52 protein-coding genes, 1 pseudogene and 1 riboswitch (2 of these 54 only partly in view) are annotated in these 57,120 nt (G+C 59.9%); of the genes and pseudogenes, 29 read left to right on the top strand and 24 right to left on the bottom strand.

Annotated features, from left to right (window positions below; translation table 11 throughout):
• The 4 genes in view from ACR3E2_RS18255 to ACR3E2_RS18240 are tightly spaced (at most 53 nt apart) and all read right to left on the bottom strand, a layout consistent with a single transcriptional unit that may run on beyond the window.
• A protein-coding gene (locus ACR3E2_RS18255; RefSeq protein WP_480484795.1) for a TRAP transporter small permease crosses the window boundary here: on the bottom strand, positions 1-346 show its 5' portion. 242 nt of this gene lie to the left of the window's left edge; 346 of the gene's 588 nt are visible here — the first part of the coding sequence; its start codon is at positions 344-346; its stop codon lies beyond the left edge, outside the window.
• A 53-nt stretch (positions 347-399) separates the two neighbouring features.
• A complete protein-coding gene (locus ACR3E2_RS18250) occupies positions 400-915 on the bottom strand; it encodes a flavin reductase family protein (protein ID WP_480484813.1) in 516 nt (171 codons plus the stop codon).
• Entirely contained in the window at positions 915-1,805 is an 891-nt protein-coding gene (locus ACR3E2_RS18245; protein WP_480484796.1) for an aldo/keto reductase, read from the bottom strand. Before ACR3E2_RS18245 ends, ACR3E2_RS18250 begins: the two co-directional genes overlap by 1 nt.
• Positions 1,805-2,959 (bottom strand): LLM class flavin-dependent oxidoreductase, encoded by a 1,155-nt coding sequence (locus ACR3E2_RS18240; protein ID WP_480484797.1) that lies wholly within the window; start codon positions 2,957-2,959, stop codon positions 1,805-1,807. The genes ACR3E2_RS18245 and ACR3E2_RS18240 overlap by 1 nt, the downstream gene beginning before the upstream one ends.
• A 105-nt stretch (positions 2,960-3,064) precedes the next feature.
• Between ACR3E2_RS18240 and ACR3E2_RS18235 the strand changes: the two genes are divergently transcribed.
• From ACR3E2_RS18235 to ACR3E2_RS18200, 8 genes are all read left to right on the top strand, one after another.
• Complete coding sequence (locus ACR3E2_RS18235; RefSeq protein ID WP_480484798.1) at positions 3,065-3,775, top strand: GntR family transcriptional regulator; 711 nt, start codon at positions 3,065-3,067, stop codon at positions 3,773-3,775.
• A 12-nt stretch (positions 3,776-3,787) separates the two neighbouring features.
• Positions 3,788-4,888 carry a Gfo/Idh/MocA family protein gene (locus ACR3E2_RS18230; protein ID WP_480484799.1) on the top strand — a complete coding sequence of 367 codons (1,101 nt, stop codon included), beginning with the start codon at positions 3,788-3,790 and terminating at the stop codon, positions 4,886-4,888.
• 243 nt (positions 4,889-5,131) lie between these two features.
• Positions 5,132-7,225: a hydantoinase/oxoprolinase family protein gene (locus tag ACR3E2_RS18225; RefSeq protein WP_480484800.1), complete on the top strand. Its 2,094-nt coding sequence runs from the start codon at positions 5,132-5,134 to the stop codon at positions 7,223-7,225.
• A complete protein-coding gene (locus tag ACR3E2_RS18220; RefSeq protein ID WP_480484801.1) occupies positions 7,225-8,877 on the top strand; it encodes a hydantoinase B/oxoprolinase family protein in 1,653 nt (550 codons plus the stop codon). The genes ACR3E2_RS18225 and ACR3E2_RS18220 overlap by 1 nt, the downstream gene beginning before the upstream one ends.
• Positions 8,874-9,941 (top strand): pyridoxal phosphate-dependent aminotransferase, encoded by a 1,068-nt coding sequence (locus tag ACR3E2_RS18215; RefSeq protein WP_480484802.1) that lies wholly within the window; start codon positions 8,874-8,876, stop codon positions 9,939-9,941. Before ACR3E2_RS18220 ends, ACR3E2_RS18215 begins: the two co-directional genes overlap by 4 nt.
• A complete protein-coding gene (locus ACR3E2_RS18210) occupies positions 9,938-10,678 on the top strand; it encodes a maleate cis-trans isomerase family protein (RefSeq protein WP_480484803.1) in 741 nt (246 codons plus the stop codon). The genes ACR3E2_RS18215 and ACR3E2_RS18210 overlap by 4 nt, the downstream gene beginning before the upstream one ends.
• A 310-nt stretch (positions 10,679-10,988) precedes the next feature.
• Positions 10,989-12,239 carry an aminotransferase class V-fold PLP-dependent enzyme gene (locus ACR3E2_RS18205; protein ID WP_480484804.1) on the top strand — a complete coding sequence of 417 codons (1,251 nt, stop codon included), beginning with the start codon at positions 10,989-10,991 and terminating at the stop codon, positions 12,237-12,239.
• A gap of 28 nt (positions 12,240-12,267) precedes the next feature.
• The gene (locus ACR3E2_RS18200; protein WP_480484805.1) at positions 12,268-14,685 is read left to right on the top strand and encodes a GcvT family protein; all 2,418 of its coding nucleotides are present in this window, start codon (positions 12,268-12,270) and stop codon (positions 14,683-14,685) included.
• A 117-nt stretch (positions 14,686-14,802) separates the two neighbouring features.
• Here the strand turns inward: ACR3E2_RS18200 and ACR3E2_RS18195 are convergent, their stop codons facing one another.
• Both ACR3E2_RS18195 and ACR3E2_RS18190 read right to left on the bottom strand, forming a co-directional pair.
• Positions 14,803-15,384: a UbiX family flavin prenyltransferase gene (locus ACR3E2_RS18195; RefSeq protein ID WP_480484806.1), complete on the bottom strand. Its 582-nt coding sequence runs from the start codon at positions 15,382-15,384 to the stop codon at positions 14,803-14,805.
• On the bottom strand, positions 15,381-16,889 hold the full coding sequence (locus ACR3E2_RS18190) for a UbiD family decarboxylase (RefSeq protein WP_480484814.1): 1,509 nt from the start codon (positions 16,887-16,889) through the stop codon (positions 15,381-15,383). Before ACR3E2_RS18190 ends, ACR3E2_RS18195 begins: the two co-directional genes overlap by 4 nt.
• Before the next feature lie 136 nt (positions 16,890-17,025).
• Between ACR3E2_RS18190 and ubiT the strand changes: the two genes are divergently transcribed.
• Genes ubiT through ubiV form a run of 3 tightly spaced genes read left to right on the top strand, consistent with a single transcriptional unit; the run spans position 17,026 to position 19,470 of the window.
• Entirely contained in the window at positions 17,026-17,568 is a 543-nt protein-coding gene (gene ubiT, locus ACR3E2_RS18185) for a ubiquinone anaerobic biosynthesis accessory factor UbiT (RefSeq protein WP_480484807.1), read from the top strand.
• Complete coding sequence (gene ubiU, locus ACR3E2_RS18180) at positions 17,568-18,545, top strand: ubiquinone anaerobic biosynthesis protein UbiU (protein ID WP_480484815.1); 978 nt, start codon at positions 17,568-17,570, stop codon at positions 18,543-18,545. The genes ubiT and ubiU overlap by 1 nt, the downstream gene beginning before the upstream one ends.
• A gap of 4 nt (positions 18,546-18,549) precedes the next feature.
• Positions 18,550-19,470, top strand: coding sequence for a ubiquinone anaerobic biosynthesis protein UbiV (ubiV, locus tag ACR3E2_RS18175; protein ID WP_480484808.1), 921 nt, complete (start codon positions 18,550-18,552; stop codon positions 19,468-19,470).
• 88 nt (positions 19,471-19,558) lie between these two features.
• Here ubiV and ACR3E2_RS18170 read toward each other — a convergent pair whose 3' ends face one another.
• The 4 genes from ACR3E2_RS18170 to ACR3E2_RS18155 all read right to left on the bottom strand — a co-directional run bounded on the left by ACR3E2_RS18170 (position 19,559) and on the right by ACR3E2_RS18155 (position 26,194).
• Positions 19,559-20,701: an amidohydrolase gene (locus ACR3E2_RS18170; RefSeq protein ID WP_480477513.1), complete on the bottom strand. Its 1,143-nt coding sequence runs from the start codon at positions 20,699-20,701 to the stop codon at positions 19,559-19,561.
• Positions 20,702-20,871: 170 nt separating this feature from the next.
• A complete protein-coding gene (locus ACR3E2_RS18165; RefSeq protein WP_480484809.1) occupies positions 20,872-22,890 on the bottom strand; it encodes a CocE/NonD family hydrolase in 2,019 nt (672 codons plus the stop codon).
• 58 nt (positions 22,891-22,948) lie between these two features.
• Complete coding sequence (locus tag ACR3E2_RS18160; protein WP_480484810.1) at positions 22,949-24,988, bottom strand: oxidoreductase; 2,040 nt, start codon at positions 24,986-24,988, stop codon at positions 22,949-22,951.
• Positions 24,989-25,267: 279 nt separating this feature from the next.
• Complete coding sequence (locus tag ACR3E2_RS18155) at positions 25,268-26,194, bottom strand: LysR family transcriptional regulator (RefSeq protein WP_480484811.1); 927 nt, start codon at positions 26,192-26,194, stop codon at positions 25,268-25,270.
• 157 nt (positions 26,195-26,351) lie between these two features.
• Here ACR3E2_RS18155 and ACR3E2_RS18150 point away from each other — a divergent pair, with 157 nt between their 5' ends.
• The 9 genes and pseudogenes from ACR3E2_RS18150 to ACR3E2_RS18110 all read left to right on the top strand — a co-directional run bounded on the left by ACR3E2_RS18150 (position 26,352) and on the right by ACR3E2_RS18110 (position 34,062).
• Positions 26,352-27,368 (top strand): TRAP transporter substrate-binding protein, encoded by a 1,017-nt coding sequence (locus ACR3E2_RS18150; protein WP_267366014.1) that lies wholly within the window; start codon positions 26,352-26,354, stop codon positions 27,366-27,368.
• Between the two features lie 67 nt (positions 27,369-27,435).
• A complete protein-coding gene (locus ACR3E2_RS18145; RefSeq protein ID WP_480477503.1) occupies positions 27,436-27,972 on the top strand; it encodes a TRAP transporter small permease in 537 nt (178 codons plus the stop codon).
• A gap of 17 nt (positions 27,973-27,989) precedes the next feature.
• Positions 27,990-29,330, top strand: coding sequence for a TRAP transporter large permease (locus tag ACR3E2_RS18140; RefSeq protein WP_480477501.1), 1,341 nt, complete (start codon positions 27,990-27,992; stop codon positions 29,328-29,330).
• A gap of 17 nt (positions 29,331-29,347) precedes the next feature.
• Positions 29,348-29,842: a universal stress protein gene (locus tag ACR3E2_RS18135; RefSeq protein WP_209507926.1), complete on the top strand. Its 495-nt coding sequence runs from the start codon at positions 29,348-29,350 to the stop codon at positions 29,840-29,842.
• 26 nt (positions 29,843-29,868) lie between these two features.
• Positions 29,869-30,255, top strand: a complete 387-nt coding sequence (locus ACR3E2_RS18130) for a nuclear transport factor 2 family protein (protein WP_209507924.1) — start codon at positions 29,869-29,871, stop codon at positions 30,253-30,255.
• Between the two features lie 37 nt (positions 30,256-30,292).
• The gene (locus ACR3E2_RS18125) at positions 30,293-31,696 is read left to right on the top strand and encodes an NAD(P)/FAD-dependent oxidoreductase (RefSeq protein WP_480484812.1); all 1,404 of its coding nucleotides are present in this window, start codon (positions 30,293-30,295) and stop codon (positions 31,694-31,696) included.
• 42 nt (positions 31,697-31,738) lie between these two features.
• Positions 31,739-33,512: pseudogene (xsc, locus tag ACR3E2_RS18120) on the top strand (sulfoacetaldehyde acetyltransferase).
• A gap of 22 nt (positions 33,513-33,534) precedes the next feature.
• Positions 33,535-33,669: a hypothetical protein gene (locus ACR3E2_RS18115; protein WP_480492845.1), complete on the top strand. Its 135-nt coding sequence runs from the start codon at positions 33,535-33,537 to the stop codon at positions 33,667-33,669.
• 30 nt (positions 33,670-33,699) lie between these two features.
• Entirely contained in the window at positions 33,700-34,062 is a 363-nt protein-coding gene (locus ACR3E2_RS18110) for a cupin domain-containing protein (protein WP_480484893.1), read from the top strand.
• Positions 34,063-34,094: 32 nt separating this feature from the next.
• Here ACR3E2_RS18110 and ACR3E2_RS18105 read toward each other — a convergent pair whose 3' ends face one another.
• From ACR3E2_RS18105 to ACR3E2_RS18080, 6 genes are all read right to left on the bottom strand, one after another.
• Complete coding sequence (locus ACR3E2_RS18105) at positions 34,095-35,027, bottom strand: hypothetical protein (RefSeq protein ID WP_480484892.1); 933 nt, start codon at positions 35,025-35,027, stop codon at positions 34,095-34,097.
• A gap of 7 nt (positions 35,028-35,034) precedes the next feature.
• A complete protein-coding gene (locus ACR3E2_RS18100) occupies positions 35,035-36,348 on the bottom strand; it encodes a TRAP transporter large permease (RefSeq protein WP_480484891.1) in 1,314 nt (437 codons plus the stop codon).
• Between the two features lie 4 nt (positions 36,349-36,352).
• The gene (locus ACR3E2_RS18095; RefSeq protein WP_480484890.1) at positions 36,353-36,886 is read right to left on the bottom strand and encodes a TRAP transporter small permease; all 534 of its coding nucleotides are present in this window, start codon (positions 36,884-36,886) and stop codon (positions 36,353-36,355) included.
• Between the two features lie 70 nt (positions 36,887-36,956).
• Positions 36,957-37,934 (bottom strand): TRAP transporter substrate-binding protein, encoded by a 978-nt coding sequence (locus ACR3E2_RS18090; RefSeq protein ID WP_480484889.1) that lies wholly within the window; start codon positions 37,932-37,934, stop codon positions 36,957-36,959.
• Between the two features lie 54 nt (positions 37,935-37,988).
• Positions 37,989-39,239: an NAD(P)/FAD-dependent oxidoreductase gene (locus ACR3E2_RS18085; protein ID WP_480484888.1), complete on the bottom strand. Its 1,251-nt coding sequence runs from the start codon at positions 39,237-39,239 to the stop codon at positions 37,989-37,991.
• Positions 39,236-40,369, bottom strand: a complete 1,134-nt coding sequence (locus tag ACR3E2_RS18080; RefSeq protein ID WP_480484887.1) for an enolase C-terminal domain-like protein — start codon at positions 40,367-40,369, stop codon at positions 39,236-39,238. The genes ACR3E2_RS18085 and ACR3E2_RS18080 overlap by 4 nt, the downstream gene beginning before the upstream one ends.
• 97 nt (positions 40,370-40,466) lie before the next feature.
• Here ACR3E2_RS18080 and ACR3E2_RS18075 point away from each other — a divergent pair, with 97 nt between their 5' ends.
• Positions 40,467-41,387, top strand: coding sequence for a LysR family transcriptional regulator (locus ACR3E2_RS18075; RefSeq protein ID WP_480484886.1), 921 nt, complete (start codon positions 40,467-40,469; stop codon positions 41,385-41,387).
• Here the strand turns inward: ACR3E2_RS18075 and ACR3E2_RS18070 are convergent.
• Positions 41,348-43,042: a thiamine pyrophosphate-binding protein gene (locus ACR3E2_RS18070; protein WP_480484885.1), complete on the bottom strand. Its 1,695-nt coding sequence runs from the start codon at positions 43,040-43,042 to the stop codon at positions 41,348-41,350. The genes ACR3E2_RS18075 and ACR3E2_RS18070 overlap by 40 nt on opposite strands.
• A 111-nt stretch (positions 43,043-43,153) precedes the next feature.
• Here ACR3E2_RS18070 and ACR3E2_RS18065 point away from each other — a divergent pair, with 111 nt between their 5' ends.
• Positions 43,154-43,858, top strand: coding sequence for a GntR family transcriptional regulator (locus ACR3E2_RS18065; protein ID WP_480484884.1), 705 nt, complete (start codon positions 43,154-43,156; stop codon positions 43,856-43,858).
• Positions 43,855-44,565 carry an aspartate/glutamate racemase family protein gene (locus tag ACR3E2_RS18060; RefSeq protein WP_480484883.1) on the top strand — a complete coding sequence of 237 codons (711 nt, stop codon included), beginning with the start codon at positions 43,855-43,857 and terminating at the stop codon, positions 44,563-44,565. Before ACR3E2_RS18065 ends, ACR3E2_RS18060 begins: the two co-directional genes overlap by 4 nt.
• Before the next feature lie 40 nt (positions 44,566-44,605).
• Here the strand turns inward: ACR3E2_RS18060 and ACR3E2_RS18055 are convergent, their stop codons facing one another.
• From ACR3E2_RS18055 to ACR3E2_RS18040, 4 genes are all read right to left on the bottom strand, one after another.
• Positions 44,606-45,241, bottom strand: a complete 636-nt coding sequence (locus ACR3E2_RS18055) for a nucleoside/nucleotide kinase family protein (RefSeq protein ID WP_480484882.1) — start codon at positions 45,239-45,241, stop codon at positions 44,606-44,608.
• Positions 45,238-46,014: an ATP-binding cassette domain-containing protein gene (locus ACR3E2_RS18050; protein WP_480484881.1), complete on the bottom strand. Its 777-nt coding sequence runs from the start codon at positions 46,012-46,014 to the stop codon at positions 45,238-45,240. Before ACR3E2_RS18050 ends, ACR3E2_RS18055 begins: the two co-directional genes overlap by 4 nt.
• Positions 46,014-47,087, bottom strand: a complete 1,074-nt coding sequence (locus ACR3E2_RS18045) for an ABC transporter permease (protein ID WP_209508213.1) — start codon at positions 47,085-47,087, stop codon at positions 46,014-46,016. The genes ACR3E2_RS18050 and ACR3E2_RS18045 overlap by 1 nt, the downstream gene beginning before the upstream one ends.
• 107 nt (positions 47,088-47,194) lie before the next feature.
• On the bottom strand, positions 47,195-48,214 hold the full coding sequence (locus ACR3E2_RS18040) for a substrate-binding domain-containing protein (protein ID WP_480484880.1): 1,020 nt from the start codon (positions 48,212-48,214) through the stop codon (positions 47,195-47,197).
• 189 nt (positions 48,215-48,403) lie between these two features.
• Here ACR3E2_RS18040 and ACR3E2_RS18035 point away from each other — a divergent pair, with 189 nt between their 5' ends.
• From ACR3E2_RS18035 to ACR3E2_RS18010, 6 genes are all read left to right on the top strand, one after another.
• The gene (locus tag ACR3E2_RS18035) at positions 48,404-49,594 is read left to right on the top strand and encodes an ROK family transcriptional regulator (protein WP_480484894.1); all 1,191 of its coding nucleotides are present in this window, start codon (positions 48,404-48,406) and stop codon (positions 49,592-49,594) included.
• Positions 49,595-49,715: 121 nt separating this feature from the next.
• Positions 49,716-49,914: riboswitch (cobalamin riboswitch) on the top strand.
• 132 nt (positions 49,915-50,046) lie between these two features.
• On the top strand, positions 50,047-50,832 hold the full coding sequence (locus ACR3E2_RS18030) for a DUF4198 domain-containing protein (protein WP_480484879.1): 786 nt from the start codon (positions 50,047-50,049) through the stop codon (positions 50,830-50,832).
• A 6-nt stretch (positions 50,833-50,838) separates the two neighbouring features.
• A complete protein-coding gene (gene cbiM, locus ACR3E2_RS18025; RefSeq protein WP_480484878.1) occupies positions 50,839-51,450 on the top strand; it encodes a cobalt transporter CbiM in 612 nt (203 codons plus the stop codon).
• Complete coding sequence (locus ACR3E2_RS18020; protein ID WP_480484877.1) at positions 51,447-52,010, top strand: cobalt ABC transporter permease; 564 nt, start codon at positions 51,447-51,449, stop codon at positions 52,008-52,010. The genes cbiM and ACR3E2_RS18020 overlap by 4 nt, the downstream gene beginning before the upstream one ends.
• Positions 52,010-52,789, top strand: coding sequence for a cobalt ECF transporter T component CbiQ (gene cbiQ, locus ACR3E2_RS18015; protein ID WP_480484876.1), 780 nt, complete (start codon positions 52,010-52,012; stop codon positions 52,787-52,789). Before ACR3E2_RS18020 ends, cbiQ begins: the two co-directional genes overlap by 1 nt.
• Positions 52,786-53,436 (top strand): energy-coupling factor ABC transporter ATP-binding protein, encoded by a 651-nt coding sequence (locus ACR3E2_RS18010; protein ID WP_480484875.1) that lies wholly within the window; start codon positions 52,786-52,788, stop codon positions 53,434-53,436. Before cbiQ ends, ACR3E2_RS18010 begins: the two co-directional genes overlap by 4 nt.
• A 16-nt stretch (positions 53,437-53,452) precedes the next feature.
• Here the strand turns inward: ACR3E2_RS18010 and ACR3E2_RS18005 are convergent, their stop codons facing one another.
• The 3 genes from ACR3E2_RS18005 to ACR3E2_RS17995 all read right to left on the bottom strand — a co-directional run.
• Positions 53,453-53,668, bottom strand: a complete 216-nt coding sequence (locus ACR3E2_RS18005) for a hypothetical protein (RefSeq protein ID WP_480484874.1) — start codon at positions 53,666-53,668, stop codon at positions 53,453-53,455.
• 76 nt (positions 53,669-53,744) lie between these two features.
• On the bottom strand, positions 53,745-54,743 hold the full coding sequence (locus ACR3E2_RS18000; protein WP_480484873.1) for a hypothetical protein: 999 nt from the start codon (positions 54,741-54,743) through the stop codon (positions 53,745-53,747).
• Positions 54,736-57,120: the 3' portion of a hypothetical protein gene (locus ACR3E2_RS17995; RefSeq protein ID WP_480484872.1), read on the bottom strand. 1,329 nt of this gene lie beyond the right edge of the window; 2,385 of the gene's 3,714 nt are visible here — the last part of the coding sequence; its start codon lies beyond the right edge, outside the window; it ends in the stop codon at positions 54,736-54,738. Before ACR3E2_RS17995 ends, ACR3E2_RS18000 begins: the two co-directional genes overlap by 8 nt.

The following is a 57,120-nucleotide window of genomic DNA, read 5'->3' as shown; positions in this document are numbered from 1 at the left end:
CGATATTGACCGCAACCAAAAGCACGGCCAGCGAGATCAGCAGGAGGAACAGATTGAGCGACAGGCCGAGCATACGCGGCAGAAACCGTTGCAGCATGTCGATAGCTACAAAACCGCCGCGCCGAAAGGCCGTCGGTGCCATCAACCCGGTCATCCACAACATGCAGAACCGTGCGGCCTCATCCGGCCAAGGCAGGGCGTTGCCCAGAACGTATCGGAAGAACACCTGAATCAGGATTGCGATGACCATGAATGCAATCGCAACAACGCCAACCGCGCGGCCCAGACGCAGCACGGTTTCGTTTACAAATGCAATCGGCGCAAGCACCGATGCCAGTCCGCCCATGCGGATCCTCCCTTGTTCAGCCGCAGGTGTGTCCCGCGGTCGTCAGATCGCGCTTAGTGCTGCGCGAATTGGCCCATTTTCCCGGCATAGAACGTCAGCGCGTCGCCGTCGCTCATGCTGGCCTTCAGGACTTTGCCCACCACGATCACGTGATCGCCCGCGTCGTGATAGGCATGTTGTTCGCATTCAAACCGTGCCAGACAATCCGACAGCAGCGGGGTGCCGTTTGCACAGCGCTCGTGCCGGATGTCGCGCAGGGCATGGGCATCTTTCGAGCAGCCAAAACACAGCTCAGCCTGCGCAGACGATAATACATGCACCGTGAAATGCGGTGCCGCGCGAAAATAGGGGAACCGGCGCGAGTTGCGGTCGCCGGCCCACATGATCAGTGGCGGGTCCAGCGACAGCGACGAAAAGCTGTTGGCTGTGATGCAGATCGGGCCATCACCGCTGTCGCATGTCACGATGGTAACGCCGGTTGCAAACCGACCAAAAGCATCCCGCAGGGTCCGGGTGTCGTCCTTATGTGGCACAAAGGTGTGGGTCATGTTTCTTGAGATTGCGTTCATCATGCTACCTCATGCCCCAGCGCCGCCTCGTACAGGCGGAACCAGGTTTCGCGATCAATTGTGACTTTCAGCGCGTCCGAGATGCGTTTGATACGGTTCAGGTTGTTGGTGCCCAGAACCGGCAGAATGCCCGCCGGATGAGCCAGCAGAAAGGCCACCGCCACAGCGGCCCGGTCTACACCGAACTCCTCTGCGATTTCATCGGCAACAACCCCAACGGGTGGGTTTCCGGCCATCAACAGCCCACCCCCCAGCGGCGACCACGCCATAAGGTGGTGCCTATGCTGTTGGTGAAACGCCAGATCTCCGTTGGTGAAAGGGGTGATCTCGCCCAGTGAGATCTCGATCTGGTTGGTGACCAGCCGGGTTTTCATCGCCGATTGCAGCAGGGTCCAGTCCCACGGACGGAAGTTCGAAACACCAACCGCGCCTACCTTGCCGCTGGCGACTGCCTCATCCAGTGCTGCCCCGGTTTCGTGGTGGTCCATGAACGGATCAGGGCGGTGGATCAGCAACAGATCGATGTGGTCGATGGCCATTTCCGACAGGGACGTGTCGATGGACTTCAGGATGTGCGCGCGCGAGGTGTCATAGTATTTGACCTTCGCATCGGAATGCCGCCCCACGGGCGCGACGATATCACATTTGGTGACAATCTCCATCTTTTGGCGCAGGCCGGGATTGGCGCGCAAGGCGTTGCCCAGAACGGCTTCGGCCGCGTATCCGCCATATATGTCGGCCTGATCGAAGGTGGTGATGCCCTGATCAAGACAGGCTTGAATCTTGGCCTCGACATGCCCTGCCGAGGTGTCGCTATCGTCACCCAGCCGCCACATGCCATAGACAAGGCGGCTCATTTCCAGCGTCGGGGATAGTTTCACACGTTGCATCAGCGGCGCACTCCATTGCCCAGCGGCGTGGCCGGGGGTGTCTTGGGCACACGCCCGTACGCTTCGGGCAGCGAGCATGTTTTCAGATGCGGCATCACACGAGCACCGAAATGCTTGGCCTCATCCATGTGCGGATAACCAGAGAAGATGAAGGCGCGAATGCCCATCTTCCGGTAGTCTTCGATCTTTGACATGACCTGATCGGTTGATCCCACCAGTGCCGCACCACAGCCCGAACGGGCGCGGCCGACACCTGTCCACAGACCGGGTTCCACATAGCCATACTCATCCGCCAGATCACGGTTCCTGGTCTGATGCGCCACACCCAGCGAGGTCGCATCCAACGCCCGCTCGCGGATCGCGCGGCCATAGTCGTCATCCAGTTTCGAGACGATGTAATCCGCGTATTCCTGCGCCTCGGCTTCGGTATCGCGAACGATCATGTGAACCCGCAGGCCATAGTCGAGCGTACGGTCATAGTTTTCGGCCACTGCATGAACAGCTTTCATCCGCTCGGCCAGTTGATCCTTGGTTTCCGGCCACATCAGGTACACATCGCAATGCTCGCCGCACAGCTCCAGCGCCGAGGGCGAATAACCGCCGAAATACAGCAGCGGCCCGCCAGTCTGATAGGGTCGCGCCGGGTCGGTTGTCAGACCTGTAAAGTTGTAGACCTCGCCCGCATGGTTGATTTCCTCCTGCGTCCAGGCCTGTTTCAGGATCTCGACCACTTCGCGCGACCGTTGATAACGATAGGCACTGTCGGCCTTTTCGCCGGGAAAATCGGATGAAATGATGTTGACGGTCAGCCGCCCCTTCAACATGTGATCCAAAGTCGCGATCGTGCGGGCCAGCATGATCGGCTGCATCTCGCCGCAGCGCACAGCGGCCAACAGGTTGATCTTCTGCGTGATCGGCGCGCAACCGGCGACAAAGCTCAGCGTGTCCTGCCCAACCTGATACGATGACGGGCACAGGATGTTGCGGAACCCCTGCGCCTCGGCCTCCTTCACGATGGCCGAGCAATGCTCCCAGCTGGACCGCAGATCACCATCAGGCACACCCAGGAACTGATAATCGTCCGAACATAAGGCGGCGAACCACGAAACCTCGGCCGCATCCAGATCAGGGGATGTGATGGGGACGATGGTCATTTGATTCACGCTCCGTGCATCTTTTACTTTTCTCTTGCGTAGCAATCACATTGATGTAGATCAATAGTGTATCAATTTTTCCTGCGACCGAATGAAGCGCCTGAAATGCCCCCCAACACCCGAAACCCCAATGCCCTGCCTATCTACGTTCAGATTGCCGAGCTGCTGATCCGCGATGTCGCTGCGGGCCGCTTGATCGATGGTGAGCGTCTGCCCCCGGAACGCGATATGGCGGCCGAGCTGAACGTGTCGGTCGGCACGCTGCGAAAATCTCTCGCAGAGCTTGAGAAAAAAGGCATGTTGGAGCGTATTCAGGGGTCAGGAAATTACATCCGCGAGACCGGAACTCAGAACAGCGTCTACGCGATGTTCCGGCTGGAATTGCCCCAAGGGGGCGGGTTGCCGCGTGCGGATATCCTGTCCGTCGATCATCTGAAGAAACCTTCCGATCTGCCGGATTTTGGCACCTCGGACACCGGATCGCGCGTACGTCGGATGCGCTATCTGAATGACACAATCATCGCGGTCGAGGAAATCTGGCTGGACGAATCAGCCGGCCTGATCAAGCGAAGCCTGCTGTCGGACTCGCTCTACCGCTATTATCAGCACCAGCTGGGTTTCTGGATATCACGGGCCGAAGATCGCGTATCGATTGGCCAGCTGCCCGATTGGACGCCCGCGGCGTTCACCAAAGCCGCCGGTGAAACGGTGGGTTATATCGAACGGTTCAGCTGGTCGGACAAATCCGAACCTGTCGAATTTTCAAAGACCTGGTTCGACCCGGACCGGGCCACCTATGTCCAACGTCTGAAGTAAAAGGAAACGTGCATGACCCGGACCATCAATTACGGGCTGATCGGATGTGGCATGATGGGGCAGGAACACCTGCACAATATCGCCTTGCTGGACGGCACGCGTGTCGCGGCGATATTCGAGCCCGATCCCGGGATGGGAAAAGCCGCGCAGGCGATTGCGCCGGGTGCGGTTATGGCACGCTCGGTGCAAGAGGTGTTGGATTTTGAAGACCTGGACTGCCTTGTCATCGCCAGCCCAAATCACATGCATGTCGATCAAATCTGCGAAATCGCGCAAACGCGCCCCTTGCCGCTATTGGTGGAAAAGCCCCTGTTCACCAACCCCCAGGACGCCGCGAGGCTAGAGAAGGTTCAACGCGACTATCCACACCCGATCTGGGTCGCGATGGAATACCGTTATATGCCGCCTATCACGACCCTGATCGACAAGATCGGTGACACAGGCGGGGTCAGGATGCTGTCGATCCGGGAACATCGCTTTCCATTTCTGCGCAAAGTCGGCGACTGGAACCGGTTCAACCGCAACACCGGCGGCACTTTTGTTGAAAAATGTTGCCACTTCTTCGATCTGATGCGGCTGATCCTGCAATCCGACCCGGTGCGAATCACCGCAAGCGGCGGGCAGGCAGTGAACCATCTGGACGAAACCTACGGGGGTGAAACACCCGATATACTGGATCATGGCTATGTTCTGGTCGATTTCGCCAATGGCGCGCGCGCGATGCTCGAGCTGTGCATGTTCGCCGAAGGCGCCCGTTATCAGGAAGAGATTTCGGCCATCGGACCCAACGCCAAGGTCGAGGCTCTGGTGCCGGGGCCGGGGCGGTTCTGGCCCGACCATCTGGGAACGCCGCCAGTGCCGCAGGTCATCGTCAGCCCGCGGGACCCCAAGGGGCCAATGTCGCAGGATATCCCTGTCGATCCCCGCTTGCTGGCTGCCGGAGATCACAACGGCTCGACCTATTATCAGCACAAGGGGTTTCTGGATCTGGTGCGCGGGCACAAGGCCGAACCGGATGTGACAGTGCATGACGGTTTGTGGGCGGTGCGAATGGGATTGGCAGCGCAGCAGGCCCTGCAAACCGGCGAAACGGTTCACCTAAAGCACCCTTAGACTCACCCCAGGCAAGTTCAGTGTAGACAGGTCTGCGGCGACAAATGTGTCGCTTGCGGGCCAATCTGTCGTAAATCAGCTAGTGAAGCGGGGCGCAGTAGGGGAAAAAACTGTATGATCTGTCAGTGTATTCCCACCCGCCTTGATCGCCGTGCGACCGGCTGTGATCTGGTCACGACGCGCCGGTAACCGCCCTGCGGGGCCGTTCTGCCTGCCTGCTTTCAGACGACAACGGAATACCTCATGACAACCGCTCTGCGCCTCGCCATCGATATTGGCGGCACTTTTACCGACACGGTCCTCGTCTCGGGTGATGAGACGATACTAGCCTCCACCAAAACCCTGACCACGCACCAGAACCCGGCAGAAGGCGCACTGGAAGGTGCGCGGCGCGTCATGGCGCAGACTGGCCGGTCGCTGAAGGATGTCACCGGATTCATTCACGGAACAACTCTGGCAACCAACGCGCTGATCGAGCGGCGCGGGGCGGTCGTGACCACGGTCTGCACCGAAGGGTTCCGCGATATTCTCGATATCGGGTACGAGCGTCGGTATTCCCAATACGACATCAACCTTGAAAAGCCAGACATGCTGGTGCCGCGCGAACGCTCGTTGACCATATGCGAACGCATGTCGGCAGAAGGCAAGGTGCTGATTGAACTGGATGAAGGGCAAGTAGATCGTTTGCTGGCCGAGATTGACGCCAGCGGGGCCGAGGCGGTGGCCATCTGCCTGATGCATTCCTACGCCAACCCGGCCCACGAACGGCGTTTGCGCGATGTTCTGGCGCGACACCGCCCCGGTTTGACCGTCTCGATCTCGTCCGATGTCAGCCCCGAAGCGCGAGAGTTTGATCGGCTCTGCACCACTGTGGCAAACGCTTATATTCAGCCGCTGATGGAAAGCTATCTGACCCGGTTCGTGGATCAGTTCACGGCCGAGGGCGTAACCTGTCCGATCCTGATGATGACGGCAGGCGGCGGTATGTGCACGATCAGCACCGCCACGCGTTTCCCCATTCGTCTGGTGGAATCCGGCCCCGCCGGTGGGGCCATTCTGGCTGCCCGCATCGCCGCATGTGCCGGGTTGGATCAGGTCCTGTCTTTCGATGTGGGCGGCACCACCGCCAAGCTCTGCCTGATCGACAACGCGCGCCCCCAGACCTCGCGCTCATTCGAAATCGCCCGCGCGGCGCGGTTCATCAAGGGGTCGGGAATGCCGGTGCGCATTCCGGTGATCGAGATGATTGAAATCGGCGCTGGCGGCGGTTCGATCGCGGGTGTTGACCGTCTCGGGCGTCTGACGGTCGGGCCGAAATCGGCAGGCTCGGAACCCGGACCGGTCGCCTTTATGCGCGACGGAACCGATCCGACCGTGACCGACAGCGACATCACTCTGGGCTATATCGTACCCGACACCTTTGCCGAGGGGCATATCCAGCTTGACCCCGATGGCGCAAAGGCCGCCCTGAGACGTGTGATCGGGGAAAAACTGGGGCTGGATGCAACAGGTGCGGCAGATGGGGTCAGCCGCATCGTTGTCGAAAGCATGGCCAGCGCCGGGCGGATGCACGCGGTTGAAAGCGGCAAGGACCTTGGCCCGCGCACCATGATTGCCTTTGGTGGCAACGGGCCGCTGCATGCCACCCGCGTCGCCCGGTCCGCCGGGGTGTCGCGTATCGTGATCCCGCCCAATCCCGGCGTTGGTTCGGCGGTTGGGTTCCTGTTTGCCCCGGTATCTTTCGAAATCGTCCGCTCGCGCTATTCTCTGCTCGACAGCATGGACATGGACGGGGTGAACGCCCTGTTCGATACGATGATTGCCGAAGCAAAAGAGGTCGTCGCCCAAGGGGCAGGGGATGCACCCACCGAAACCCTGCGCACCGCCTTCATGCGCTATAGCGGGCAAGGGCATGAGATCGAGATTACGTTGCCGGACCGCGCCCTGACACGCCCGGATATCGCCCCGCTGACAGCCGCATTCGAAGAAGAATACCGCAAACAATTCTCACGTCCTGTGCCGGGGATGAAGATCGAGGTTCTCAACTGGGCCGTTCGCGTTGCCACCCCGGACAAAGCGGTGCCTACGGTGTTGGAAACGCCGGGCAAAACCGCATTTCAGGTCACGCAGACGCGCCCCATCACCTGTGATCTGGATGGCACGGTAAAACAGGCCGCCTTTCTCGCCCGCGCCGATATGCGCCCCGGTGACCATGTGGCAGGCCCCGCGCTGATCCATGAACCACAAACAACCACACTCGTTTCCGCCGATTTCTCGGCCGAGATGGACGCAATCGGCAACCTTGTCCTGATACAGGACCAGAAAGGAGGCGCATGATGACCGCTGATCTGTCCCCCGCCCGCCTGCAAGTGATGTGGAACCGTCTGCTGGCTGTGGTCGAAGAACAGGGCCAGACCCTGATCCGCGCAGCTTTTTCGCCCATCGTGCGTGAATGCGGTGACATTTCCGCCGGGATATTCGACGTGAATGGCCGGATGCTGGCGCAGGCCGTGACCGGAACACCTGGCCATATCAACACCATGGCCGAGGCCGTGCTGCACCTGCGCGCCCGTTTCGCGGTGCAGGACATGCGCCCCGGCGACATCTACATGACAAACGACCCGTGGCTGGCCTCGGGGCATCTGAACGACTTCCTGTTGATGATGCCCGCGTTCAAGGACGGCAAGGTGGTGGGCTTTACCTCCTGCACCTCGCATCTGGTGGATCTGGGCGGTCTGGGTATGGGACCTGAAGGCTCGGACATCTATGACGAAGGCCTGCTGATCCCGCCTTGCAAACTGGTCGAGGCCGGAACGCCCAATGCGCTGCTGATGGATATCATCCGCGCCAACTCGCGCGAGCCTGTGGCCAATGAGGGCGACATCTACGCCCTGATCGCCTGTTGCGAGGCCGGGGTGAACCGCCTTGTTGCGATGATGGAGGAGTTCGGGATCGAAGATCTGGACAGGCTTGGCACCTATATCATCGACACCTCGCGCAAAGGCGCGTTACAGGCCATCGCCGAGGTGCCCAAAGGCGTTTACAAAAACGTGCTGCACATGGACGGCTATGAGGCCGAGCTGGAGCTGCACGCGACGCTCACCGTGACCAAAGACGGGATGCATGTCGATTTCACGGGCACGTCCGGGTGTTCTAAGAAGGGCATCAACGTGCCTTTGAACTATGCGACCGCCTATACGGTCTTTGCCCTGCGTTGCATCGTCGGGCCGGATATCCCGAACAACGCAGGCTCGCTGGAACCTTTCACGGTGGACGGCCCCAAGGGTTGCATCCTGAACGCCCAGCATCCGGTGCCGGTGGCCATGCGGCATACGCTGGGGCAGGTCACACCGGATCTGGTTCTGGGCTGCCTGCATCAGGCGTTGCCCGAACAGGTGCCTGCCGAAGGGGCCTCGTGCATGTTCGACCTGCCAATGCGCCACGCTCCCGAAGTGGCGGCGAATGGCGGGCGCGAATTTGCCATCGAACCCGTTCACAATGGCGGCACCGGGGCGCGGCCCCACGCGGATGGCCTGTCTGCGACGGCCTACCCTTCGGGGGTGTTCGGCTCGCAGGTCGAAATAACCGAAAGTGTCGCCCCGGTGATCATGTGGCGACGAGAATTGTTGCCCGACTCGGGCGGCGCGGGCCAGTACAGGGGAGGATTGGGTCAGCGGATCGAGATGACGTCTGCCAACGATGCCCCCTTCATCGTCTTCCTGTCGGTCGAACGTCTGAAATTTCCGGCTCTGGGCCGCATGGGTGGCCTGCCCGGCGCGCCGGGGCGTATCCGGTTCCGCGATGGCGGCGCAGACATTCCGGGTAAGGGTGAGCTACGTGTGGAAAGTGGCGACTACCTGATCTTCGACACACCCGGCGGCGGCGGCTTTGGCGATCCGGCCGCGCGCGACCCAGAGGCGCTGGCGCTGGACCTCAGGCGCGGGCTGGTCACAGAAGAAGGTGCCAAAGCCTATGGGGGTGCTTCATGATCCGCGCGGTTGATCACATTCGTGCCATGGCGGCCTATGCGCTGGCCGATATGGGTGGGCCGGACACTGTATCTCTGGCCCAGAATGAAAGCGCCTTTCCGGTCAGCCCTGCCGCAATTGCGGCAAGGCAGGCGGCATTGCACCGGATGCCGCTTTATCCCGATCCCGACTGGTCGGACCTGCGCGCCGCCATCGCTCAGGTGCACGGGGTACCAGCCGACAACATCCTGTGCGGTGCCGGATCGATGGAGTTGATCGGCTGCCTGATCCGCGCCTATTCAGGGCCGGGCGACCATGTATTGGGCACGGATTACGGCTATGCCTATGTGGCCTCAGCCACGGCGCAGGTGCGGGCAGACTATGTGAAAGCGCGCGAGGTTGATCTGACCGTCTCGGTCGATGACATTCTGGCCGCTGTCACGCCTGAAACCCGGATCGTCTTTGTCTGCAACCCCGGCAACCCGACCGGCACCCTGATCCCGAATGCCGAGATCATCCGCCTGCGCAACACCCTGCCCGGGAACGTGCTGCTGGTGGTCGATCAGGCCTATGCCGAATTCGCCGATCGCGACCACGACCCGGCTGAAATCTTTGCCCTCGTCGCACGTGGGGATACTGCGGTTATACGCACCTTCTCAAAGGCTTACGGTCTGGCGGGCGCGCGCGTGGGTTGGGGTCTGTTCCCGTCAGAGGTCGCGATTGAGCTGCGAAAGCTGCTCAACCCCAACAACGTATCGACCCTCTCTCAGGCCATGGCAACGGCAGCGATGCAGGATCAGCCCCACATGTGCGACACGGTTGCCAGAACCGCCACCATCCGGGATCGCTTTGCCGACGGGTGCCGGGAGCTGGGATTATCTGTTCCGCGCAGCCACACCAATTTTGTCCTGATCCGCTTTGCCGATGCCGCGACGGCGCAAAAAGCGGATGCCGCGTTGCGCAAAGCGGGTTTGCTCATGCGCGGAATGGGCGGCTATGGCCTCGCGGATTGCCTGCGCGCCACGATCTGCGACACGGCAGTGATGGAGCGCTGCCTGACTGTTCTGAAAGAGGTGACGTCATGACCTTTGAAACCCGGACACGGGCCAAAATCGGGGTGCTGGTGCCCTTTACCAACACCAATCTCGAAGCTGACATGATGCTGATGCGCTGCCCGGACACGACGGTGCATTTTCAGCGAATGGGTGGCTATGACGTGGATGAGATCCCCGGATCGGATCAGATGGCGGGTCTGGGGGCCTCGGATATCGGCCACGACCTCAAGATGATCTCGGGCGTTCGGCCCGATGTGGTGCTCTATGGCTGTACCTCGGCCACGCTGACCCATGGCCCGTCCTTTGACCACCAGCTGTCGCAGGACATCAGGGCCGCGTCGGGGGCGGTGTGTATTACCGCCGCTGGGGCGCTTGTTGCTGCGATCCATGCGCTTGGCGTGTCCCGGGTCGGTTTTTCTTCGCCCTATCTGGGCGAGATCAACACGCAGGCCATGGATTTTCTGACGCAGAACCGGATCACAACGGTGAAATGTGCCGATATCGGCCGCGAGCTGGGCAATTACGGGCAGGGCGAACTGACCCCGGACGAGGTTTTCGACCTTGCCATGCAGGCCGACCACCCAAAGGCCGAGGCCGTTATACTCAGCTGCACCGACATGCGCGCGGTCGAGGCCATAGACCGGATCGAAGCGGCCCTTGATAAACCTGTTGTGACGTCCAATCAGGCCATGATGTTTGCCCTGATGCGGGCGCTTGACCTGCCAAGGCACGGGACTGTTCCGGGGCGGTTGTTTGATCTGCTATAGCCTTGGGTTAGGCAAAAGCATGGAACCCGCCCCGGTCGGCTGCCCGCATCAAAGGCGGGAGCGCACCGGCATATGGGGCGGGTATTCCAGCCCACCCAACGCGCCGTGTCGCAGACGTGACTGTATTTACGTCGCAAAAGAACAAGATACCGCGCCTTCTACGCCATAGTCGGAATAAGGACCGCTCGGGATTGAAGCACATGTTGAACCAGCCGCACAGTCACGGGAAATTTGGCCTGCCCCGCGGGGAAACCATCTTAGGCTTGTCTGAAACATCATACGTTCACAAAATACAAAGGTGCCTCTTTTCATGAGCCAAATTTCGGAAAATCTGCTGAACCAGATCCGCGACCGTTTTGCCCAGATCGATCACTGCCCCGAACAGGGCGAGCGGATATTTTTCGAAAACGCCGGCGGGGCTTTGACACTGAAATCCGTGCTGGACAGCTCGGCACGTCACGCCGCAATCCCCGACAATCAGGGGCGCGACAATCCGGGGTCTCATGCGCTGGTTGCCACGATCAACGCTGCCAAGGCTGATATGCGGGATTTCATGAATGCACCCGGTGGTCAGTTCTTTGTCGGTGAAAGCGGCACCGAACTTCTGTTCCGGCTGATCATGAACGCCTGTCTGGGAACCGGTCCGGGGATTGTGCTGGGGTCGACACTGGAACACCCCGCCACACGGTCAGCCTGTGATCGTTGGGCTCGCATCGCCGGGCAGACCCATGTGCTGGTGCCCCACGATGACGATACCGGCACCGTGACAGCCGACGCCTATGCTGCGGCCGTCACCCCCGACACCAAAGTGGCGACAATCCTGCACACCTCACCGGTGACGGGCATGGGCGTCGATGTGGCCGCTGTTTCGCAGGCGATCCGCGCCGTGGCGCCAGACTGTTTCATCATTGTCGATGGCATCCAGCACGCCGCCCATGGCCAGATCGACCTCAGCGCGTATGACGTCGACGGCTACGTGATCTCGCCCTACAAGGTGTTTTCGCGCCATGGCTACGGCGTTGCGTGGATTTCCGACCGGCTGACGCGGCTTGAACACAATGCCCTGTTGGACGGTCCGGCAGATAACTGGGAAATGGGCACGCGCGATACAGGGGCCTATGCGACCATGTCCGACGTTGTGTCTTACTTCGAATGGCTTGGCAGTCAGGTCAGCGACGCCACCGACCGGCGTGCCAGATTTCTGGCAGCGGGCGAAGCCATCCACGCGCAGGAAAAGGCACTGACCGACGCGATGATCCACGGCACCGGCAACCTGAGCGGTCTGGCCGAGATGGAGAAGGTCACGATTCTGGGCGGTGCCGACAACCCCGCTCGCGAAGGGCTGGTGTCGCTGCGCGTTCAGGGTGTGGCCTCGGCGGATGTCGTCAAACGGCTGAACGATGAGGGTATTCGCACCCATTTGCGCAAGGCCGACCATTACTCTGGCAACATATTGACACCGCTGGGTTATGACGCCTGCGTCCGGGTCTCGATGTGCCACTACAACTCAATCGGCGAAGTCGCCAGATTTCTGGCTGTCATGAAAGAAATCGCCGCCTGAGCTACGGCGGACCAAGGGACATGCACTCATGAAAACTCATGCACAAGCTGTCGTGATCGGAGGGGGCCTTGCCGGCTGTTCGATCCTGTACCATCTGGCCAAGCTTGGCTGGACCGACGTTGTCTTGCTGGAACGGAACGAGTTGACCTCCGGCTCGACCTGGCACGCAGCGGCGAATATCCACGGGTTGCACGACAACAACAACATCACCCGCATCCAGCACTATACGATGAATCTGTATAAACAGCTGGAACAGGAAACCGGCCAAAGCTGCGGCGTATTCCAGCCCGGCTCGCTCTATCTGGCCCAGACCGAAGAGCGTGAGCACCAGCTGCGCCTGCAAGAGGCGAAAGCCCGGTTTTATGGTCTGAACTTCTACGAAGTCAGCCGTGAAGAAGCCAAGGAACTGCACCCGCTGGCGCAGTTCGATGACATCCGCTGCATCATGTACGAACCCGATGGCGGCAATGTCGACCCGTCGGGCGTGCCGCATGCCTATGCCGCCGGGGCCCGTGCGATGGGGGCCACTATTGAACGGTTCTGCCCGGTGACAGCGACCGAAAAACAGCCCGACGGCAGCTGGATCGTGCGCACGCCCAAAGGCGACATTCACACGCAATGGGTTGTCAACGCCGCCGGTCTCTGGGGCCGCGAGGTAGCGGCGCTGGCGGGTCTGACCCTGCCGCTGCAACCGACCGAGCATCAGTATTTCGTGACCGAAAGCATCGACGAGGTCGCCAGTCTGGGCCGTCGTTTGCCCTCGATCGCTGACCGCGACGGCGAATATTACTTCCGGCAGGAAGGCAACGGCCTTCTGATCGGGGCCTATGAGAAAGATATGAAGTTCTGGGCCGAGGACGGCACGCCGCTCGACTTCGCGCATGATTTGTTCCCCGACGATCTGGACCGGATCATGGAAAACGTCATCCGCGCCACCGAACGCGTGCCAGTTGCGGCCACTGCCGGGGTGAAACGCGTGATCAACGGCCCGATGATCTGGTCGCCCGACGCCAACATGCTCTGGGGGCCGGTGCCCGAGCTGAAGAACTATTTCCTCTGCGGCGGTCTGATCCCCGGCTTCTCGCAATCCGGGGGCTTGGGTCTGCTGGCGGCGCAATGGATGATCGAGGGCGAGCCGCAATACGACATGTTCGCCTGGGATCTGGCCCGGTTTGGCGACTGGGCCGACAAGAAATTCACCAAGGCCCGCGTTCGGGATGCCTACACCCACCGCTTCAAGATCCATTTCCCCAACGAGGAACGCAGCGCAGGCCGCCCGGCCCGTATACGCCCCGCCTATGAGATGCAGAAGCAGATGGGCTGCGTCTTTGGCCTTAATTGCGGCTGGGAACATCCGCTCTGGTTCGCCGATGAGCCCGAGGTGGAAGAGACCACCGGCTTTACCCGCCAGAACTGGTGGAAGCCCGTGGGCCGAGAGGTGCAGATGCTGCGCGACAGCGTGGGCCTGATCGACATTTCGAACTTCGCCAATTACGTGATCAAGGGCCCCGGTGCCCATGACTGGCTGGACCGTCTGGTGGCCAATCGGGTGCCTGCCGAAGTGGGGCGCAGCTGTCTGACGCCGTTGATCTCGGTTCGCGGTGGCGTGGCGGGCGATTTCACCATCACCAAGCTGGCCGAGGATGAATACATGATGATCGGGTCAGGCATGGCCGAACGCTATCATCAGCGCTTCTTTCAAATGGTGGAAATGCCCGAGGGCACAACTCTTGAGGTCGCCACCGACCGCATCGCAGGGTTCAACATCGCAGGCCCCAGGTCACGCGAAGCGCTGGCACGCCTGACCAATACCGATCTGTCGAACGAGGCGTTCCGCTTCATGCGGTCGCAGAAAATCACGGTTGCTGGTGTCGAATGCGTGGCCATCCGGGTCAGCTTTACCGGCGATCTGGGCTGGGAACTGCACTGCGCCGAGGGGGATCAGGTGGCGCTCTACACCGCCCTGCTTGAGGCTGCCAAAGACTGTGGTGGCGGTCCGGTGGGCGGGCGCGCGCTGGGGGCGCTGCGGATCGAAAAGGGCTATGGCTCGTGGGGGCGCGAGTATTCTCAGGAATACTGGCCGCAAGAGGTCAGGCTGGCAGGTCTGATCAAGCTGGACAAGGATTTCCTGCACAAAGACGCCTATCTGTCCGTCAAGGACAACCCCGCGCGCGAGGTGCTGTCCGTCTTCGAACTGGATGTGACCGCAGATGCCGACGCAACCGGGGGTGAGCCGATCTTTACCCCCGACGGCGCGCCCGTGGGTCGTGTCACGTCGGGGGCGTTCGGCTATTCGGTCGGGAAATCGCTGGCGCTGGGGTTCCGCAACCCAAACAGGGCACAGCCGGGCGATGAGGTGGTCATTCAGGTCATCGGCAAACCGCACAAGGCGCGCGTACTGGCCGAGGCACCGTTTGACCCGACAGGCGCCAGACTGCGGTGTTAACGCTCAAAACCCGTCTACAGGCAGGCAAGGCCAATAAGACGCTCCTAAAGATGTCTCGTCTCGGCCCTTCAGGCGACTTCATCTTTTTCCAAATACTCCCGCCGGAGGCGCCCGAACTCACCCACCAGCGCATTGCGGGCGCCACTCTTGCGCCACCGGGTCACAAATGCGCAGGCAATCCACCGCGCGTGCAGCGATCTGGGACACGATATCCATCAGGGTGTCGGGCTTCAGATAAAACGCAGGAACCGGGGGCAGGATGATGGCCCCCATTTCTGCCGCCGCCGTCATGTTGCGCAAATGGGCCAGCGTCAGCGGTGCTTCGCGTGTCAGTAAAACCAACGGCCTGCGTTCCTTGAGCTGAACACTGGCGGCGCGCGTCAGCAGGTTATCGTCCAGCCCATGCGCAATCGCGGCAAGCGTTCGCATGGAACAGGGCGCAACGATCATGCCGGATACCGGAACCGACCCGGACGCAATGCTGGCACCGATATCGGCGCTCGGGTGATGCCGCGTCACCAGTTGCCGCAGGTTTTGCAAAGAATCCGGGCCGCATTCCTGCGCAAGGGTTCGCATCCCGGCTGCGCTGACCACAAGATCGGTCTCGATATCCGATGATGCCAGACACCGGGCCACGGCAAGGCCCAACGCCGCGCCCGACGCACCGGATACCCCCAAAACAACACGGGCGTTTGTCATGCTCTCAGCTCCGGCATCAATCGGCTTACAAGGTCTTCCGCAAAGGCGTGATCTCCATCCGCAGTGTGCATCACCGTCCCCCATTCCCGCTGCGTTTCACTGCCCAGTTTCGTCGTGGCGTCGATGCCAATTTTTCCGGCCAGACCGGGTTCGGGTGATGCGAAATCCAAATAATCCATAGGTGTCCTGTCCAGCACCATCACATCCCGGCCCGGGTCCATGCGTGTGGCAAGCGCCCAGGCAATATCCTCCCAGTTTCGTGGATCGATATCGGCATCGACCGCGATGATCATTTTCGTATAGCTGAATTGCGGCAGCATTCCCCACAGGGCCATCATCACGCGCCGGGCCTGCCCCGGATATCGTTTGTCGATGGCAACGATTGCCATACGATAGGAACAGGCGGCGGGCGGCAGCCAAAGATCGTGGATTTCGGGGATCTGCGCACGGATGGTCGGCAGGGCCAGGTGGTTGAACACCTCGCCAATGATCGACGGCTCGTCCGGTGGCCGCCCGGTATAGGTCGAAAGATACAGCGGCGTGTCCCGATGGGTGACAGCGCTGACCTGCATCACCGGAAAGGGTTCAGCCGGGTTGTAATAGCCGGTATGATCCCCAAAAGGCCCCTCGGGGGCGGTTTCGCTTGGTGAAACCCAACCTTCCAGAACAATCTCGGCCTCTGCAGGGACCAGCAGGGGGATGGTTCTGGCCGGGATCAGATGTGGGCGCTTCTGGTTCAGGGCTCCGGCAAATGTCAGCTCGGATACCGCCTCTGGCAGCGGGAGGGCCGCCGACAACAAAGTCGCGGGGTTTGCGCCCAGCACAATGGCGACGGGCATCTTTTCGGCGCACCTCGCCCAGCTTCGGTGATGCGCCGCGCCACCGCGATGGGGCAGCCAGCGCATGATGACACGGTTCCGGTCCAGCACCTGAATGCGGTAAACCCCCGCGTTATAGCCTTGCGCCGCGTTGGGATCGCTGCCGTAGGGCCGGGTAAGGACCACGGGCCATGTGATCAGCGGCCCGACATCACCGGGCCAGTGCGTCTGGACCGGCAGCGCTGTCAGGTCCACATCCGCCCCGCTGTGGCAGACGCTTTGAACCGGGGCAGTTCTGACCAGTTTCGGCCGGGTCGACAGGGCCGCCTTCAGCATCGGCCATCTGGCCAGCGCGTCCCGCACCCCGTCCGGCGGCGTCGGGGCTCGCAGCGCGGCGAGAAAGGCGCCCAGATCGTCCAGCCCGTCGGGTGTGACACCCAGCCCGGCGGCAACCCGCTCTGCCGTTCCGAACAGGTTGACGACGACCGGGGTATCGAGCCGATCAGTGGACACGTCTGTCGGGTGGTCAAATTGCAGAACCGGTCCGCCCGCCTCAAGTACGGCGCGGTGAACAGCGGTCATCTGGTGGCGTACGGAAACCGGATCAGGGATGCGCCTGAACTGTCCGGTGTCCTCGCACCATTTCAGAAAATGCCGAAGGCTGGGATATTGCGGCAGGGTGCGAATGGGGTTGCTCCGACGGTGGTGTCCACCCTCTAGCAACGAAAGCGAGGGGTCGAATTGACAACCGTCAAGTCACCCCTGCCGCGATCGTCCTAGGAAGGCATCCAAGGTCACAATGTTGAGACAGCAGGAGGTCTTATTGCCCGTTCCTGAGAACACGATACCGCGCTGCCCGGCGGCTTTGGCGGCGATGCTTCGGATAGCGCCGCTTGCCCCCTTATCACTGTCGCTGACGGTCTTCACGCGCCAGTTGGCAAAGAAAAACCCGGAAATGTTTCAACGGCTTGGCGCATACGGAAGATCAGTTTTCGTTCTTGATCCGACGGATTTGCCTGTTGTCCTGCTGCTTGATCCGAATGGCGGTGCCCCAAAGGTGACACTGACCCGGCGCGGCGGGACAGGGGTTGCGCGTATTTCCGGCCCTCTGGCGGCCCTTCTTGGGCTGGTTCACGGCGCGTTTGACGGCGATGCGCTGTTCTTCTCACGTGATCTGGTGATCGAGGGCGATACGGCTGCGGCGCTGGCGCTGCGCAATGCAATCGACGACGCGGAACTGGACCTCGCGCACGAGGCCGAAGCCCTCTCCGGCCCGCTTGCGCGCCCGCTCAAGCAGCTCATCGCGTTGGTGGAACGTCGAACCGGCCTGTACCTGACCCGACCGGAAGACGCTGTACTATGGTAATGGAAATCGTCTGCCCGGCAGGAACGCCCGCCGCTTTGCGCGCAGCCGTCAAGGCCGGGGCGCATACGGTCTATTGCGGCTTCAATGATGAAACCAATGCGCGCAACTTTCCCGGTCTGAACTTTGACCGGGCCGAAATGCGCGCGGGCGTTGCCTTTGCCCATGACCACGGGGCCAGGGTGCTGGTTGCGATCAACACGTTTCCCCGCGCCGGCAACGAAGCAATCTGGCACCGCGCCGTGGCCGATGCGGAAACCTGCGGCGTGGATGCCGTGATCCTCGCCGATATTGGGTTGCTGGATTATGCCGCGTGCAATCATCCGGGGCTGCGCAGGCACCTGTCCGTGCAGGCCGCAGCCGCAAATGCCGATGTGATCAACTTCTATGCCGAAACTTTTGGCGTCAAACGCGTAGTCCTGCCGCGCGTGCTGTCGGTTCCCGAAATCGCCGCCATCAACGCCGAAACAGAAGTCGAGACCGAGGTTTTTGTGTTCGGCGGGCTCTGTGTGATGGCCGAAGGTCGCTGTTCGCTGTCTTCTTATGCCACCGGGCTGTCTCCGAACATGAATGGCGTCTGTTCGCCCGCCAGCCATGTTGAATACCAGAACGACAAGGGCGCGTTGAACACCCGTCTGGGTGGCTACCTGATCCACCGAGTCGAACGAAACCAGCCTGCACCTTACCCGACATTGTGCAAAGGGTGCTTTTCCGCAGGTGAAAAGACGGGCCACCTGTTCGAAGACCCCGTCAGCCTGAACGCGGAACGGCTGATCCCGCGATTGCAGAAGGCCGGTGTTACCGCGCTGAAGATCGAAGGGCGCCAGCGTTCGAAATCCTACGTCGCGCAGGTGGTTCGGAATTTCCGCGCCGCTGTCGACGCGCTTGAGGCCGGACGCCCTCTGCCCGAGGGGATGCTGGCCCGTTTGTCCGAAGGCCAGGCCATGACAACCGGCGCCTACAAAAAAACCTGGAGATAGCGCGATGGAACTGACCGTTGGCCCCAACCAGTTTTTCTGGCCCGCCGAAAACTGGACATCCTTTTATGAGGATCTGGCCCAAACCCCCGTCGACCGCATCGTGCTGGGTGAGCTGGTTTGCTCCAAGCGCCTGCCGTTTTATCAGGACCGGATTCCCGACGCGATTGCCCGGCTGGTTGAGGCAGGCAAACAGGTTGCGCTGACCAGTCTTGCACTGGTGACGCTCAAGCGTGAACGCAAGCTGACCGCCGATCTGGCGGATCTGGGGGTCACGGTCGAGATCAACGACCTGACCGCGCTGGCGCATCTGCCCGAAAACACCGATTTCGATGTCGGACCGCTGATCAATGTCTATAACGAAGGCACATTTGCATGGCTGGCGTCACGCGGGGCGCGTCGCATATGCCTGCCGCCGGAACTGCCAATCGCCTCGGTCAGGGTTCTGGCACAGGCCGCCGCCAGTTTGGGTGTCGCGGTCGAGGTTTGGGGCCACGGTCGCCTGCCGCTGGCCATCTCCGGCCGGTGTTACCATGCGCGCCTGCATGGGCGCAGCAAGGATAATTGCCAGTTTGCCTGCGAAAACGATCCCAACGGGCTGGATGTGCTGACCGGCGATGGACAGCCGTTCATGGCCATGAACGGTGTGCAGACCCTGTCAGACAGCTATGCCTGCACGGATCACCAGATCGAGTTGCTGCAAAGCGCGGGCGTCTCGGCCCTGCGACTGTCGCCGCAATCTCAGGGGTTCCCAAGGCTTTGCGCGCTCTACCGTCAGCGGCTGGATGGTCAACTTGACCGGGGCGATCTGGAACATGCCCTGCGCACGGACGATCCCGGTATAAGGCTAAGCGATGGGTTCCTGACCGGCGCATCCGGTGCTGAATGGTCGGGTTCGGCACGCGTGTCCACCGAAGCGGCACGCTGATCATTCTGGAAAAGTCCGGCATCCGTGGGCGAATGTTTGAGGCGACCAGAGGAAGCGATCCGAAACATCCACGGATCGTCCTGCGCAGTCAGGTGGTCACTGGCAGACGTTGCCGCACCAGTTCGGCCCACAGGTTTGCCCCCAATGGCAGCAGCGCGTCGTTGAAATCATAATCGTCCGCGTGCAGGGGGCGGCCATTCGACCCCTCGGTTCCATTGCCGATCAGCAGAAAACACCCCGGAACCGCAGCCGCAAATTCCGCGAAATCCTCGGAAAACGACATGGCAGTCCGGTCGCCGTCAACCTCAAGGCCCAGCGTTTTTGCTGCTGAAACCACATGGGTTGCGGCGTCGGCATCGTTGATTGCCTCGATGAATTCGGTCCGGATTTCCACCGTCACCGCGACACCATGGCTTTCCGCCAGGCCCGCCGCGATCTGCCGCATATGGTTTTCAATCCGCGCGCGGTCATCGGGGGACATCGCCCGTGCGTCCCCTTTCAACACTGTTCGACCCGGCAGGACGTTGCGCTGCCCATCGGTGATGAACTCGGTCACGGAAACGACCGCGCCAGACAATGGGGCAAGCTTTCGCGAAACGATGGTTTGCAAGGCCAGAACAAGCTCTGCTGCGGGCGTGATTGTCTCGCGCCCGACATGGGGCATCGAGGCATGGCCGCCCTGACCGGTGATGGTGATCTCGAATAGGCTTTCGCTGCAACAAATGACACCGGCGCGGGTTGAAACCCGCCCGACGGGTTCGCCCGGCAGATTGTGCGCGCCATAGATTTCGTCAATCGGAAAATCCCGCAGGACGCCTTCCTCAATCATCGCCCGCGCGCCCAGCCCGTGCTCCTCGTTGGGCTGGAACAGGAAGACAACGGTGCCGTCAAAGCCCTGATCCCTGGCCAAAAGCTCGGCCGCGCCCAGCAGCATCGTCGTATGGCCGTCATGGCCGCAGGCATGCATCACGCCCGGGTTCCGAGACTTGTAGGCAAAGCTGTTGGCTTCGGTAATGGGCAGCGCGTCGAAATCCGCGCGCAGACCGATGGACCGGTTGCCATGGCCCGCGCGCAGAACACCAACAACGCCGACACCTTCATGCACCTCGATGCCAAGGCTTCTCAGGTGATCGGCGATCCGGGCCTTGGTCCAGTCCTCCTGAAAGCCAAGCTCGGGGTTACGGTGAAACTCATGCCGCAGGGCGCGCAGGTTTTCGGAAAAACTCGTCATGGCAACACTCCTTCATCCTGCTTTCTTGCGCCCTTGCTACAGGATTTTGCAATCTCGCTCAAAGATCGGTTCCGATTGATGCAAGTTGTCCCCGGATGAGCGCCCTGAACAGTTTCGATCCTGTGAACCCACACACCTCAAGACGGGCAGGTCTGTAAACCATTCTGCGCCTACATCCCGTTGCGGGGGATGACATAAGACTGTTCGTCCTCAAAGATCAGATCGTCACCCGACCACGCCTTTAGGCGCGCGGTCAGGTGAAATTCGGTCGCTGTCGCCGTTTGTTCGGAACAGGTCCAGATCTTGGCTGACCAACCCTCGCGGTCGAAACCGGCGGTTTGCTCCATTGTGGCCACTGCCGACAACGGATCACCCGGCTGGATGGTGTAGCGTCGATCCGACATATCGCTCAGCACCGTGCCGATATCGTCAAGGCGAATATCGCCCACCGGCCCAAAGACACCCCCGTCAAGGAAATACCTGTGTGTCACCGCGCCATTGGTCAGATCGGTGTGAACCGAACGCTCCATCGAGCCGGAGCGAACGTTCGTCTTCCGCGGGGCGACGTCGGAACCCTGAGGTTCCGGCAGCGGGCGTGGGGCTGGCGCGTCATCTCGCTGGCTGCGCGTGGGCAGGATCAGCCGCGACGTGCCGGGTCGGATCGTCAGCGTAACCGGCTCCGGCGCTGGCCACAGAACCGGCCAATAGGCAGACGCGATTTGCAGAACGATGCGATGACCCGCCAATACCCGATAACCGGTTCCATAAAGCGGGACAGTCACGTGCAAATCTTCGCCGGGTGTAATCGGTGTCGGTTCAGTGTCGCTGATCCGGTGCGTCAGGTTGCAGAACCCGCGTGCAATCAGCGTCTGTGCGCCGTCCGGGGCCTCATCCACCAGCAGGGCCGCAACAAAGCCCTGCGCCCGATCGGCAGAAACTGTCAGGTCTACCGAGGGCTGGCCCAGAATATCTATGGGCTTTTCCAAGGGCTTTGCTTTGAATTGCAGCGCCCCTGCGGCCTCGATCCGGCAATCTGCTGCCATATCTCCGGGTATTGCAAAGGAACACATGTCGCCCGCTGCGGCCCCGAAATTCTGTGGCGAACAGACCGACATCTCCCCGCCCGACCCGGTGGAGGCGTCCAGCGTTCCGTCATTCAGCCACAAGGGCTGGTCCTTGACATTTGGCGATGGCCAGCTCGGCTCTTCGATCCACCGCCCCTCGCGGTGTACATGAGTTCCGGACGGGGCGGCACTGTCTTGCAGGAAAAACCGCAGCGGCGGCTCGTCCATCAGGCCGGTGTCGATCCCCTTCAGCCAATGGTCCCAGAACCGGATTACCTCGCCGACGAAATCGACCCGGGGCCCCGGCACCCCTTCTTGCGGATACAGATGCGCCCAGGGGCCCATCAGGATCTTGACCGGCCCGCTCAGGTGTTCCGCGATGCGGAACGGCGTGTCGCGATACAGGTCCATCCATCCGCCAAAGAAATACACCGGCACATCGACATCCGCATAGTTTTCGCAGATCGAGCCGCGCCGCCACATGTCATCATGGGTCTGATGTTCCAGCCACATGGCGGGCCAGAATTCGACCCCCTCCAACCGTGCGCGCCACATGTCGATCCAGCGATCCGCGCCCACAATCTCGGGGTCGGGCGGCATGGCATTGTACAGCTGCATGATCGAGCCCCACCAGAAATTGTCATTGGCCAGACAGCCGCCGTAAAAGTGAATATCCTCGCGCCAGCGGTCATCCGTTCCCATCACCGGCGCAATCGCCTTCAGCGCAGGCGGGCGGGTCGCGGCCACCTGAAAGGCGTTATACGCCCCCCAGCTTTTGCCAAACATTCCGACATTTCCGTCGCACCAGTCCTGATCTGCAATCCACTGGATGATGTCGTGTCCATCCTGAATCTCCTGATGCGAATACTCATCCTCGGGGATCCCGTCGCTGTCGCCATAACCGCGGATATCCACCCGGATCGACGCATAGCCTGCTGCGGCGAAATGCGGATGCATACTTTCATCCCGCATCCGGGTGCGATCCCGGCGGCGATAGGGGATGTATTCCAGAACACAGGGAACAGGCGTTGTTCGCGCCGATCCGGGCAGCCAAAGCCGGGCCGCAAGTTTTGCGCCGTCCGGCATGGGAATCCAAACGGTTTCGATGACCTCTGTGTTGCTCATGTCCGGTCCTTTGACTGACTGTCAGGTGAAAGGCTGCTTGTGGTGTGCTTCATTGATCTCACCACCGAAGCCCCAAGCGCAGCGCATCGTAAATGGCGGCATGCGTGTTACGTGATGAAACGGCATCTCCGATCCGGTACAGATCAAACCCGGCCTCTGGGACAGATTGCGGAAACACGGGGCCGGACCCGCTAACCAGCGCTTCATAATCCACGGCGCCCAGGTTGCGCGACAGCGGTTTCAGGTCGAAGTACAGATCATCCAGCGGCAAAACACCCTGATTGACAACCACCTGATCATACAGGCGCTTTTCTGTCAGGTCCGAGTAATCCGTTCCAATGGCTGCCTCCAGCTGATTGCCTGATCGCACCAGTGATTTCAGCGTCCGGGCGACTGTGAACACGGCTCCGGTCTTTTGCAGGGCCCGCATGTAGGGCACCAGGTTCATTCCCATGATTTCGGGGGCAAAACTTCGGTCGCGGGTCATGATTTCTACCCGCCCGCCCGCTTTTGCGATAGCCTCAGCCGCCATCAGGGCCGGGTGATCCCCCGCATCGTCATAGATAAGGACATTGTCGCCGGGGCGCACATCACCGGTCAGGATATCCCAGGCAGTAACCGCCAGATCGTTACCCGCCTCCAGAACCGTCACCTCGGGCAACCCGCCGGTTGCGATCACCACCATGTCCGGCGCAAGCGCGGTTACAGCATCGGCGTCCGCAAAGGTGTTGAACCGAAATGTCACGTCGCGCGCCGCGCATTGGGCCATGCGCCAGTCGATGATCCCGATCATCTCGGCCCGGCGTCGGGATTGCGCGGTCAGCCGCACCTGACCGCCGGGTTCGGGCGCGGCCTCAAGAACGGTGACGTCATGCCCGCGCTCGGCCGCAACCCGCGCGGCCTCAAGCCCGCCGGGGCCTGCGCCCACAATCACCGCGCGGCGGCGCGTTTCAGCGGCGGGGATCACATGCGGCATCGACAATTCGCGCCCGGTGGCCGGGTTGTGGATGCACAGCGCCTCACCCGCCTGATAAATGCGGTCAAGACAATAGGTGGCGCCAACGCAAGGCCGGATGTCCTCTTCCCGTCCGGCCCGGATTTTGGCAACGATCATCGGATCGGCCATATGTGCGCGGGTCATGCCGACCATGTCCAGCAGGCCCGAGGCCACCGCATGCCGTGCCGTTGCCACATCGGGAATGCGCGCGGCGTGAAAGGTCGGCATCCCAACCTCGGCCCTCACGCGCCCGGCGAAATCCAGATGGGGTGCGCTTTTCATGCCCTGAACCGGGATCACGTCCGTCATGGCCGGGTCGGTATGAATACGCCCGCGAATAATGTTCAGGAAATCGACCTGACCACTGTCACGCAGCCTTCGGGCAATCTCCAGCCCTTCCGCTTCGGTGATGCCGCCCTTTTCCACCTCGTCGGCGGTGTAACGGACCCCTATGATGAAATCGCGCCCGACGCGGTCGCGGATTGCATCCAGAACCATGAAGCCAAAGCGCAACCGGTTGTCCAGATTGCCCCCAAAAGGCGCGTCCATCCGATTGGTCATCGGCGACCAGAACTGATCGATCAGATGGCCATAGGCCTGCAATTCAATTCCATCCAGCCCGGCGGCCTGCATCCGTTCGGCAGCATCGGCGTAATCGGTCACAATCCGCGCGATGTCGAAATCTTCCATCTTCTTGGCAAAGGCCCGGTGCGCCGGTTCCCGGTCGTGCGACGGCGACAGGGATGGCAGCCAGTCACCCTTGTTCCAGCCCGTGCGCCGCCCCAGATGGGTCAGCTGGATCATCACCGCACAGCCATGGGCATGGCAGGCATCCGTCAGCTCCGCCATCCAGCGGACCACCTCGTCCTTGTAAGCTAGGATATTGTTGAACGCAGGCGGGCTGTCGCGGCTGACAACGGCCGACCCCGCCGTCATGGTCATCGCAACCCCCGCTTTGGCCCGCACCTCGTGATAGGCACGATAGCGTTCCGTCGGCATCCCATCTTCGGGATAGGCGGGTTCGTGGCTGGTCGTCATGATCCGGTTTTTCAGCGTCAGGTGCTTTAGCTGATAAGGTTGCAGCAAGGCATCGCGGCTCATGATAGCGCCTCGTGATCGGTTTGAGTGCGCAAGGCGGCAACAGGGTCGGATGACATGCGGCTCTCCGGTTGTCTGGGGGCAAGAGGTGAGGGTCTTTGCCGATTGAAATCAAACTGGAATTGCCAAGTCAAATTTGTTTTCAATCGGACGTTTTCGACCCATTTTCCTCATGCCTTTCGCCGTAGTGGACAGGACAAGCGCGGCCGCGCGCCCCCGGCTGGCGCATGTCATCGGTTAATAAACGGGGTGCCCTTGCGCAAACATGCGACAAGGCCGGGCTCAGGGCACGTCGGAATGAACGCTCAGCAGGGTTTCCAGAAACAGCTTGGCCGCACGTGTCGGATCCGGATGTTTCCGTGTCACCGCCGCAAAGCGCGTTCTGTATTTGATTTCCTGCGGCATCACCTGCCTCATAAGCCCCTGTTCGACAAATTCCTGCGCCAGATGGTCCGGAAGAAAGCCCAGATAGCTGCCTGACAGAATAAGAATTGCAAGAGCCTGCTCGTTTTGCACTTTGGCAGCGCGCCGAAACCCCAGTTGCTGGCCATAGATCAGGTTGGGCGAGTTCACGTTCAGACCCGCATAGTTGAACGCCTGAATGTCCCGCAGGCTCAGCGTGTCAGCGGACTGGCTGAACAACGGATTGGCCTGCCCGCAATACAGAAACATGTTTTCCCCATAAAGCGGCGCATAATGCAGGCTTGCCGAGGGGCGGTGCAGGGCGATGATCCCGACATCCAGCTGCCCGCTGATAACCATGGTCTCAATGACGTTGGGCGGTTCGATCGACAACTCGATCTGGATGGCAGGGGCGGCTTCGTTGAACCTGTGAATGGCGCGGGCAAGGCGCGCTTCTGGGTTCGTGGTACACTGATCGAACAACGCCACGCGGATACTTCCTGCCAGTTGCTGCTTGATCTCGTTGACTTCGGTTCTGAACTGAGAAACCGAAATCAGCAGGTCTTCTGTCGCGGCCAGCACTTTTTCGCCGTCTTCAGTCAGGGAAAAACCCGCCGGGCCACGGTTGCACAGCTTCAAGTCCAGCCGCAGCTCCAGATCCGATATGTGTTTCGAGATTGTTGACTTCCCGATGTTGAGCTCATTTTCCGCCGCTGAAAACCCTCCGCTTTCCGCAACGGTTTTGAAAACCCGAAGAAGGCGGATGTCCGTGTCCCCGATGCGGGTGGCCAGTGGGTTTTGTCTCATATTATAAGTTCGACATTTGTGAAACCTTTCACGCAAATATTAACAACGACGAAACCATGTTGGCAAGATAGCCTCTTGTGGCCGAGGCAGAATCGGACTGGCCACCTTCTCCCCAGGCCATCGCGCACCTCGAAACACGACAAATGGGAGGACATCCATGTCATTTATCAAAAAGCTTGGCACCATCAGCGCCGCCGTTTCCGTTGCTGCACTGATGGTTGCGGGCACGGCTGATGCGAAGAACTTCAAGATCGCAGTGGGCGATAGCGCAGGAAGCGCACAGGAAGCTCTGGGCATCGCCTTCGTCAAGGCGCTGGAAGAGAAATCGGGCGGTGCCCACACCGCAACGCTGTTTCTGAACGGTCAGCTGGGGTCCGAACAGGACACCGTGAACGAGGCGGCGATCGGCACGCTGGATATGTCTCTGCTGGCGATCAACAACATCACGCCGTTCTCGCCTTCGGTCGGTGTTTTCACGCTGCCTTACGTGATCCTCAGCCTGGAAGATGCCGAAAAGCTGACCCAGGGCCCAATCGGTCAGGAACTGGTCGAAAACACCATCCGTGATGCCGGCGTGCGCATCATCGGCTGGACCTATACCGGTTTCCGCCGCCTGACCAACTCGAAAAAACCGGTCAAATCGGTTGCTGACCTTCAGGATCTGGTCATCCGCGTTCCCAAGAACGAGATCATGATCGAAACCTACAAGGCATGGGGTATCAACCCGACGCCGATGGCCTGGTCGGAAACCTTCACCGGTCTGCAAACCAAGGTGGTCGACGGGCAGGACAACCCTTACCTGACCATCAACGCGATGAAGTTCTACGAGGTTCAGGACCACGTCACCAACCTGCGCTACATCTTCTCGATTGAACCGCTGATCGTTTCAGAAGCGGTCTTCCAGGACCTGTCCGCAGAAGATCAGGCAATCCTCCTTGAAGCAGGACAAGAAGCCACCCTGGCATCCGCACAATTCCTGCGGGATTCCGAGGCCGCCATCAAGGAAGAGCTGACCGCCAAAGGCATGGAGATCATCGATCCCGAAAACGACGAAGCCGAGTTCATCGAACTGGCAACAGGTGCCGTTTGGCCCCAGTTCTACGACTCCATCGGTGGCGTCGAAAAACTGAACACCGTTCTGGAAGCCATCGGCCGCGAGCCGGTGCAGCAATAATCGCCGCAGAGCGATACCGGGAAGAGCGCCACGGCGCTCTTCTCATCTCAGGGAGGAGTGAAACCACATGTTCTGGAAATTTCTGGACAACATAGAAAGTGTCATCTGCCGGATACTCTTATCCGGCTTTGTCTGCCTTTTATTCGTGCAGATCATCGCGCGCGAAGTCTTCGGCTTTTCGGTCAGCTGGATCGAAGAACTCTCGGTCTACATGTTCGTATGGTTCGTCTATTTCGGTGCAAGTTACGCCGCCCTGAAAGGGGCGCATAACCGCGTGACGTTCCAGTTCAAATTCCTGCCTGATGGGTCGATCAAATATGTCGAAGCCTTTGCCGACCTCTTCTGGCTCTTCTTCAATGTCTACTTCCTCTATCTGGCGACAGACTTTGTTTTCAATAAGATGAACAAGTTCTGGAAATCCCAGACACTGGGCATCGAGATGAAGTATATCTACATGGTGCTGCCCATCGCATTTGCGCTGATGACCTTCCGCATCATTCAGGTGAATTACCGCCGCCTTGTCAAAGGCGAGGACATTCACGATCCCGACCAGATCGATCTGGACGAGATCAAGGCCGCTGCCGAAGCGGCCAAAGACCACTGAGACCGGGAGGGGTAACCATGGAATCCGAAATCGTCACGGTCCTGTTTGGATCATTTCTGTTCTTGCTGCTCATTGGCGCGCCGATCACGGTGGCGCTGGGTGTCGCGTCGCTGATCTCGTTTCTCTATCTGGGCGACAATCCGATCAAATTCGTGCAGATCGCCTTTACATCCGTGGGCTCGTTCCCGCTGATGGCGCTGCCAGCCTTTATCCTTGCCGGGGCCCTGATGGAGGCCGCCGGTATCTCAAAACGCCTGATCAACGTTGCCGAAAGTCTGGCCGGTCCCTTCACCGGTGGTATTTCGGCGGCAACGGTCATGGCCTGTCTGTTCTTTGGTGCCATCTCGGGCTCGGGCCCGGCAACAACCGCGGCTGTTGGGATGCTGATGATCCCGGCAATGATCGACCGCGGCTATGAGCGCGGCTATGCCTCGGCGATCACTGCGTCCTCTGGCGGCCTCGGGATTATTATTCCTCCCTCCATCCCGATGGTGATCTTCGGCATTGCCGCGCTCGGTATGGCCCCGCCGCCCGAAGCGGTCGAGAAATTCGGCACCTTCCAGTCGGTTTCGATTTCGAAACTGTTCATTGCCGGGTTCGTACCCGCCTTCCTGATCGCCACAAGCCTGCTGATCCTGAACTATTTCATGTCGAAAAAGCGTGGCTACAAAGGTGTCGCCGAGGGCTGGTCGATCCGCAATGTCGGGTGCGAGATGTATCGCGGGTTCTGGTCGCTGATGGCTCCGCTGGTGATCCTGGGCGGTATCTATACCGGCTTCTTCACCCCGACCGAGGCTGCAATCGTCGCGATCTTCTACACCCTGTTCGTGGGTGTTGTCATCTATCGCGAACTGACCTGGCAGTCGCTGTTCCAGTCGCTTGAAGCCACCACATGGCTAACCGGCCGCGTTCTGCTGATCCTGTTCACAGCAACGGTGTTTGGTCGTCTGCTGGTGGAAAACCAGATCCCGGCAATCATCGCAGAAGGGATGCTCAGCTTTACCGACAACCTCTATGTGATCTGGGCGCTGATCATCTTCTTCCTGCTCTTCGTCGGCATGTTCATGGAAACACTGGCCACCATCCTGATCCTGGTTCCGGTGATGCTGCCGGTGGCCTATTCGGTGGGTATCGACCCGATCCATTTTGGCGTGGTGATGGTCTGTACGCTGGGCATCGGGTTCCAGACGCCACCATTGGGCGAGAACCTGTTCATCGCATCCGGTATCTCGAACATCTCGATCGAACAGATCTCGCTTCGCGCGCTGCCTTTTGCGGCGGCCAACACGGTGGCGATCTTCATCATCGCCTTCTTCCCTGAACTGTCGCTGTGGCTCCCACGGCTGTTTGGCTACTGATCTGAAAGGATGACGACATGAAACAGATGGTCACCAACATCCTGTTTGCCACCGACCTGTCCGAAAACTCGGGTCACGCCATGCGCCATGCCGCAAGCATCGCGCAGGCCACCGGGGCGGAAATTCACGTGCTGCATGTGAACGAACCCCTGTCGGAAGACGCCAAGATCACGATGGAAATATTCATCATGAACGAAGAGACCCGCAAGACCGCGATTGAGCGTCGTCACGAGATGGTGCGCAAGGTTCTGGCCGAACGGCAAGCCAAATTCTGGGCGCAGTTCGACGGCGACGACGGGAAAATTCGCGATCAGGTCACCTCGGTCGAGGTGACTGACGGCCATCCCGCCGAAGTGATCCTGCGCCGCTCGGTCGAACTGGGTTGCGACCTGATAGTATTGGGCGCGCATGACCACGGCTTTTCGCACACCTTCCTGGGCACGGTCGCAAAACGCGTTTTGCGGCGCTCGAGGATCCCGACACTGATCGTTCCGAACCCGGACGAAATGTAACAACCCCACTGACAAGGAAGTACAAAATGAACAAAACCCTGACCGCGCAGGACCTGGCGGATACGTTTGACGCGTTTAACCGCCACGACATCGACGGGGTGATGACCCACTTCGCCGACGACTGCGTGTTCTACACCGTGGCCGGCGACGAGAAATACGGCAACAAGGTTGAAGGTGCCGAAGCCATCGCCGCTGCGTTTTCGGGCGTCTGGGCAGGCATGAAAGACGCCCATTGGGATCATCACAGCCATTTTGTCCACGGTGATCGTGCGGTGTCCGAGTGGACCTTCTCGGGAACCGATGCAAACGGTATGCGGATCGAAGCTGAAGGTGCGGATCTGTTCACGGTTCGTGACGGTAAAATCGTTGTAAAACAGGCGCTTCGCAAAACGCGCCCAATGTTCAAAGCCTGATCCGCCGCCCTGCGCGCAGCCTCGGAGAAAAACAAGAATGGTGGATAACAGCATCCCGCGTCACTGGCCCAAGGCCAGCTATGACCCCAAATATGACCCGATCATTGATGCGGGTCCGGGTCACAATCGCGACCACGCGCCCACATATTGGATTGGAACGGCCGGAACACCTCCGGCCGATGATGGACCTGTGTCCAGCGATATGGATGCAGATGTGGTGGTGATCGGATCGGGGTATACCGGCCTGTCCACCGCCATCCATCTTGCCAAGGAACACGGCATTCAAGCCGTTGTTTTAGAAGCAAATACCGTCTCCTGGGGCTGCTCCACCCGCAACGGCGGGCAGGCCCAGATTTCATCCGGGCGGCTCAAGCGGTCGCAATGGATCGAACGGTGGGGAACGGACGTGGCCAAGCGCATGCATGCCGAGGTCACAGAAGCGTTTCAGCTGTTCAACGATCTGATTGCGTCCGACGATATCGATTGCGATCCCCAGCCGGGTGGCCACTACTACATCGCGCATCGCGACAAGGTCATGCCGTCCCTCAAGAAAGAGAGCAAGCTGCTCAACGACGTGTTCGGCTATGGTTCGCGCATCCTCTCCCGGGAAGAACTTCACGAAAAGCACGTGCGCGATATGGAGGCCGCAGGTGCCATGTGGGAACCTGACGGGACCTGCATCCATGCGGGTAAACTGGCGTTCGGCTACGTCAACATGGCGCGCCGTCTGGGGGTGAAAATTCACACCGGCAGTCCGGTCATGGGATGGCAGACGAAAAACGGCGTGCATCACCTGCGCACACCGGGCGGCATCGTCCGCGCCAAAACGGTGGCCCTGGCAACCGCGGGCTATACCCCACCGGGCCTGAACACGCGCACAAAGCACCGCCTGATGCCTATCCTGTCAAACTCGATGGTGACACGGCCGCTGACCCAGGCCGAACTGGATGAGTGTGGCATTCAGACCAAATCACCCCTGACGGACACCCGCACCTTGCGCCACTACTATCGTTTATTGCCCGACAACCGGATGCAGATCGGCAGCCGCAGCGCGGTAACGGGGCGGGATGCCGAGAACGAAAGACATCTGGAGCTTCTGAAAAAGGGTCTTGCCCGAAAGTTCCCGGCGCTGACGGATATCAACCTCGATTACTCGTGGTGGGGCTGGGTCGATGTCAGCCACGATATGATGCCGCGTATCTTTCAACCAGACCCGCAACAGCGCGTGTTCTACGCGATGGGATATGGTGGCAACGGCGTGATGTACTCGGCTCAGGCCGGGCGTCGTATGGCACAGCTGATCGCGGGCAAGAAAGACAAGGCCTTTGCCCTGCCGATCTTCACGTCCCCGCTGCCCAGCCATGGCATCCTGACACCCTTCCGCCGCCTCGGCCAGCGCATAGCCTATGTCGGCTATTACCTCAGAGACGAAATACTCTAATTTACCAACGCTTTGGCGTTCTGAAGATAAGGAAACACCCCTATGAAGATGACGACGGAAGAGGCCTTTGTTAAGGTTTTGCAGATGCATGGTATTGAACATGCGTTTGGGATCATTGGCTCTGCGATGATGCCGATTTCGGATCTGTTTCCGAAGGCTGGGATCATGTTCTGGGACTGTGCGCATGAGGGCAGCGCGGGGATGATGGCGGATGGCTACACCCGGGCGACCGGCAAGATGTCGATGATGATCGCGCAGAACGGTCCGGGCATCACCAACTTTGTGACCGCCGTCAAGACTGCCTACTGGAACCACACCCCGCTTCTGCTGGTGACCCCGCAGGCGGCCAACAAGACCATCGGTCAGGGGGGCTTTCAGGAAGTCGAGCAGATGAAGCTGTTCGAGGACATGGTCGCCTATCAGGAAGAGGTCCGCGACCCGACCCGCGTCTGCGAGGTTCTGAACCGTGTGATCATGCAGGCCAAGCGCGCCAGCGCCCCGGCCCAGCTGAACATCCCGCGCGACATGTGGACCCAGGTTGTCGATATCGACCTGCCCGCCATTGTCGAGTTCGAGCGCCCCTCGGGTGGCGAAACCGCCGTGGCCCAGGCGGCCGAGCTGCTGTCGAACGCCAGAAACCCTGTCATTCTGAACGGCGCCGGTGTGGTTCTGGCCGAAGGCGGCATCGAGGCGTCGAAAGCGCTGGCCGAGCGTCTGGATGCGCCGGTCTGCGTCGGCTACCAGCACAATGACGCCTTCCCGGGCAGCCACCCGCTGTTTGCCGGTCCGCTGGGCTATAACGGTTCGAAAGCGGGGATGGAGCTGATCAGCGAGGCGGATGTTGTCCTGTGCCTCGGCACCCGTCTGAACCCGTTCTCGACCCTGCCGGGCTATGGCATCAACTACTGGCCCGCGGATGCCAAGATCATCCAGGTCGACATTAACCCCGACCGTATCGGCCTGACCAAAGCGGTCAGCGTCGGCATCATCGGCGACGCTGCCAAGGTTGCAAAGGGTATTCTGGCCCAGCTGAGCGACACCGCCGGTGACGAAGGCCGCAAGGAGCGCAAAGAGCGCATCGCGCAGAAGAAATCGGCCTGGGCGCAGGAACTGACCTCGATGACCCATGAGGATGACGATCCGGGCACCACGGAACCAGCGCGCCCGCGCGGCCAAGCCCGACTGGATGAGCCCGCGCATGGCGTGGCGCGCCATTCAGGCGGCGCTGCCGAAAGAGGCGATCATCAGCTCGGACATCGGCAACAACTGCGCCATCGGCAACGCCTATCCGTCGTTTGAAGAGGGTCGCAAATACCTGGCGCCGGGCCTGTTCGGCCCCTGCGGCTATGGCCTGCCCGCCGTTGTCGGTGCCAAGATCGGCTGCCCGGATGTTCCGGTTGTGGGCTTTGCCGGTGACGGCGCCTTTGGCATCGCGGTGAACGAGTTGACCGCGATTGGCCGCGAGGAATGGCCCGCCGTGACCCAGATCGTGTTCCGCAACTACCAGTGGGGCGCGGAAAAGCGCAACTCGACCCTGTGGTTCGACGACAACTTCGTGGGCACCGAGCTGGACACCAAGGTGTCTTATGCCGGTATCGCGCAGGCCTGTGGCCTGAAAGGCGTTGTCGCCCGCACCCAGGACGAGCTGACCGCGGCGCTGAACCAGGCGATCGAGGACCAGAAGAACGGCATCACCACGCTGATCGAGGCCCTGATCAACCAGGAGCTTGGCGAGCCTTTCCGCCGCGACGCGATGAAAAAACCCGTCGCCGTCGCCGGCATCAGCGCCGATGACATGAAGGCGCAGGGCGCTTAACCCCAGGACGAGGCCGGAGCACATGACCCTGACACCCGTCGAGCTGTTGCGGCAAAACGCTCCGGCCACCCGTCCCATAATCGCCCTCAGCGAAGGCAACGACCCCCGCATCACAAAAGGGGCCATCAACGCGCAGAGGGGGGTCGTGCTGTTTTGAAACACACGCTCAGCAGGAGGGTATGATGTCATGACATCTCAGGTTCTCAATCTCTTCGGTGCGCCCGCAACACGCAGCGAACGGCGTCTGGCCGATCTTCCGGGCCGCGTTGTCGAAGGCGATCCGCATCACCAGATCGGGATGCATTTTACCAGTCCGGATGGCAAGTTGTCGGCGGGCACATGGACCTCGACGCCCGGAAAATGGCATGCGTTCACGGACAAAGACGAATATTGCTATATTGTCAAAGGCCATTGCGCTTTGATCCACGAAGACGGCACCCGACAGGATTTTCGCGACGGGGCAAGTTTTCTGATCCCGAACGGGTTTCGCGGCTATTGGGAAGTCATTGAGGAAACGACGAAGCACTTTGTGATCCGGGATTGCACGTAAGACCCGCAAGGTGCTCCGAAGTGCAGATGCCGTTACGAGGGGTAGTTGTTCTTGCCATAAAGGCGCTGCATGATCATGGGCGTCAGGTACATCGGGATCTGATACGCGCCGATGAAGGCCATGATCGGGGCGGTGACATCGGGTGGCAGGGCGACAAAGAATATGGCGATGTTCCGGTTTCCCGCGATGATCGATATCGCGGTCGATTTGTCTGCGGGCAGCCGGTTTCGGCTCAGGTGAAATGCAACGGCTTGTGCCCCGAAATTGGCCAGACAGGCGAGCGCGATCCAGAAGGTTGCAATGGCGGGATTGTTCAGGGCCGTGGCGCTGACCGAAGGCATCAGCCCGATGACAAAGACGGCCAAGGTAAGTGTCGCCAATCCCTCCAAATTCTGCAGCATCGCGGGTGAAGGTGCACGCAGAACTGTGCGCCGGGTGATAATGGCAGCCGCGGTTGCAAGTACGATGGTTAGCAGCAATTGCAACCCGGCCTGCAAGACAGATTGAATATCCCCCAGTTCGGGCATGAGCAGAAATACGGGCAATGCGGTCAGCGGCAACAGCGCCGTACCCACAACCATCAGCCGCATCGCGTGTTCAGGCGGATGGCCCATCATCAGGCACATATTGGGACTGCCTGAAATGGACGGGGCCGCCGCCATGATCAGCAGGGACAAAAGGACAGGCGTTCCAGTCCACCCCCCCGCAAACCCGATGGCCAGCACGATCAGCGGCATCACGAATTGAAACCCGATGACTGTGAATGCAACCTTCTGCAGATCACTCAGCGACCCGAGAATGGTTTCCGGGTTCATCCTGAGGACCGTGACGAACAGCAACAACACGACCAGAGGCGGCAGCAGGTTTCGCATCGGCTCGGCCAGGGACGGCAGCAGAAGGCCAGCCGCCAGCCCGGTGATCAGAACATGAGGGCCATGGCGCGCCGCCAGATGAAGCGGGTTCAAGGCCGTTCTACCCGCCCGGGCTTTGGCGCAGATTTTCCGGCAGCCAGGTCGCCAGATCCGGGAACCAGATGAGGATGAAAACCATTAATACCATGATCAGGAACATCGGGATCGCGGCGCGTGCAATGTAGCTCATTTCGTGGTTTGTCATGCCCTGCATCACGAACAGGTTGAACCCGATTGGCGGTGTGATTTGCGCCATCTCGACAACAACCACGATGAAGATGCCGAACCAGATCAGGTCGATCCCGGCGTCACGGATCATCGGTTCAACCACGGCCATGGTCAGCACGACCGAAGAAATCCCGTCCAGAAAGCATCCCAGAATGATGTAGAATACCAGCAAGACCATCAGCAGCTCGAACCGTGTCAGATCCCATCCTGCGATCAGGTCGGCCAGTCCGCGTGGGAGGCCGGTAAACCCCATCGACAGCGACAAAAAGGCTGCCCCCGCAAGGATCAGGGCGATCATCGCACTGGTGCGCGTGGCCCCCATCAGGCTTTCGGTAAAGTTCTTCCAGGTCAGCGACCCCTGACCGGCGGCCAGCAAAAGCCCCCCGATCACGCCGAAAGCGGCGGCTTCGGTCGCGGTGGCATAGCCTAGATACATCGACCCGATGACAACGGTGATCAGCAGGATCACAGGCAGCAGAAAGCGTGAGTTTTTGACTTTCTCGGAAAAGCTCAGTTTGCTTTCGTCATTCGGGTTCCAGTCCTTTCCCAGCTTGGAATACAGCGCGACATAGCCCATGAACATCGCCGCAAGAACAAGGCCGGGGAGGATACCGGCGAAGAACAGCTTGGTGATCGATTCATTGATCGTCACCCCGTAGACGATCAGGGTCAGGGACGGAGGGATCATCAGCCCCAAAGTGGCCGCACCGGTCAACGTGCCGATGATCATCCGTTCGGGGTAATTGCGTTTGCGCAACTCGGGGATCGACATCTTTCCGACGGTCGTTAGGGTTGCCGCTGATGACCCCGAGACAGCGGCAAAGACAGTACATCCAACGATATTCGTATGCACCAGACCACCCGGCAGGGGGGCCATCCATGGCGACAACCCCTTGAACATGTCCTCGGACAGTCGCGTTCGGTACAGGATCTCGCCCATCCAGATGAACATTGGCAGGGCGGTCAGGGTCCACGAGGACGATGCCGACCAGATGGTCGTGATCATCACGTCACCCACGGGGCGTGTCGTGAACAGCTCCATCCCGACCCAGGCAACACCCATCAGGGCCAGTCCGACCCACACGCCGGTGCCCAACAGGGTAAAAAGCACAAAGAGGAAGAGGATGATAACAGCCAGGTTTTCCATGCGCTTACTCTCCGTGACTCTGATCGGCCAGATCGCGGATGATGCGATGTTCACCGCGGAACAGGACATGGATCAGATGATCCGTCAGGGCGATGGCAAGGATCACGGCACCGATCAGCATCGCCGATTGAGGGATCCAAAGGGCGGTTCTATCCTGCCCCTGGCTGACATCGTTGAATTTCCAGCTCCAGTAGACAAAGCGATAGGCATACCAGCAGAAATACCACATGACAGCCGTGCCAATGGCAAAGCACCAGATTTCAAGAATGCGCCGCACCCCGTCTGGCACCGCGTTCAGCAGGATCGATACGCGGATGTGACTGCCCCGGTTCAGTGCGTTGGCAAACGCCAGAAAAGAGGCGGCAGCCATCGCATAACCGGCATAGTCCGGTGCGCCGGGAAACACTTCGCCGGTCCAGCGGGCCAGCATCTGCACTACGATCAGCAGCAATATGGCAATCAGGCTGAGTGCCGCCAGAACCCCTGCCGCCAGATAAATGAAATCCAATACGGACCGAAGCCCTCGCAAAACCGCCATGCCGTCCCCGCTGTGTTCTGATTGGATGTGAAACGGGCGGCAGGATATGCCACCGCCCGTTCGGAAAGGATTACTGCGACGAATTGAAGGCGTCGACGATGGCCTTGCCTTCGTCCCCAGCGGCCTCCAGCCATTCATTGGTCATGGTCACGCCAATCTCTTTCAACTCCTGCACCATCTGATCCGATGCCGGGCCAACGGTCATGCCGCCATCCCGCAGGCCTTGCAAGGTAAAGCCGGTGTATTCCTTAGCGCGCCAGTTCCCGGCATATTCCGCCAGTTCCGCACAGCCCTTGATGACGTTCTTGTTGGCATCGGATACACCAGACCAGACGTCGGAATTGACCATCACATAGTTGCGCGGCAGCCAGGCGTCGACCTCGTAGAAATAGTTCAGGCTTTCCCAAACCTTGCGGTCATACCCGGTTGATCCCGACGATATCATTGAATCCGCGACCCCGGTTGCAAAAGCCTGGCTGATTTCAGCCGCTTCGATGGTGACCGGCAGCATCCCGGTCAACTCGGCCAGCCGCGAAGTGGCGTTGTTGTACGAGCGGAACTTGATACCCTTCATCTCGGCGACCGAGTTCACCTCGTTTTTGAAATAAAGACCCTGCGGCGGCCACGGCACTGCATAAAGCAGTGTCAGGTTTTGTTCGGCCAGCAGGCTTTCGATCGAAGGTTTGGCTGCTTCCCAAAGCTTGGCGCTGTCGTCGAATGAAGTTGCAAGAAACGGGATGGAATCAAACCCGAACAATGCGTTTTCGTTCTGATGTCCGGACAGCAACCGCTCACCGATCGGGGCTTGTCCGGTCTGGATCGCGCGTTTGATGTCGGCGCCCTTGAACAGCGATCCGGACGGGTGCGTGACGATTTCGATCTCACCACCGGTGCCGGTGGTGACGCATTTGGCAAATTCCGCACCCGTGGCCGAGTGGAAGTTTGACGCCGAATAGGCCATCGGCATGTCCCATTTTTCGGCCATGGCGGGTGCAGCAGCGGTGGCAGTCAGCGCAGTTGCCGCCAGAAGGTTCGTCAGTTTCTTCATCATTCTTCTCCCTGTTGAATTTGGAAACACCGGCGTTTTTCACCGGTTTGTTTGTTATTTTGCGTATCGTGACGGCGCGTAGACGCTCATGTCGACATTTGGCGTTCTGCCCGCAATCATCTGCGCCAGAAGGCGCCCGGTTTTTGGCCCGCCTGTCAGGCCGATATGGTGATGACCAAAGCCCATGTAGGCCCCTTTGATACCGGGCACATCGCCAATGACCGGGATCGAGTCAGCCGGGGCGGGCCTGTGCCCCATCCATTCCACTTCCTCCTTCCATGTCACGCCCGGGAACGCCGCCCGGGCATTTTTGCGCATCAACTCGAACGGAGCGCGCGAGGGCGGCGCATCCAGCCCTCCGAACTCAACAATGCCCGCCAAGCGTATGCGCCCATCCATCGGTGTCGCAACGAACTTGCCCGAGACAACCATAACCGGGCTGCGCGGCATCGCGGAAGGCTCTACCAATTCAAGATGATAACCACGTTCGCTTTCAAGAGGAACAGAAACTCCCAAGCGCTTTGCCAATGGGCCCGACCAGATCCCGGCCGTCACGACGGCTGCGTCACAAGCAATTGTCTCGCCACCGGCCCGAACACCGGTGACATGTCCGTTTTCCCGAACCACATCTTCGACATTTGCGCGTATGAAGCGACCGCCGTTCGCCTCAACATGCGCGGCAAGGTCTTTCACGTACCGGCCGGGGTCGGTGATGTGGCCATGATCCGAAAGCCGGGCGGCAAATCCGATGCCCTGACTGTAAACCGGGTCATATTCATGGAAGGCGTGACCTTCCAATTCGTCCCACTGAAACCCGTTCCTGCGCCGGATATCCCAACCAAAGGCATCTTCCTCAAAATGTTCGCGATCCCTGTAAAGAAACAGGTAATCTGAAGGAACCAGCCACTTTTCCGCCCCCGTTCCGGCCGCCAGCGCCTTGTGATCATTCAGACTGTCGCCAACGATGGATGTCAGTGCTGCGGCGATCCTCTCGACGTCGGCGGCGTTTGCATGTCTGAGGTATTTCCAAAGCCACGGAAGAAGCTTTGGTAAATACCCCCATTTCAGGAACAACGGTTGCGAGGGGCTCATCAGCATCTTCGGTGCTTTTCCCAACAATCCGGGGACTGTTACCGGTACGATCGAACACGAGGCCAATACCCCGCCATTCCCGTGCGAGGTACCTTCGGCAGGGCCTGCCTTGTCGATCAGGATCACATTGTGACCATCCCGCTGCAGCCAAACCGCAGTCGAAACGCCGACAATTCCGGCCCCTATGATGGCTATGGTTTTCTTTTCCGTCATTCTGTCACCGCCTTGGCAACCGCATAATGATTCAGTTTGGTCAGATCGGGTCTTCCGCCAAGTCCGGGGCCTTGAGGCACGCAAACCTGACCGTCCTTGACCTGAAATGGCTGCTCCAGAATGTCCTCTTTCAGGAAATAGGACGCCTGATAAAACTCACAGCCCAGAGAGATTTCCGGTGTCGCGGCAATCATGTGCGTGCCCGCCAAATGGGCCAGGCCAGCCTCGAACATGTCACCTCCATAGGCCGTCAGGCCATGGGCCGCAGCGATGCGCGCAACCGTCTGCCCGCGGGTCGGGCCGCCTGACTTCATGATCTTCACCGAAACCCCGTCGCAGATCCCTTCGCGTGCCGCGCGCTCCATGTCTTCGGGGCCAAAGACGCTTTCGTCGGCCAGAAGGGGAACATCCGTCATCTGCCGCAGCTTTGCCATCATGCCAAACTGATGGGCGCGGACAGGTTGTTCAATGAAATCCGGTTTGAACTGAGCGACGTCCCGCACCTGCGATGGCGCATCATCAATGCTGAGCCCTTGATTATAGTCCACGCGGACCGAGAGCTCCGGGTCGTTCTGGGCAAGGTACTCCAGCCGCATGATGTCGAAGGCGTGATCCTTGAACCCGGTCTTGAGTTTGACAATCCGAACACCATCCTCACGCAGGCGTGCCAATAGTTCGATGTCCTGGGCAAAGTCGGGATTTGCGATGGAACAACTCAGCGGAATGCTGTCGCGGAAGCGACCACCCAACAAGGACCAGACCGGAACACCGCTGATCCGGCCTGCCAAATCCAACAGCGCGGTTTCCAGCGCGGCCTTGGCTTCGGTGCAATGTGCCACGGCGTAAGCCGCACGTGCCATGATGGCGGCCCGATCCCCAACGCATGCCCCAAGAACGTGAGGGCGCAGATAACGGTCCAGCGCGGCAAAACTCGCTTCGGGTGTTCCGGTGAATACCGACCAGGGCGACGCCTCGCCATACCCTTGGGTGCCATCCTCGGATGTCAGGCGCAGGATGACGACTTCGCAAACGCCTTCAACCGATCCGATGCCGTGATCCCGGCGGGATGTGACCGGCAGTTCAAGATGCCACAGGTCATAACCGATGATTTTCTGTGCCAGATTGCTCATTTCGCCCCCTGTCGATGGGGAAAGCCTGCCTTGACCGGACTATCATTTCAAATACTATATTTTCGTAAGTTCATCAGAAAAAGTGATGTGATCATCGTTGTCCCTGCGCTTTCGCCAACTTCAGGCTTTTCATGCCATAATGGAAACCGGAACTGTGACCGGCGCGGCCTCGGTTCTTGGGATATCGCAACCCGGCATCAGCAACCTTCTGGCACAGCTTGAACGCGAAGCGCGTCTGCCTCTGTTTGAACGGACAAAAGGCCGATTGCTGCCAACCCCTGAGGCCGAGATGCTATTTCGCGAGGTCGACACGGTCGTGCGCGGGCTGGACCACGTGGCGCAGGCCGTGACCGATTTGCAAAACAAACATCCCGGACAGTTGCAGGTTGCCGCGCCGCACCTGTTGTCCTTTGGTTTCATGCCCCGCGAGATCGCGCGGTTTGCCAAAACGCGCCCCAACCTGTCTGTCAGCTTTCAGTCGCAATATTCATCCAAGATTCAGGAATGGGTCATCTCGGGCCTGTTTGAAATCGGTATTGTCGAGATGCCCATTCTGCATGACACACTGAACTATCAGGAGTTTCAGTTTGAAACGCTCGCGACTTTTCCTGAGGGCAGTCCCTTGGCCGAGCACGACGTTCTGACGCCAGAGATATTGGAAAACGAACCCTTCATCGTAATGGGGCCGGAACATCAGACCCATCGCCGGACCCGCGACATCTTTCAGACATCCGGTCACACATGGCGCACCCAGATACACACCCATCTTTCCGAAAACCTGCTGAGCTTTGTAAAACAGGGTATGGGGGTCGCGATGATCGACCCCTTTACCGTGACCTTTGACGACGAGAGCGGGTATCTGACCCGCCCATTTGCGCCGCCAGTCATGCTGGATCTTGCGATCATCACGGCAAAGGGACGCCCTCTGTCCACGATTGCGCAGGAATTTCTGGCCCAGTTGACCCCGTCAATTGCCGCTTACGCGACCCATTCCGAGACCGGTGCGGCCGCTTCGTGAAGCGGCTGTGAGTGAATGTCGACAAGTGTTGGGCCGTCATGCTCAATCGCCTGTTTCAGCACGCGCGTCAGATCCTCGGGGTCTTTGACGGTCCAGGATTTGACGCCAAAGGCCGCCGCAACAGCGGCGTGGTCTGTCCGGTTGAAATCAACATTGTAATAGCGCTGACCAAATCCCGCTTTCTGGCCAGCCTTGATCCATCCGAAGACTGAGTTCGAGAAGACGATCGAAGTGATTGGCATATTGTGCCGGACCATCGTTTCAAACTCGCCGCAGGTGAACCCGAACGAGCCATCGCCCATGACCGACAGGGTTTTAACCGATGGCCGCCCGACATGTGCCCCCATGGCCGCGCCCAGCGAATACCCCAGCGCCCCATGTGCCCGGTTGGTGATGAAATGGCGCCCCGGTTTCCGCCAGCGGTAATATGCGCTGAAATAGGGGCAGGGGGTGCCGGGGTCAGCGACCACAATCGAGTCGTCATCCAGAATGTCCATCAAGGACGCCATGACAGCCTCGGGCCGGATCGGCGTCTCGCGACTTGCGGCCAGCGGGGCGAACGCGGTCCTCTTGGCCTCCCAAGCGGCGCGGGCTTTGGCTGCTCCGCCTTGGCTGGTCAGGTCCTGCCGGTTTTCCAGTGCCAGCGCCAAAGCCTCCAGCGCCAGACGGGCATCAGCGCAGATAGCCACTTCGGTCTGGTAATTGGCGCCGATCACCATCGGATCGCTGTCGATATGGATGATCGTGGTGCTGCGCCCGGGGCTTCGCCACCGTTCCGTTGTGACCGAACCGGCGCGGCAGCCAATGAACAAAACGACATCGGCCTGATCCACGACTGCGCGGGTTGCCGGGATGCCCCCGTTCGACCCGACAACGCCCAGGGCAAGCGGGTCGGTCTCGGCAATGGACCCCTGACCCGACACGGTCGTGGCCACGGGCATGTCCAGCAGGCCTGCAACCCGGCGCAGCGCATCGGTCGCCCGGGACAAAACCGGCCCGCCACCACAGACCGCAACCGCGGATTTGGCCCCTGCAAGAATGGCAGCCGCTGCTTCGATGGCGTCCGGGTCAGGTGCGGCCCGTTCAGCGGGATAGCTGCGGTGCCTGTCATCCGCCCAGATTTCAGCCTCGTCTACCTGCCCCTTCTGCGTGTCAAACGGCAGCGCCAGATGCGTCGCACCGGGCGTGCCGGTCGTCATCGCCCTGAAGGCGGCCCGAACCATGGCCGGAAGCCGCGCTGCGTCGTCGAGGGATGTGTTCCATTTGGCCAGAGGCCGGAACAGCGCAGGCTGATCCAGTTCGGTCAACGGGTATTTACCGCGGCTGGTCGTCGCCACATCCGACGTGATTGCCAATATCGGAACCGAGCTTTCGTTGGCCTCGACCACTCCGGGCAAGATATAGGTCGCACCACCGCCGGACGGGCCCTCGCACACGCCGGGCTTGCCGGTGACGCGGGCATAGCCATCCGCCATATAGGCCGCGTGCCGTTCATCCCGTGTCAGAATGTGCTGAATGCCGTGATCCATCCGGGCAAGGGCATCATAAAAGGGCAAAGTGGTATCGCCGCACAGGCCAAACATATGCGTCACACCATGCGCTTCCAGCATACGCACCATGGCTTCGGCTCCGGTCAGAAAATTTGTCCCTGTCATGGTTGCGAGTCCCTTGTGTTAAAACTGTACTCAGGCCTGTATACAGTTTTGTATATTGATTTCAAGCTCAGCGTGTGGCACCTGTGATTCAAACGAAGAAGGGCAGGGGTAATGGCGGGTCCGCGCGTCGATGATATCTATGATCAGGTCAAGGCGATGGCGGTTTCGTTTCGCCTGCGCCCCGGCGACCGCCTGAACGAAGTGGCGTTGTCCAGGGATCTGGGCGTCAGCCGCACCCCGCTGCGCGAGGCGTTGAACCGTCTGGTTGCCGAACGGCTTTTCGACTTCCGCCCCGGACAAGGCTTTTTCTGCCGCCCGCTGGACGCGCAAAGCGTGTTCGACCTGTTCGAACTGCGCCAGATCATCGAAACAGCGGCGGCGCGTGCGGCCTGTGCCAAGGCATCGGACCACGACCTGCAATTGCTGCGGGACGAGCTTTACGCAACGGGCATCGACATCACCGGTCTGACTGTCGAAGAAGCCGTCAACCGGGATGAGGCGTTTCATTTGGGTATCGCGAAGCTGTCGGGAAACATGGAACTGCTGCAAACCCTGGCGCGGATCAACGACCGTATCCGCTATATCCGTTGGATTTCCATGAGCCTGGACCGCGTGCAACGCTCAAAGGACGAACACAAACGCGTCATGCAGGCTTTGATGGACCGGAACGCGGATGAGGCGGCACGGGTTCTGGCTGCACATATCTCCAAGCGTATGGATCAGGTGCAGGATGCCGTGCGTCACGGGATTTCGAACATCTACATGGAAGGGTCGGACGATATTTCGACCCGTATCATCGAGGAGGTTGAGGGATGATCGCGCAGGGCGGCAAATCCATCTACGGCGCGTCTGTCGGCATTCTGATGCTGGATGCCCGCTTTCCCCGCATTCCCGGCGATATGGGCAACGCGCAGACCTGGCCCTTTCCGGTTCACTACCGCATTGTGCGCGATGCCTCGCCGGATCGGGTGGTACGGCACAAAGCCGAAGGCATGCTCGACGTGTTCATCGACGCGGCGCAGGAGCTTGTCAAAGATGGTGTGGACGGGATTACCACCAATTGCGGGTTTCTGTCGCTGTTCCAAAAAGAGCTGGCCCAGGCGGTCCCGGTTCCGGTGGCCACATCGTCCCTGATGCAGGTTGAAATGGTCAACCGCATCCTGCCGGCGGGAAAACGCGCCGGGGTTCTGACCATATCAGCCTCCACTCTGACCCAAGATCACTTGCTGGCCGCCAATGTTCCATTGGACACGCCTATCGGCACAACCGAAGGCGGGGCGGAGTTCACCCGCGCAATCCTTGGAAATGAGCTTGGTCTTGATGTGGAAAAGGCCCGCAAAGACAATGTCGAAGCCGCAATGGCCCTGACATCGGAACACACCGATCTTGGCGCGATCGTGCTGGAATGCACGAATATGTGCCCCTACGCGCCCGATATTCAGCGCGCCACAGGGCTGCCCGTGTTTTCTATCGTGTCTTTCGTGAAGTGGTTTCAGGCCGGTCTTGTTCCGCCCACCTACTAGACAAGTGACACGGGCGCTCTGACTGACCCGCCCTAAGATGTCACAGGTTCAGGTCGCCTTGTACCGAGTTCCGGATCACCCGCTCGGCATTCGGAATGTCGTTTGAAAGCGCCCGCTCTCTTGCGGACTGTTTGTCCAGCCCAAACCCAACCCAACGGTCGGTGAGCCGGGTTTCCAGTGTAGCAAGATCGACGCCCAGAAACACCTTGAGCGCCCATAAGGGATGAAGGCCCACCCAGCCCGGTTCATCCAGCAAAAGGTAATTGCCTTCAACCAGAATGACCCGCTGATCAGGCGAGATCATTGATCGGGCAGCGATCGCCAGATCAAGCTTTCGGTCGAAGCCCGGAATTGCAACTTCATCTTCGGTGCGCAAACGCACAAGCAAGGCATGAAGCCCGGCAAGATCGAAGGTTTCCGGCGCGCCCTTGCGGGCGAAAAGCCCGCGTTCCTTCAGGATCGCGTTGTCAAAGTGAAAACCGTCCATTGGCACAAGCCCTGCTGACACGCCGCGCCGGTTCAGCTTGGCCGTGGCAAGGCTGGCAACGGTGCTTTTCCCGGATCCGGGCGGGCCCGCAATCGCGACAAGTTGCCGGTGTCGGGCCGGCGGCAGCGCCTCAACGGCGTCGACGATGCTGTCGGCCAGAACGTCAGGGGCGGTGCCGCCACCGGTCATGCAGCCTGATCCTCGGGCGGTGCGTCCTTGGCCCCGGTCATGAATGCTACGGCGTCGGACATCGAATAGTCCTTGGGGTCAATCACACACAGGCGTTTTCCCAGCCTGTGCACGTGAATCCGGTCTGCGACTTCGAATACATGAGGCATGTTGTGGCTGATCAGGATGATCGGAATGCCGCGTGATTTCACATCCTGGATCAGTTCAAGGACCCTGCGGCTTTCCTTGACACCCAGTGCTGCTGTCGGTTCGTCCAGAATGATGACCTTGGACCCGAACGCCGCTGCACGTGCCACGGCAACGCCCTGACGTTGTCCACCCGACAGGGTTTCGACGGCCTGATTGATATTCTGGATGGTCATCAGACCCAGTTCGCTCAGCTTTTCGCGGGCGAACTTTTCCATCGCCGGACGGTCTAGCATTCGAAGCCACGACCCGAGCGGCCCCTTTCGCCGAATTTCTCGCCCCATAAACATATTGTCCGCAATCGACAGGGCAGGGGACATGGCAAGCGTCTGGTAGACGGTTTCAATACCGGCTTCACGCGCGTCGATTGGTGAATGGAAATTCACCTTTTGACCTTCAAGCCAGACATCGCCTTCGTCTGGCGTCACTGCGCCGGACACTGCCTTGATCAGCGTCGACTTACCCGCGCCATTGTCGCCGATCACCGCCAGAATCTCACCCGGCATCAGGTCAAAATCGCAGTGATCCAGCGCAGTCACCTTGCCGTAGCGTTTCACAAGGTTCCGTCCTTTGAGAATGGGTTCCATCAGGCTGCTACCTTTCTGATCCACTGGTCGACCGCGACCGCTGCGATGATAAGGATGCCGATCAGCAGGAACGTCCATTGTGCATCCGCGCCCAGCAACCGCAGCCCAAGCGTAAAGACACCCACGATCAGGGCACCAAACAGGGACCCCAGAATAGACCCGCGTCCGCCAAACAGCGATATCCCTCCGATCACGACCGCGGTAATGCTTTCGATATTGGCCAGCTGGCCCGAGGTTGGCGAAACCGACCCGATCCGGCCAATCAGGGCCCAGCCCGCAAAGGCGCAGATCAGCCCGGACAGCATGTAGACGGATATCAGCGTGCGGTGCACGTTGACACCAGACAGTTCTGCCGCTTCGGGGTCATCTCCGACGGCATAAACATGCCTGCCCCAGGCCGTGTGCCGCAACGCGTATGCAAGGACGAGGATCAGCGCCAGCATGAAGACCACCCCGACGGTAAACACCGCCCCGCCCACGTTAAACTTGGCACCAAACAGTTGCAGGATGGCGGCGTGTTCCTCGATCTCCTGCGACCGGATCGTTTCGTTTTGTGAATAAAGAAAATTCGCCGCAAGAACGATCTGCCACATGCCAAGAGTGACGATGAAAGGCGGCAGCTTGATGCGACTGACCAGAAACCCGTTCAAGGCCCCGATTGCCGAGCCAACAGCAAGGCCGCACACAATCGCAACCGAAGGCGGCATTCCATAGCGGAAGGTAAACTGCCCCATCACAACCGACGACATCACCATGATGGCCCCAACACTCAGGTCGATGCCTGCGGTCAGGATCACAAGGCTTTGTGCCGCCGCCACGATCCCGACGATCTGAACCTGTTGCAGGATCAATGTCAGCGCAAAGGGCGAAAAGAACTTGGGGCCCAGCAAGACACCAAAGATGACGATGGCAGCGACAAGGACAATCAGCGGGACCAGCGACGGGTTCACATGCAGAAAATGCTGAACCGTCCCGACAAATCCGCGTTGGTGATCGTCAAACTCGGCAACTTGCTCTGGGCTGCCTTTTGCGGCGGTTTCGAAATCGTCAGCTTGTCGTGAAGAATCGGACATAGAACTTCCCCCAAAGCGTCAGGTTTATGACGACTTTAGCAAGGTTTCAGGCGTGTGGGTGGTTTTGATAAGTGGAAGGCCGCGCTGCGGCCTTCCACACGTTCAGCTTAACCCCAGCAGAGGTCCATGCCTTCCTGAACCGAGATGGACTCGACGCCGTCGGCGGCCTTATCCGTCACAAGCGCCACGCCGGTGTCAAAAAAGTCCTTACCGGGTGTGTTCTCGGGTTTCGTCCCTTCGTCCGCCCATTTCTTGACAGCCTCAACGCCCAGCGATGCCATCAGCAGCGGGTATTGCTGGGATGTTGCGCCGATGACCCCGTCCGCCACGTTCTGCACGCCAGGGCAGCCGCCATCGACGGAAACGATCAACACGTCATTTTCGCGCCCGATAGCCTTAAGCGCTTCATAAGCGCCCGCTGCCGCCGGTTCGTTGATGGTGTGCACCACGTTGATCGTCGGGTCTTTGGCCAGCAGGTTCTCCATGGCGCGACGACCGCCTTCTTCGTTGCCAGCGGTGACATCGCTACCAACAAGACGCGGGTCGTTTTCATCGCCAATCACGTTCGGATCGGCCAGATCAACACCGAACCCCTGCAGGAACCCCTGATTGCGAAGCACATCCACAGTGGGCTGGCTGACCGCAAGGTCCAACGTGGCGATTTTGGCGTCGTTTGCCGCATCTCCCAGAGTGGCTTTTGCCCATTGTCCGATCAGAAGCCCCGCAAGGAAATTGTCGGTGGCAAAGGTCGCGTCGGCCGAGTCGATAGGCTCAAGCGGGGTGTCCAGCGCAATCACCAGCAGCCCGGCATCGCGGGCCTGCTGCACCGCCGGAACGATGGACGACGTATCTGACGCGGTCAGCAGGATACCCTTTGCGCCATCCAGAATGCAGGTTTCGATGGCCTGAACCTGAGTTTCGTGGTCGCCGTCGACTTTGCCGGCAAAGGCCTTCAGCGTCATGCCAAGCTCTTCGGCTTTAGCGGTCGCACCCTCTCTCATTTTAACAAAGAAAGGGTTGGTATCCGTCTTGGTGATCAGGCAAACGGTTTCACCTTCGGCCATTGCACTGCTTGCCATGGCCGAAACCGCCAGCGCCGTGGCTCCTGCAAGTTTCGCAAGTTTCATCGGTAGTCCTCCCAGTTTTCCCAATGCCCGTCCGGGCATACGTCTGATCGGGCGAAAACCGGCCCGATCGAACGTGAAAACCATCACAAGATTCGAATTTTGAGTCAATAAATAAATCACTCTTATTTATTATTGACAGAAAGGAAGGGTTTCAACATTGTCGTCATGAAGGGGATGGCCGTGTCTGCAATGAACTCTTTGGACAATACCACTGGCGTACGCGAGCCAGATATGCGCGGCACCAACCAAAGTGGAATGCGGGCCCGAAATGAACGGCTTGTCCTGTCACTGGTCCGGCGCCATCAGGCCCTCGCAAAATCTGAAATCGCGCGGATGACCGGGCTGTCGGCGCAGACGGTCTCGGTCATCATGCGCCAGTTGGAAACCGATGGGCTGCTTCTGCGGGGCGAACCGATCCGGGGAAAAGTCGGACAGCCCTCGGTTCCCATGCGCCTGAACCCGGATGGCGCTTATTTCTTTGGGCTCAAAGTCGGGCGGCGCAGTACCGAATTGGTGCTGACGGATTTCCTTGGCAATGTCAGGCACCGTGAGCGGCGGACTTATGATTTTCCGACGCCCGAGGCGACATTGAGCTTTTCCAAAGAAAGCCTCGACAAAGTGATGGCGTCACTGTCGCCCGAGGCGCGCAGCCGGATCGCGGGTCTTGGGATTGCGATGCCGTTCTACCTTTGGGACTGGGCGCAGACATTGCAGGTTCCGCAGGAGAAAATGGATCCGTGGCGTGACGCGGACCTGAAAGGCGCGCTGGCCGCAAGCTATGACTTGCCGGTATTCCTGCAGAACGACGCAACGGCCGCCTGCGGTGCCGAGCTGGTCTTTGGCCCGGCGGAAGGCCCACGAGATTTCCTGTATTTTTATGTGGGCTTCTTCATCGGGGGCGGGGTGGTTCTGAACGGCTCGATCTTTTCGGGGCGGGGAAACGCCGGTGCGCTTGGCCCATTGCCCGTGCCGGACGACGCAGGCGGAGTGAAACCATTGATAGATGTCGCCAGTCTTTATGTGCTGGAGCGCGCAGTTGGTGGGAATGCCGAAACAGCCGGCTCAATCTGGGAAACGACACAGCATTGGGACCTACCGGAAACCCACCTTGAGAACTGGCTGAAACAAGCGGCGCACGGGATCGCACATGCCATCGTCTCGTCTTGCAGCCTGATCGACTTCGAATCTGTCAAGATTGATGGCTGGATGCCCACAGGCATCAAGGCGCGGCTGGTGGAATTGGTCGAGGTCAAGCTATCAGACATGAACCTGACCGGGCTTGAACGGCCCTTGGTGCAGGTGGGGACGGCAGGCCCGGATGCCCGCTCATTGGGGGCGGCCAGTTTGCCATTGTCGGAAAGATACCTGCTCGAAGGGTAGGTTCATTCCCGAAAAACCCTGACCTGCATCCAAAGCGGATCCGTCGGAAAAAGGGCATCGCCCGCTAAACTTTTTGACAGCCAGCGCAATTGATCGTTGACGGATGCCGAAGAAGTCTGGCAAGCCGCTCGGCATGTCCGGTTCCGGGGCGTGCTCTGGAATCAATAGGGAATGCGGTGCGGGCTTTGGCCCAATTCCGCAACTGCACCCGCAACTGTAAGCGGCGAGCAGGGCTGAAGTGCCACTGGTGTTAATCCGGGAAGGCCAGCCCAACGCTTTGACCCGCAAGTCAGGATACCTGCCGGACATGTGCCTTTGACAAGGGCACTCCTAATCGGCGACGGGATGTGCGTCGGAGCAGGATGCTTGAAAAAGCAGCTTAGCTTGGACATCCCCGCAGTCAAAACGCATCTCGTACCGGGGTTGGTACGATGGGACAAGGACGACTATTGATGACCAAGCTGCTTTCCGCAGCCGCTGTGGCGATAGCGCTTCCAGCGGTGGCAAATGCTCATTTCCTGCTGGAATACACCGCTGACACCATGATCGACGCACCGGGGAATGTTCCGGTCAAGCTGATCTTTTGGCATCCGTTCTCGAACGGGCACGTTATGGATCTGGACAAGCCGCAGGAATTCTACGTGATCCACAACGGTCAGAAAACCGACCTGCTGGATACCCTGGAACCCGTGCGTTTCACCGGTGGCGAAAACGAAGGCGCGGCATTCAAGGGTTATGTTCCCGTCAAACGGTCGGGCGACTATGTGCTGGTGACTGTTCCCCAGCCCTATTACGAGGAATCCGAGAATATCTATATCCAGCAGATTGCCAAGGCATTCCTGAACCGCAACGAACTGCCGACCGACTGGATGAACCCGGTGGGCTTGCCGGTTGAGATCATCCCGCTCAACAAACCAACCAACATCATCGCGGGTTCGACGTTTACAGGTCGGGTTATGGCCGAAGGCCAACCGGTTGCGGGTGCCGAGATCGAGATCGAGTACATGGCCGCAGAACCGGACATGGAAAGCGCGGCCGCTTCCGCCCCGTCGGTCTCGCCGATGCCGGGTGGTGCATTGGTCGCAATTTCGGATGATAACGGGTATTTCACGTTCGGCGTTCCAAAAGCCGGATATTGGGGATTTGCCGCACTCGGCGCCGGTCCCGTGACCGAACACAACGGCAAAGAACTCAGCCAGGACGCGGTGATCTGGATCCGCGCCTGGGATTTGGAGTAACCGTAGATGCACATCGTTGACGGAGCCTTGTCCAACCCTGTCGTGATCGGCGGTGCAGTCGCTGCTGCGGGTGGAATTGCCATGGGCCTCAGGTCGCTGGATCTTGATCGCATCCCCACTGCGGGAGTGCTGTCTGCCAGCTTTTTCGTGGCATCGCTGATTCATGTGCCGATTGGCCCTTCGTCAGTGCATCTGATCCTCAACGGAATGGCCGGGCTTTTGTTGGGCTGGGCCGCATTCCCGGCCCTGTTCGTCGGGCTTTTGCTGCAGGCCGTCTTCTTTGGCTTTGGCGGGTTGACGGTATTGGGGATCAACACCCTGAACATCGCGTTGCCCGCGGTTTTGGCCGGGCTGATCTTTGGCCGCCTGATCGCCCATGGCTCACCTCTGCAAGGTGCGATATGGGGCGGGGTCGGCGGTGCCTTTGCCATCGCCGCTACAACCGGCATGGTTGCGTTTTCACTGGCCTTGTCCGGGGATGCATTCCTGCCAGCGGCCAAGCTTGTTTTCTTTGCACATATTCCTGTCATGGCGATTGAGGCGATCCTGACCGGGTTCGCGGTTTTGCTGGCGCGCAAGGTCAAGCCCGAGCTGTTTGTCAAAGGAGCGGCCGCGTGAGGTACCTGGCGATCATTCTGGCGCTGTGCTGCGCACCCGCACCTGCCTTGGCGCATAAGGTCATAGCCGGAGTGTTTGAATCCGGTGACGCCATCGAAGGCGAAATCGGCTTTTCCAATGGTGACATGGCAAGCGGGGCCGAGGTCATCGTCAACGGCCCGGACGGAGCCGAGCTGGGCCGTATCGTAACAGATGCAGACGGGTTCTTTATCTACACGCCAAACGCGCCGGTGGCCCATACTTTCTTTGCAAACCTTGGTGCCGGGCATGTGGCCGAGGTCACCATGCCCGCTGCGGATGTCGCCCGGATCATGGGCGTTGAAGCGGAACCCGACACCGCGCCGACAAACGCACCTGCCCAGACAGCGGCGGTGCTCAGCGATGAACAACAACAGGTCATTGCCAGGGCCGTGCGGGATGAGCTGCGCCCGCTGCGTCGGGAAATAGCGGCTTACCGCGAACAAAATGACCTGCAAACTGTTCTGGGTGGGATCGGATATATCGTCGGTCTGTTTGGTCTGGGCTTTTACTTTGCGGCACGCCGCAAGCTGGCGGCCTGATGGCGCACGTTCTGGGGCAACAGGAAAGCACGCTGATCAAAGCGGGCGCGCAGCGGCGCGGCGCGATCAACCCGCTTGATCCAAGGATGCGGATCGTCATGGCGGTTGTCTTCGCGGTGGTGACTGTCGCGGTGTCCTCGCTGACAGCGCTGTGCGCGGCTTTGGCGGTGTCCCTTTCGCTTCTTGCCGCGTCGCGTCTGCCCTGGCGGAAAACGTTGAAACGCATGGCCATGATGGATGGGTTCATCCTTTTCATGCTGGTGCTGTTGCCATTCTCCATGCCCGGCGACCCGATGTTCACGCTCTGGGGGTTTCCCGCAAGCTGGCAGGGTTTCTGGAAAGCGGTCGAGATCGCCTTGACGGCCAACGCGGTCATCCTGTCCCTGATGGTGCTGGTCGGCACGATGGAGCCGGTCACGCTTGGCCACGCCCTGCACCGCCTGCGCTGCCCCGAAAAGCTGGTTCACCTTCTGATGTTCACCATCCGCTATATCGAGGTTCTGCGGGAAGAATACCTGCGCCTGCGCGCGGCCATGAAGGTACGCGGTTTTCGCCCGGCAACAAACTGGCACACCTATCGTAGTTTTGGCTATCTCGTGGGCATGATGCTGGTGCGCGCGATCGAAAGATCCGAACGCATACTTGATGCGATGAAATGCCGGGGGTTTTCAGGCCGTATGCTGCTGCTTCAGGACTTTGCCCTGACCCGAAGGGACATCGTTTTTGCCGCAGGTCTTGGTGCCCTTTGCGCGGGTCTGATCATACTGGATTTGGCATGACACTGATTGCGCTTGAAGATATCTGCTTTGCCTACCCTGGTCAGCCACCCGTTCTGGACGGTGCCAGCCTCAGCCTGTCCGCCGGTCAACGCCTGTCGCTGACGGGTCCGAACGGGGCGGGAAAATCGACCTTGCTGCGCATCACGCTTGGCTTGCAGCGCCCACGGTCCGGCACGGTCACGATCTTTGGTCAGCAAAGGGTGCAAGAGGCCGATTTTCACGACGTACGCCGCCGGGTGGGGCTTGTGTTTCAGGATGCGGATGATCAACTGTTCTGCCCGACCGTCGCCGAGGATATCGCCTTTGGCCCGCTCAACCTGGGCAGAACGCGCGACGAAGCGCTTGCTATCGTTGAAAACGTATTGAGTGATCTGGACCTGATGCATCTGAAGAACCGCATCACCCACAAATTGTCAGGGGGTGAAAAACGGCTGGTTACGCTGGCGACCGTTCTGGCGATGGAGCCCGAGGTTCTGCTGCTTGATGAACCCACCAACGCGCTGGACCCACGGAACGAGGCCCGGCTGCTGGAAATCCTCCGGGAATTGCCGCAAGCGATCCTTCTTGTCAGCCATTCCCCGGCCTTCCGTGCTGAACTGGCACCGGATGCGCTGGATTTGCGAGACGGAAAACTGGTTGCTGTCTGACAGGACCAATCCGGGTTCAGCCCTGCCGCTTCCGGCTCATAAGCCCATATCTGACCGCCCATGCCCGAAACGACAGGCGTCTGCGCCGGTCCTGTTTCACCGGGTGTTTTGATTGCGCGCCACCTTTTCGGTTGAACTCGAAAACGTCGATGATGCGCTCGGCGCAACCGCAGGCTTCGCCCATGCCAACTTTGGCAAAGTAGAATTTTTCGAAACGTTCCGGGTTTTGCATAGCGCCCCTCCTGTTCAAGCGTAACCCCAAAAACCAAGTGCCGCCAAATCACATTGTTGCGGTCGCAGAGGGGGTCCTATGGCGCGGCAAAGGTGCTTCCCGTCCAGACATTGTCCAGTTGATTGAAAACCGGCGAGGTGATGAGCATCTCGGCAGGGTACAGCAATTGCAGCTCATCCGCGAACCGCGTGACGCCGGGTACAAGCCCGGTGATGTTCTGCCACGCGGCCCAGCTGCCGGGATCGGACAGGCTGGTGGGATTGCCGGGATCAGCCGCCTGGTGCCAACCGGCCGCATTCAGGATCGGTGTAAGGGCAAAGCGCGCATCGTTGCTGTCAACCTCGGAACAGGCAGCAGCATCGCATTCCCAGCTTGTCCAGTCTGCCGCCGCGATGGTCCCGGCAATCGGGGCGGCGGCGTCGATGACCCGTGCCAGAACCTCGAACCCGCCACCCGCAGTCGGACGGCTGAGCGACAGGGGGTCGGTGGCCACGGCATGCAGCGCCGCAGTTGGTGCCAGGCTGAGGGTCCGACCGATCAAAGCCAGCTGTGCAATACCGTCGGTCACCGGGCCTGATCCGGCGGCCGGCAGGACCCTGACAGGTGTCAGGATCGGCACCGCACCGCCACGTATCGCGATTTCCTGCAACGCATTGTCTAAGGCCGGAACGAAATCACTGCGGATCGTGAAGCTCAGCGGGAAACTGGCTTGTTGCGGACCTACGGGCCTTGCCCCGTCGCGGGTGATGAAAGACATCGGCGGAATGGCACCCGGCTGCGGCAGCGAAATCTGCGGTCCCGCGATACCCAAAGCGGCCGCGATCATGCGTGCGCGCTGTTCGGACTCACCATACTCGCTCAGCAGATTGATATAGCCGCCGATCTCGGTGATGTTGCGCGGCGCAGGGATGCGCGAAGGGGCAATATCGCCCGCAATGGCCAGCCTATGGGCAATCACCTCACGGGCGCGCTGGATCGCCGGAGAATTGGTCGTTTCAAGGATGTTGATGATCGCCTCGGCAAGGCTTTCATCGATTCCCGGTTTGTCCGTCACATTTGTGCTCGTGTCACTCATTGTCGTCCTCCGCAGGGGCGTTCAGGCCATTGAGGAAATCCAGCACCGACTGGCTGCCGGCCTTGGTCGCGCTGCCGTCATCGGCATCCGCGTTCGCCTTGGTGAAGGCCCCGAAAAGCTTGGCCAAAAGCAGCGTGTTGGATGGGTTGGCCAAAGCAGCAGCCCCGCCGGGGAAATCCTTGAACAGGTTTTGAACGAAACCGGCCCGGTTGCCATCCGGTTGCCCACCGATCAGCGCGGAAACACCCGAAGCGTTCTTGGCAATATCCTCAAACCCCTTGATCTTGGCGGCATTGCTGGCGTCGAATGCCTTCTTGTCAGCGGCGGCCTTCTTGGCTTCTTCCTCCTTGCGGGCGGCAGCGATTTCCTGACCTTTACCCGCAAGTTCCGTGGCCTTTCCAACCAGTTCTTTCGTCAGATCCGTTGCCGTGTCGATGGCCTTGTCCCGACCGGCGGCAACCGATTGCGTTTCAAGCGCCAGTTGCGCCTGCAACTCCTTCAGACCCGTCAGATCGGTTCCCGCCCGCGCAAGATCGGGCGCAGCCTTGAGGATTTCGGCCAATTGCGACGTGGGCACAGCCTGGCCGGTGCCAATGTCGCCCCCTGCAATGGTCAGCGTGTTCGAAGGCTGGTTGTTCGGCAGGTCTGACGGCGCACGTGTACCAAAGATGGCGTCACTGTCAGCAGGCAGGACCGGCGCGTCGCCAACCGGTGGCGGTGTCGGGCTGTCCTGCCAGTTCCAGAAGCGGCGATGGTCGATCATCTCGCAGGAATTGCAGCGGCCCAGTACAGCCTCGCCCAACAGGCCCCTGGTCGGCAGCGAGATCGTGCGGCGCGGTGGTCGGAAGTCTTCGCGATGGAAGGCCAGAAGACTGTCCTGAATGTCACCGGTCCGCATCTCCATCCGGTCGGCCAGATCGGGCGGGATCGAGAAGGGCATGATCATGGCATTGCCATAGAACCCCAACACCTTGTTCTGGACGGTGCTGAGCAGCGATATCTCGCTTGAGGCATCGTCCAGCCCGCCTTCCGGTACCCCTATGGTGAAACGCTCCAGCAGAATTGCACGTTCTTCGTCCGTCATGCTGGCCCAGATCACGCGGGAATAGCGAACGGTGTTGGCCACAATATGCTGGTACATCTCTTCGATGCGGCGCAGATCCCGGCGTGACAGAACGTCCGGCACTTCCTGCACCGAATAGGGCAGGGTGGCAGCCAGCGCCTGGAACGTATTGTCATCAACAACGGTCTGGGCGTTTTCGTTCATACGCGCCTCAAACTCGCTGACCATGGGCGGTCCTACCAGATCGTCAAAGTCCGAGCCCGAGATCGTGGTGCGAAGGCTGCGGTTGATATTGCGGGTGGCCCGATCCAGATCGTCGGCATCTTCCAGATTGGCCAGATGCTCCCAGATGTTGAAAATGTTGATGGGATCAGGACCGGTGTAGAACGAGTAGGCAAACGAACCCGTCCGCCTGCGCAGCTCAACACGTGCGATATCCGACCGCTCGACCGAACGGGGCAAAGCCACAGAGCCGGTATAGGTCCGGCGCTTGGTCGGATCACGCCGGGCATCAGCCAGCCGGACAAGCAGGTTCTCGCGTGTTTCCGCTGGCAGGTCATGCAGGTTGTCGATGTCGATCGGCGATCCGGTCAGCGGCACAGGTCCGACCCGGTCGCCATCCTGCGTGAAGATCACGACAGAAATGTCATCATTGGGCATGAACGTGCCCTGCGCCTCGAAACTGACGATGTCCTGTGCGACGCCGGGCGCGTTCTGCGGTGTTGCATCCTTGTCTGCATAAAACTCTTCCAGCAGCTTCAGTGCGCTGCGGAATCTGCGGCGGTTTCGGAACACGCGCCGGAACACTTCGGCATGGCGCAGGATGACCTTGTACCGGCTCAGCAATCCGGACCGGGTGACATTGCCCGGCAACTGATCGCCTTGCCCCAGACGGCGGAAGCGGATGAGTTGCATGGGCACAAAGACCACCAACTGCACCCCCTCGATACGCGTTTCCAGGGAAAAGTCGCGCAGAACTTCGAACCATTGCATGGTCATTGCGTGGCAATGATTGCGGTTGGCCACGAATTTCGTTGTTGCCGTCCGCCGATCCGTCGCAGTTGCAGTGCGCACACTGGTCCGTGCCGAGTTACGCTTGACCGAAGCCGCCCGTTCAAGCGCGGCAGAGAATGTCTCATGCGTGTCGGACAGAAAATCGCGTGATGTGTTCTGCGTGTTGGACGAATTACCGGAAGAATTCGAACTGGACCGTGCGCCGCTGAAGCCCACGCCGCCAACGATGGCCCCGATGCCTCCGAACAGGCCGCCACCAACGCCACCTGCGCCTCCGAAGCTTTTTGAAAATGCGCGGGC

This window comes from Ruegeria sp. AL7 (genome assembly GCF_056536105.1).
Note: the sequence above shows the minus strand (reverse complement) of the source record. Positions and strands in the feature narration are given on the sequence as shown.

Bases quoted from the DNA above. Each gene is read 5' to 3' on its own strand.
- ACR3E2_RS18170 (WP_480477513.1), bottom strand. From the start codon at position 20,701: ATGACGAGTTTTTCCGAAAACCTGCGCGCCCTGCGGCATGAGTTTCAC.
- ACR3E2_RS18205 (WP_480484804.1), top strand. From the start codon at position 10,989: ATGAGCCAAATTTCGGAAAATCTGCTGAACCAGATCCGCGACCGTTTT.
- ACR3E2_RS18250 (WP_480484813.1), bottom strand. From the start codon at position 915: ATGAACGCAATCTCAAGAAACATGACCCACACCTTTGTGCCACATAAG.
- ACR3E2_RS18240 (WP_480484797.1), bottom strand. From the start codon at position 2,959: ATGACCATCGTCCCCATCACATCCCCTGATCTGGATGCGGCCGAGGTT.
- ubiU (WP_480484815.1), top strand. From the start codon at position 17,568: ATGGAAATCGTCTGCCCGGCAGGAACGCCCGCCGCTTTGCGCGCAGCC.
- ACR3E2_RS18130 (WP_209507924.1), top strand. From the start codon at position 29,869: ATGAACAAAACCCTGACCGCGCAGGACCTGGCGGATACGTTTGACGCG.
- ACR3E2_RS18245 (WP_480484796.1), bottom strand. From the start codon at position 1,805: ATGCAACGTGTGAAACTATCCCCGACGCTGGAAATGAGCCGCCTTGTC.
- ACR3E2_RS18100 (WP_480484891.1), bottom strand. From the start codon at position 36,348: ATGGAAAACCTGGCTGTTATCATCCTCTTCCTCTTTGTGCTTTTTACC.
- ACR3E2_RS18155 (WP_480484811.1), bottom strand. From the start codon at position 26,194: ATGAGACAAAACCCACTGGCCACCCGCATCGGGGACACGGACATCCGC.
- ACR3E2_RS18125 (WP_480484812.1), top strand. From the start codon at position 30,293: ATGGTGGATAACAGCATCCCGCGTCACTGGCCCAAGGCCAGCTATGAC.
- ACR3E2_RS18005 (WP_480484874.1), bottom strand. From the start codon at position 53,668: ATGCAAAACCCGGAACGTTTCGAAAAATTCTACTTTGCCAAAGTTGGC.
- ACR3E2_RS18070 (WP_480484885.1), bottom strand. From the start codon at position 43,042: ATGACAGGGACAAATTTTCTGACCGGAGCCGAAGCCATGGTGCGTATG.
- ACR3E2_RS18000 (WP_480484873.1), bottom strand. From the start codon at position 54,743: ATGAGTGACACGAGCACAAATGTGACGGACAAACCGGGAATCGATGAA.
- ACR3E2_RS18090 (WP_480484889.1), bottom strand. From the start codon at position 37,934: ATGAAGAAACTGACGAACCTTCTGGCGGCAACTGCGCTGACTGCCACC.
- ACR3E2_RS18050 (WP_480484881.1), bottom strand. From the start codon at position 46,014: ATGGAACCCATTCTCAAAGGACGGAACCTTGTGAAACGCTACGGCAAG.
- ACR3E2_RS18035 (WP_480484894.1), top strand. From the start codon at position 48,404: ATGAACTCTTTGGACAATACCACTGGCGTACGCGAGCCAGATATGCGC.
- ACR3E2_RS18065 (WP_480484884.1), top strand. From the start codon at position 43,154: ATGGCGGGTCCGCGCGTCGATGATATCTATGATCAGGTCAAGGCGATG.
- ACR3E2_RS18060 (WP_480484883.1), top strand. From the start codon at position 43,855: ATGATCGCGCAGGGCGGCAAATCCATCTACGGCGCGTCTGTCGGCATT.
- ACR3E2_RS18160 (WP_480484810.1), bottom strand. From the start codon at position 24,988: ATGAGCCGCGATGCCTTGCTGCAACCTTATCAGCTAAAGCACCTGACG.
- ACR3E2_RS18080 (WP_480484887.1), bottom strand. From the start codon at position 40,369: ATGAGCAATCTGGCACAGAAAATCATCGGTTATGACCTGTGGCATCTT.
- ACR3E2_RS18115 (WP_480492845.1), top strand. From the start codon at position 33,535: ATGACCCTGACACCCGTCGAGCTGTTGCGGCAAAACGCTCCGGCCACC.
- ACR3E2_RS18220 (WP_480484801.1), top strand. From the start codon at position 7,225: ATGACCGCTGATCTGTCCCCCGCCCGCCTGCAAGTGATGTGGAACCGT.
- cbiM (WP_480484878.1), top strand. From the start codon at position 50,839: ATGCACATCGTTGACGGAGCCTTGTCCAACCCTGTCGTGATCGGCGGT.
- ubiV (WP_480484808.1), top strand. From the start codon at position 18,550: ATGGAACTGACCGTTGGCCCCAACCAGTTTTTCTGGCCCGCCGAAAAC.
- ACR3E2_RS18235 (WP_480484798.1), top strand. From the start codon at position 3,065: ATGCCCCCCAACACCCGAAACCCCAATGCCCTGCCTATCTACGTTCAG.
- cbiQ (WP_480484876.1), top strand. From the start codon at position 52,010: ATGGCGCACGTTCTGGGGCAACAGGAAAGCACGCTGATCAAAGCGGGC.
- ACR3E2_RS18195 (WP_480484806.1), bottom strand. From the start codon at position 15,384: ATGACAAACGCCCGTGTTGTTTTGGGGGTATCCGGTGCGTCGGGCGCG.
- ACR3E2_RS18165 (WP_480484809.1), bottom strand. From the start codon at position 22,890: ATGAGCAACACAGAGGTCATCGAAACCGTTTGGATTCCCATGCCGGAC.
- ACR3E2_RS18210 (WP_480484803.1), top strand. From the start codon at position 9,938: ATGACCTTTGAAACCCGGACACGGGCCAAAATCGGGGTGCTGGTGCCC.
- ACR3E2_RS18010 (WP_480484875.1), top strand. From the start codon at position 52,786: ATGACACTGATTGCGCTTGAAGATATCTGCTTTGCCTACCCTGGTCAG.
- ACR3E2_RS18230 (WP_480484799.1), top strand. From the start codon at position 3,788: ATGACCCGGACCATCAATTACGGGCTGATCGGATGTGGCATGATGGGG.
- ACR3E2_RS18215 (WP_480484802.1), top strand. From the start codon at position 8,874: ATGATCCGCGCGGTTGATCACATTCGTGCCATGGCGGCCTATGCGCTG.
- ACR3E2_RS18110 (WP_480484893.1), top strand. From the start codon at position 33,700: ATGACATCTCAGGTTCTCAATCTCTTCGGTGCGCCCGCAACACGCAGC.
- ACR3E2_RS18030 (WP_480484879.1), top strand. From the start codon at position 50,047: ATGACCAAGCTGCTTTCCGCAGCCGCTGTGGCGATAGCGCTTCCAGCG.
- ACR3E2_RS18135 (WP_209507926.1), top strand. From the start codon at position 29,348: ATGAAACAGATGGTCACCAACATCCTGTTTGCCACCGACCTGTCCGAA.
- ACR3E2_RS18055 (WP_480484882.1), bottom strand. From the start codon at position 45,241: ATGACCGGTGGCGGCACCGCCCCTGACGTTCTGGCCGACAGCATCGTC.
- ACR3E2_RS18145 (WP_480477503.1), top strand. From the start codon at position 27,436: ATGTTCTGGAAATTTCTGGACAACATAGAAAGTGTCATCTGCCGGATA.
- ACR3E2_RS18095 (WP_480484890.1), bottom strand. From the start codon at position 36,886: ATGGCGGTTTTGCGAGGGCTTCGGTCCGTATTGGATTTCATTTATCTG.
- ACR3E2_RS18150 (WP_267366014.1), top strand. From the start codon at position 26,352: ATGTCATTTATCAAAAAGCTTGGCACCATCAGCGCCGCCGTTTCCGTT.
- ACR3E2_RS18225 (WP_480484800.1), top strand. From the start codon at position 5,132: ATGACAACCGCTCTGCGCCTCGCCATCGATATTGGCGGCACTTTTACC.
- ACR3E2_RS18140 (WP_480477501.1), top strand. From the start codon at position 27,990: ATGGAATCCGAAATCGTCACGGTCCTGTTTGGATCATTTCTGTTCTTG.
- ACR3E2_RS18045 (WP_209508213.1), bottom strand. From the start codon at position 47,087: ATGTCCGATTCTTCACGACAAGCTGACGATTTCGAAACCGCCGCAAAA.
- ACR3E2_RS18200 (WP_480484805.1), top strand. From the start codon at position 12,268: ATGAAAACTCATGCACAAGCTGTCGTGATCGGAGGGGGCCTTGCCGGC.
- ACR3E2_RS18085 (WP_480484888.1), bottom strand. From the start codon at position 39,239: ATGACGGAAAAGAAAACCATAGCCATCATAGGGGCCGGAATTGTCGGC.
- ACR3E2_RS18040 (WP_480484880.1), bottom strand. From the start codon at position 48,214: ATGAAACTTGCGAAACTTGCAGGAGCCACGGCGCTGGCGGTTTCGGCC.